The sequence below is a fragment of the Vibrio sp. Vb1980 genome (assembly GCF_033338615.1).
Taxonomy (GTDB): Bacteria; Pseudomonadota; Gammaproteobacteria; order Enterobacterales; family Vibrionaceae; genus Vibrio; species Vibrio alginolyticus.
Window position 1 is genome coordinate 115,344 of the sequence record NZ_JAWOSZ010000009.1, and the last position, 56,960, is coordinate 172,303.

Sequence of the window (56,960 nt, forward strand, 5' to 3'; positions counted from 1 at the left end):
AATCATGAACGTTCTTATTGCGACATTTGCTTGGTTCACGTTAATGACCTCTAACCCGTTCGAGTATGCCCAAGTATTGGCGTCGGAAGGACGAGATCTAAACCCAATGTTGCAAGATGTTGGGCTTATCATTCATCCACCATTGCTTTATCTCGGTTATGTCGGTTACGCAGCAATATTAGCTTTTTCATTAGCGGCGCTATTGGGTAAACAACCGATGAGCGATTGGTATGTGGTCGCTCGAAGCGCAGCGTTTTTTGCATGGGGAACGCTCACGTTGGGTATCTTGGTGGGATCATGGTGGGCGTACAATGAGCTAGGGTGGGGCGGCTGGTGGTTTTGGGACCCTGTGGAGAACGCTTCTCTACTCCCTTGGCTTACTGGTACTGCTTTGTTGCACAGCGGTGTTGTCGCAACACGTAACAGAGGCGCAATTTGGAGCACCTACGCACTGGCGTTTATTACGTTCAGCCTCAGCATTTTAGGGACATTCGTGGTGCGATCTGGCGTGCTGACTTCAGTGCATGCTTTTGCGGTGGACCCAACTAAAGGTTTGGTGCTGCTTGGTGTATTGAGCTTGCTTGTCATCATCACTTTTGGCGTATTGATTTTGCGAGGAGAACAACTCCCTCGCTTCAAACTTCAATCTCTAACGAGCCGAGCTTACACTGCTTATATCGCCAAAGGGCTGCTGGTTATTGCGACTGCCATCGTTTTTCTTGGCACTTTCTATCCGATGGTTTATCAACTGCTCGGTTTAGGAAACATTTCAGTTGGCGCACCTTATTTCAATAGTCTGATCTTCCCATTAAGCATACTGGCTCTGATTGCCTTAGCTTTCATGCCGCTGCTGAAATGGACAAAAGGCACAGTGCCGAGTGTAAGCGCTGATATTGCGATCAGTATTGCGTTATCTCTTGTCTCTGTGATCGGGTTTATCTTCTTAGTGCACGCACTGCATTTCGGAGTATTGCTAACCATAACGTTGGCTACTTGGGTGATTGTGGCGCATCTCGTTATGCTGTTTCGTTGTTCCAATAAGCGCAAACTCATGCCAATCGTGATGGCACATATCGGTTTTGCGCTGGCGGTGAGTGGAGCTGTATTCAACAGTCACTACTCATATGAACACAATTTACGTGTCGAACCCGGCAGTTCTCAACAAAGGGCGGGGATCACTATCGATTATCATGGTATCGAATGGCTGGTGGGGCCAAACTACACCGCGGAACAAGGACAGATCACCTTGCACTTGGAAGATGGCCGCATGCTCAATTTCAACCCGCAAAAGCGTCATTACCCTGTGCGAGTGATGAATATGACCGAGCCTGCGATTCGTTCACTATGGCATGGCGATTATTACGTGACATTGGGTGACAAAGTCGATACTCATGCTTATGCGATTAAAGTTCAGTACCGCGCAGGTATTTGGTGGATATGGTCTGGCGGGCTACTAGCTGTGTTTGGTGCGCTATTAACCGGCCTAAAGAAAAGGAGAGAGGCTATCAATGCGATCGAGAAATACGCTTAAACTCGCAGGTCTCGTTTTGGCTGTTGCCGTGTTTACTGTAGTAACTGCGATGGCCTTGTCTGAGCGAGCACATGTTGAATTGTCTCCACAACGAAATTTAGATACACCTAATTTTCGCTCTACTTCTCTGATCTCTGATGACATGGTTTCTGAGCAGTTGTTCAAAAGCGACGGATATAAATTATTGAATGTTTGGGCATCTTGGTGCGGGGTATGCAAGCGAGAGCATGAAGAGTTATTGCAGTTAGCAGAACTTGGTGTGCCTATTATTGGGCTGAATTATAGAGATCAAAAACAAGCCGCTCGTGAATATTTGAGCTCTAAACGAAATCCATATATTGAAGTAATTAGTGACCCTAATGGAAAGCTCGATGTGGAGCTAGGTGTTATCGGAACGCCGGAAACTTACTTGATTGATCCAAATGGTCGTATATTGATCAAATATCGTGGAGAGCTAACGGCAGATAAATGGAACGATATATTTTCAGGATACTTGAATGTTTCGATTTAATAATCTTCTCCTCACTTTAATCCTATTTATACTATTTTCTCCTTTCACGAGAAGTGCGGATTTAGAACAGAATGTTGATCTGTTTGATTTTCATTCTGTTGAAGTGCAACAGCGTGCAACTTCGCTAGCCAAGACATTACGCTGCCCGCAGTGTCAAAACCAAAACCTTGTCGAGTCTAATGCACAGGCGGCCAAAGACCTTAGGTTGAAAGTGTATACGATGGCCAATGAAGGCAGCTCAGATCAAGAAATAAAGGACTATCTAGTTGCTCGTTATGGGAATATTGTTCTGTATCAACCACCATTAAATTATTCCACGGCGCTGTTGTGGATCTTTCCTGTGCTATTTTTGATCTTTTTTGTCTTATATTCGATCCGAATGGTGAAGCGTAATTAATGTGACCGTTATTCCACTATTAAAAATAAATTGTGCACTTAACAAGCAGAATGTTATCATTTTTCCGAATTTATGAAGTTTCCAGTATAAAGAAAATAAAAATTTTGAGCTGGATAAGTAATAAAAGAACGAAATAGGTGCACGCAGTGGATTCAGTTATATTACAACTTAAAAAAGACTTCTATTCGCAGATTCGTGCATTGCAATCACCGAACCTGCCTCAAGTTACTTCAACGCTCGCCGTGTTGACCGACGAGGAAATCCAAGAACTCGAAGCAGTTTGGATTGAACTCGCCGTTTGGAAGCGCAGTCAGACCCATTAAAAGATAGACCAAACGACCTTCTTGAAACCCCAGACAAAATTTGTCTGGGGTTTTTTATTGTAGTTTTTTTAAATTGTTATAATATAACAATTGTTCAGTTGGAGAGTGTTTCTCTTTTGCTGTCTTGAGTGGATAACTGCCCTCAATTGTGATCTCTATATTGCAAAATGCGGTATCAGTCCCCATAGTTGAAGAGCAACGAGTAAATCCCATGAATGCAATAACGAAAACGCATCAAGCGCATCAAGCAATAAATCGAGTGAGTATAGATATGGCGGAAGTACGTGCCAGAGTAGATTTTAAAGTCGGGGCAAAAAGTAACATTGATGCCGAAATTCTGTCTTTCCATGGTCTGAAGACAGACAAAGAGCATGTTGCTATTATCTTTAAACAAGCGGACCAAACTCAGGACATGCCTTTAGTTCGTATGCACTCTGAGTGTTTGACAGGCGATGTGTTCCACTCTTCACGCTGTGACTGTGGTGAGCAACTAGAAGAGACGATCAATCGCATGGGCGAGTCCGGTGGTATCATCCTGTATCTCCGTCAGGAAGGTCGTGGTATTGGTTTGTACAATAAGATCGATGCATACCGCTTACAAAGCCAGGGCATGAACACGTACGAAGCTAACAACCATTTGGGCTTTGATGATGACCTGCGTGATTTCACAGAAGCAGCACAAATGCTAGAAGCTTTAGGCGTGAATAAGATCCGCCTTGTGACGAACAACCCTAAGAAAATCCGTGAGTTATCTGAGTACGGGATTGAAATTGGCGAGGTTGTCAACACCTCTGCACATATCAAAGATGGCAACGAAAATTATCTGAAGGCAAAAGTCTCTCACGGAAAACATGACCTAAAGGTTTAATCCTAAAGATAAAACTGACAATAAAGCCTGTGAAAAACCTCATTTTTATGAGGTTTTTTTGTATCTGGAGTTGCAAATAAATTGTAAATTTGTATTATCTCGAGACTAAAGTGCAAATAAGAATAATTAGCACTACCAATACGATAATTGAAAAGCTCAACAAGGATGCTTCAGATGAATGCAAAAAAAGTTTTAGTCCAATCTATTGCTGCATCACTCCTCATTGCCAGTGGTTCTACCGTTGCTGCCACAGTAACTAAACAACAAGTAGTCGAACATTACGCGGACGTTGCCCATGCTGTGTTTGCTGATTCAGTAACAACAGCGAAAGCGCTTGACGTAAAAATCGACGAATTTCTAAAATCACCATCAGCGAAAAAGCTTGAAGAAGTAAAACAAGCTTGGCTAGATTCTCGCGTGCCTTACCAACAGTCTGAAGTTTTCCGTTTTGGTAACGCGATTGTTGACGATTGGGAAGGTCAGTTAAACGCGTGGCCACTTGATGAAGGTCTGATCGACTACGTAGCGGCTGATTACCAATACGAATTGGGTAACGAGGGCGCTGCTGCCAACATCATCGCGAACACTAGCCTACAGATCGGTGCTTCTAAACTGGACGTTTCAAAAATCACTCCAGAATTGCTAGCGGATCTAAACGAAGTAGGTGGTTCTGAGGCAAACGTTGCATCAGGTTACCACGCGATTGAATTCTTACTTTGGGGTCAAGACCTAAACGGTACTAACGCGGGTGCAGGTCAACGCGCTTACACTGATTTCGTTGTGGGTTCTGAGTGTACGAATGGCCATTGTGATCGTCGTGGAGAGTACCTAAAAGCAGCCGCTGATCTACTGGTTCAAGACCTTGAGTGGATGGAAAAGCAGTGGTCTGCTGAAGTGAAAGGTAACTACCGTGAAGAGCTACTGAACGACTCAGCAGACAATGGTCTACGTAAGATGCTATTCGGCATGGGTTCTCTTTCTCTAGGTGAGCTAGCGGGTGAGCGCATGAAGGTAGCACTGGAAGCGAACTCAACAGAAGACGAGCACGATTGTTTCTCAGACAACACGCACAACTCTCACTACTACAATGAGCAAGGCATCTACAACGTTTACACAGGTACATACAAAGGTGTAAACGGCAAAGAGCTATCTGGTCCAAGTATCGCTGACCTTGTTGCTCAAAAAGACAAGAAAGCAGCGACCGAAATTCAAAAGCAGTTTGATACAACACGTAGCCAAGTTGGTGAGCTAGTGACTTCTGCAGAGAAGAACAACCAGCACTTTGACCAACTTATTGCAGCGGGTAACGCACAAGGCAACGCGCTAGTAAACGACGCCATCATGTCGTTGGTAGCACAAACCGGTGCGATTGAGCGCGCGGCAAGCATTGTCGGCATCGACAGCCTAAGCCCTGATACTGCTGACCACGAGTTTTAATAAGAAAACCATAATAAATAAGGGCTCTTTGTGAGCCCTTTTGACGTTTGAGCTCGTTGTTATCACCCTTGTTGTCTATGTAGAGCAATGATATGAAGCCATACCTAATTTCTGCGCTAGCCGCGATCCTTTCTTCTTCTGCCATGGCTTACGATGTTAAGTCTGGAGGCAAAACCAGTGTTAAAAAAGACGGCGCGAATGCCTATTCTCTTCCTGCTGCTAACTTGCCAATGAGCAAACGCCTCGATTTTAGCGTCGGTAACAGCTTTTTCCGCAACCCTTGGGTACAAGCGCCAGCGTCAACAGACGCTCGTGATGGCTTAGGCCCGCTTTTTAACACCAATGGTTGTCAGAATTGTCACATAAAAGACGGTCGTGGTCATCCGCCAGAGAAAGATGATTTACATGCCGTGTCTATGTTAGTGCGCTTAAGCATTCCTGCGATGACGCCAGAACAAAAGAAAGCTTACATCAAAGATGGCGGCATACCTGAGCCGACTTATGGTGGCCAGCTTCAAGATTTCGCCCTGCAAGATCAAACGCCAGAAGGCAAAATCGAAATCACTTACACCGATGTCCCAGTGAAATTTAAAGACGGTACGACGGTGACGCTAAGAAAACCTCATTTGAACATTACCGATCTGGGTTACGGCGATATGCACCCAGATACCGAGTTCTCAGCACGCGTGGCACCGCCAATGATCGGCCTTGGTTTGTTAGAGAGTATTCCCGACGAAACGCTACTTGCTTGGGCTGATGAACAAGATGCCGACAAAGACGGTATCTCAGGCAAAGTCAATAAGGTGTGGGATATTGAGAAGGACAATTTCTCGATTGGTCGTTTTGGCTGGAAAGCAGGACAACCGACGTTAATGCAGCAAAATGCAGCAGCATTCAATGGTGATGTCGGTCTGACGAGCCATTTATTCCCAAATGAAAACTGTACCTCGAAACAAAGCATTTGTGACGACATGCCAAATGGCGGCAAACCTGAAGTGAGTGAAAATATTCTCGACTTCGTAGAGTTTTACAGCCAACACTTAGCCGTACCTATTCGCCGTAATGTCAATGACCCTAACGTGAAACTTGGTCAGCAAATCTTTGCTGCGTCTGGCTGTGAAAGCTGCCACAAGACCAGTGTTAAAACGGCGAAACGACCAGAGTTACCAGCGCTTTCTGAGCAGCTTATCCACCCATACACAGACATGCTTTTGCATGACATGGGTAAAGGCTTAGCCGATAACCGTCCGGAATACTTAGCAAACGGCCGCGAGTGGCGAACAGCACCGCTATGGGGCATTGGTTATACCGAAGAAGTAAACGGACACACTTACTTTCTACATGATGGCCGCGCTCGTAACCTGATGGAAGCAGTGTTGTGGCACGGCGGCGAAGCTGAAACGGCGAAACAAAACGTCTTAGCACTGAACAAAAAAGAACGTGACGCATTGATTGCGTTTCTGAATTCTCTATAAGGAAGCAACCATGAAAAAAACACTATTAGTGAGTGCGATTGCCGCAACGTTAAGTTTGGTTGGTTGCCAATCGACCATCGTTTCGAGCTCTGCCAAGCCTGAGAGTACAAGTCATATTTCTCAAAGCGTGTACGAGGTCGAGTTTCAATCAGCTCAGACGTTTTTAGCGCAAACCACAGAACTTGAACAACGCTTCGCAGATTACTGCGCATCAGAGTCGAAAGATGATGCACAAGTAAAACAGCAGTGGCATCAAACGATGCTTGCGTGGATGGCATTACAAGGTCAAGAACGTGGCCCTGCTACGGCGCTGGAGCAAAGCTGGAATGTTCAGTTTTGGCCAGATAAAAAGAACACTACTGGTCGTAAAATGTCTGTATTGACGAAATCTGACCAAGCTTGGAGTGCAGAAGATATCTCCACCCAAAGTGTCACCGTGCAAGGTTTAGGGGCTCTGGAATGGCTGCTTTACGATAAAGCGTCGACCTTATCTAGCAACAGCAATACCTGTGTGACAGGCGTAGCGATTGCAGAAAACCTCGATAACAAAGCGCAGATCATCGCGGATTCTTGGGCAGAGAACCCTTGGAAATCGCTAGAGATGACGGAGTGGGAGTCTGAGTACATTTCACTGCTCTCGAATCAGCTTGAATACAGCATGAAGAAGTTGAGCCGACCGCTAGCGAAGATTGGTAAGCCTCGCCCGTATTTCTCAGAGTCATGGCGTTCAGAAACTTCGCTTTCAAACCTAAAAGCCAACCTTCAAGGGATGGAAGCGTTGTACTTTGCTAACGGAAATGGTTTAGATGCGCTACTTAGAGAGCAAGGCCATGCAGATCTCGCAGACCGTGTTGTTCATCAGTTTGAAATGGCGTTAGAAACTTGGCCAGAAGATAAGAGCTTGTTTGCTGCACTACAAACAAAAGAAGGCTATCGCATGGTGCTCTCTCAATACAATAAGCTAGAGCAATTGAAGTACCTGATTCACGAAGAAGTGGCGATCGAGCTTGGCGTAGTTATAGGATTTAATGCAACCGATGGTGACTGATCAAACCCGCCGAACCTTGCTGAAAGCCGCTCTATTCGGGGCGGCTATACCTATGATGCCATTTGGTTGTGCTTCAACAAGCTCACGTGAACCTGCGTTGATCGGCTGTTCTATCATTGGTCGAGATAAATTCGCAGCGGTGGTGGCGGATGAGCATGGTATGCCGCTATCTTCATTGCCGATTCCTGAGCGTGGTCACGGTGTAGCAACCAACCAACAAGGCCACGCCGTAGTTTTTGGTCGTCGACCTGGTACTTTCTTCATGGTGTTTGATTATCGCTCAGAGCAGATGATCAAACTGCAACTAGCAACGCCAAATCGTCATTTTTACGGACATGGTGTTTACTCCCATGACGGCACATTGCTATTTGCCACAGAAGGGGAGAGGGGGACAAGCCGTGGGATCATTGGTGTTTATGATGTGCAGAAGCAATATCAAAAGATCGATGAGTTAACGGGTTTTGGTCTTGGTCCTCATGAAGTGATCATGATGCCTGATGGCGCATTAGCGATTGGCGTCGGTGGCGTACACACCAACGGTCGTGAACCTCTCAATCTTGATAGCATGAGACCTAGCCTGAGTTACCTTTCACAGGAAGGGGAGCTATTGGATCAAGTGTCTTTACCGGATCATAAGTTGAGTATTCGCCACTTAGCCCATGATGGTGCGGAAACCGTGCTTTGTGGTCAGCAATATCGTGGTGAGCCGGACGAGTATCCAGCCTTGATCGCCATGCACACGCGTGGTGGTGAAATGCAAGATCTTCAAGCTGAGCCTGAAGAGTGGGCGCGTTTCAATCATTACGTTGCGAGTATTGCAGCAACCGATGAATGGATCTTAGCCACTTCGCCTCCGGGCAGTTGTTATGGTATATGGTCTAAATCTACTGGCAAATTGGTAGAGCTAAGTGCGTTACCAGACGCTTCTGGTGTTGTGGTCTATGGCGATGAGTTCCGAGTCAGCTCTGGTGCGGGAAAAGTGTTAGAGCAAAAGCCCGAAGCGTCAAAAAGTACCTTCGCAAGCGGAGTACAATGGGACAACCATTGGTCGAGAATTATCTAGAAAGATCATTGAGTAATTACTTATAGAGGGTTTTGTTGTCGTTTTCGGCATCAGATTCTTAATTTTAAACCTGCAAGCTGTGAGATATTTGCCATACTTTTTATTATGGCAAGTAGCGCAAGGATCATTTCAGTGTTTGCTAGGGTTTTAATCATGACGGCACTTCTGGTGCCGTTTTGCAGCTTTTCCACCGTCGTTTCTCTCGAAGCTTCAGCGCAAGTCGAGCAAGAGGGAGCGGTACAAAAGCTGTCTGTAGAAAAAATGATCCATTATCCAGAGGTTATTGATCAACTGTATCAAAGCACCAATTACCGTTTGAACTGGGAAAATGAAAGTGATATTGAGCAGTTTCTTTTTCAAGTAAACCTGGTTGCACTTGCGGATGTCACCGATGAATTCGAAAATCAACTTCACCGGATAAACCAAGTAAGGTGGCAGGGAGATAATCTCGACTTCGATTTAGTGATGACAGATTCACTCTTGATGTACCTTAGTTATCTTGAGCAACTCCCCGAAGAAGGGATTAATTGGCTATTTACAGACAAAGCCCATGTTACGTTACCCGCTCCTAGCATCGATACTTTATCGGTTCTGAGTAATGAGATTACGGTTGGCAAACTTGGTCAGTTTTTGGCAAGTCTCCGGTCTCCATTACAAACAGATGATGCTTTCTACTCCGCCTATTCTTCGCTATCGGAACATTCTCAGTACCAATATCCTGCCTATCAACAAACTGGGCTAGCACGTGTTGGCGATATATTAGAAAACAGACCCCTATTGATTGAGCGAATGGAGATCGTAGGCGTAGATGTTTCTTACTTGGATTTAGTCACTGAAGAATATGACGAACAATTAGAGCTTGCGATAAAAGAGTTCCAGCGTATTCATGGTTTGAAAGAAGATGGCGTTATCGGCCCGAATACCATTCGATGGATCAACTTTTCTCCTCAAGAGCGATTGCATCTGCTGGCGTTGAATTCTGAGCGTTCAAGAATTTGGTCGAAAGAAAGGGATAATGTTGTCTTTGTTAACGTGCCTGGATACGAAGTCACGTATTGGCATGACGGTCAACCCTTGTTTGAGTCTAAAGTTGTGGTAGGGAGAGCATCAAGAAAAACGCCCATCATGTCGGTAGCACTGGATTCAGTTATTCTCAACCCAACTTGGAACGTGCCTTGGAATATCATGGTTAAAGACATTATTCCTAAAGTAAAACGTAATCCGATGTATTTGATTAACCATAACATTCAAATCATTCGGTCTTGGACTTCGAACGAAATTATTGACCCTACAACCATCAATTGGGCAACGGTGAATCCGAGAACATTTCCTTATCGTATGCGACAGGCGTCGGGCTTACAAAATGCACTGGGATTGTACAAGTTCAATATGCCTAACCCACAAGCTATTTATTTGCATGACACGCCAAGTAAGAACTTGTTTGAACAGGACAGACGCGCATTCAGCTCAGGATGTGTCCGTGTCGAACATGCAGACCAGTTAGCAGAACTTCTGTTCAAAACTCAGGGGTTGGAAGAACGTTTAGCGAAAAAGCGAGAAAGTTCTCGTCGGTCTAACACGTCAGTTCCTTTGGGAGAGCGCATTCAAGTACACATCATTTATCAAACAGCATGGTTGGAAGAGGGAACGCTTTACTACCGTGATGATATCTATAAGTACGATCACCGCAGTTGAAATCTTTAAGGAAAATTTACAAAACGAAGAATTCTCTTTTCGTTCAATAATTAAGCAATAATTACTGCATCTGAAAATCAAGATGGAGTGTTTTATGCATTTGACGTGACAAATGTGTTTGGTTAATGTCCACGACTTGTCTAGTTGTTGAGCACTGTATTTTGAAATGGTAAGTCGTAACTTTTCCCGCCGAGATTTCCTTAAAATGACCGCTGGTGGTGTGGTGTTGGCGTCTGCCCTGCCATCATTTTCTTGGGCTTCACTCCCTGACGAGCCACGTGCGCTGGCGATGAACAACCTTAATACTGGAGAGATCCTCGAAACATGCTATTTCGATGGAAAACGATACATTAATGATGAACTGCAAAGGCTGAATGAGTTTTGTCGAGACCATCGACGAAATGAGGTTCATCCGATGGATCGACGCTTGTTCGATCAAATAAGCCAAATTCAAAAGTTAATTGGTACAGAAGCAGAGGTGATCGTCATTTCAGGTTACCGTTCTCCTGCCACTAATGCCTCGCTGCGCAACGGGTCTTCTCGTGTAGCGAAAAAGAGCATGCACATGGAAGGAAAGGCCATTGATTTCCGTTTAGGCGGCGTGAAGCTTTCAACGGTTCGTGATGCTGCATTAAGCCTAAAAGCCGGTGGCGTGGGTTATTATCCAGGTAGTAACTTTGTTCATATCGATACGGGTGCTGTTCGTTCCTGGTAGTGCCAGTTGAGACAAGGTTTCTAGTCTCAGAACGTCGTCGATTACCCACAGTTCAAAGCTTGAAGTCGCTAGGCCTTAGTGTCATAGTTGCGGCAGTTTTCACGCAAATTTATTCGGTATAGGTTATCTATGGCTCTGAAATACCAAGTTGTTCCAGTAACATCTTTCTCTCAAAACTGTTCTATTGTCTGGTGTGACGAAACCATGAAAGGCATTGTGGTTGACCCAGGCGGCGATGAAAAGCAGCTCGCTATGCTTATCAAAGAGCTGGGTGTTGACGTGGTAAACCTAGTGCTCACACACGGTCACTTGGACCACGTAGGTGGTACAGAACCGCTGTCTGCAATGCTTGGTGGTACAGAGATTGTTGGCCCTCACAAGGCAGATAACTTCTGGTTGCAAGGTTTGGAAGGTCAGAGCCAAATGTTTGGTTTCCCGCTGACAGAAGCGTTTGAACCGCACCAATGGCTAAATGAGGGTGACACTGTCACTTTTGGTAATCAAGTGCTGAACGTATTCCACACACCTGGTCATACACCTGGTCACGTTGTGCTTTACAGCGAAGAAGCGCGTTTAGCGTTTGTGGGTGACGTTTTGTTTAACGGTAGCATTGGTCGAACTGACTTCCCACAAGGCGATTTCAATACGTTGATTAGCTCTATCAAAGAGAAATTGTGGCCTTTAGGCAATGATGTCACGTTTGTCCCTGGTCATGGCCCTCAATCGACTTTCGGTCACGAGCGTAAAACTAACCCGTTCGTTGCTGACGAGATGCCGCTTTACTAAAAGTGCGTGTACTAAGCATTATTCTGGCTCGGCGGCAGCTAAGTATCGCCGAGTCAGTCCCACAAAATCCTCAGCCTCACGATCTAGATCACTTGCTGATATAAATAGATCGTAGCCGTGGAAACCTCTCTGATACTTCATCCGGTTGGCGAGCATCGCTAACAAACCTTTGTACTCAATCCCATCTCTGTTTATATACGGTTTAGGGTCAAGCACCATATCCTCAAACTTATCTTCACACTGATTTTGTTTCGCGCCTAAGTAAAGCAGTGCTCGCTGGCTGAGGAGAATTTCTGTCGCTATACGAGGGCAGATTGAATTTAAGTAGGGTGAGTAGTGTTTTAGACGAATACCGATCCAAGGTAGCGGTTGGTGCCACCCTTCCTGTTGGTAGCTACAAATACCGATTGACTCAATATTTCGCCATCGGACGACCCAACCTCCTTTAAAAAGGTGTTGCTGAAAGTGAGAAGCTGTCAGCGTAAAAGTGACTTGGCTTTTCTTAATCATCAAGATGGCGAAACCAACGATTGCAGACATCAAAATGACCGACAACATGGCTTGCTTCCATCCCGGAGAAATGGCAACCAAAAACAAAGTGATGAGTGCAACGAGCAACAAAAGTATTCTGTTGATAGGGGAGTCGGGTTTGAAATGTGAATTTGTTAGATGCAGCGTTTCCATGCTTATAACCTCATCGAATACTTGTCCAAAAATAAGTGGGTAGCTTTATGTGCATTGATTTGCATTTAAAATAAAACAAACCTCTGTTTTTATACCCAGTATTCAATAAATCCGTTCATAAAATATCTGATTAAATAGTAGACGTTCTATGCTTTGAGCGCATTTTTCATCGCGTTTCGCCGCTAAAACCTACAAATTGCTTGTGAATTTTGGTATAAAACGCGCTTCAAATTTTCATCCCTGCTGAGATGCAGTGAACTGGAGAAATATTCAATGAGACTTGCTCATAAGCGTAAAGTGCAGATGAAACTGCAAAAACGCATTAAAGCGACAGTAGCAAACTTAGCTGCAGCACCTAAAGCAGTGAAGCCTGTTGCGGAAAAAGCAGTAGCACCTTCTGTTGCTGAAAAAGCTGTTGCGGAGAAAGTAGTAGCTGATAAAAAAGTAGCTGCAGTGAAAACAGTTGATGTTGCCCTTACTCCTAAGCAACAACAAGTATTAGACATCGTTATGGCGAATGCTGAAGGTATTAACCCTAAAGGCATCGGTCTAGCTGCAGGTCAAGAAGATACTAAAGCGGCATCATGGGCTACTGGCGCACTAAAGAAGCTTCTTGAAGAAAACCTAGTTCAAAAAGAGCAGTTAGCAGGTAACAAAGTTATCTACAAAGCAGTTTAATTACCGCTACCGTTCTAGATTGAATACCTCGGCCGATGCCGAGGTATTTTTTTATCTTGGTATTGGAAATAATGCATTAAGTACTGACTTTAACACTGCCAATAAGTGGTTTGTCACATTTTCTTAAATACTATGTAAATTTTTTGGCAGAAAAATACGTACGTATTCTCTTTTATTTTTATTCATAGATAAAAATATAATTTATTGATTTTGCTATTAACAGTCTTTTGTCATGACGGTTGTCCTACGTACTTGTACGTAATACCTTAGGCTAATGCCTTATTGATGAATTACTCGCTTCCGTGTTCATGCCCATTTCGCATTAGACAACATTGTTACATCTTTTATACCGAATACAGCCAATCCTAATGAAATGGATGACAACAATAACCTTGGTGATAAAGGACGTGAACGATGAGTCTAATCCAAAAATCTTTAAAACGAGTGCTCAAAACAACCGCTGTCGCTGCCGCGATGGCACTTGCAGCGACTTCTGTAAACGCTGCTGAAAAAGTCTATCGTTTAAAGCTTGCTGAAACTTGGGGGCCTAATTTCCCAATTTTTGGTGATACCACAAAAAACATGGCCAAAATGGCGGAAGAGATGTCCAACGGACGTTTGCAAATCCGCATTGATTCCGCAAACAAGCATAAAGCGCCTTTTGGGGTGTTTGATATGGTTAAGTCGGGTCAGTATGACATGGGTCACTCAGCGTCTTATTACTGGAAGGGTAAGGTTCCAAACACACTTTACTTCACTTCTATGCCCTTCGGTATGCTGCCAACTGAGCAGTATGCATGGTTTTACTACGGCGGTGGTATGGAGCTGATGGAAAAAGTGTACTCTCCACATAACTTGATGTCTTTCCCTGGCGGTAATACCGATACTCAGATGGGCGGGTGGTTCCAAAAAGAGATTAAGTCCGTCGAGGACTTACAGGGTTTGAAAATGCGTATCCCAGGGTTTGCTGGTGAGATTTTGGCTGAGTTAGGTGCCAAGCCAACGAATATCGCCCCTGGTGAGCTATATACTTCTCTAGAGCGTCGCACAATTGATGCCTTGGAATGGGTTGGTCCATCGCTGGATCTACGTATGGGCTTCCACAAAATCGCGCCTTACTACTACACAGGTTGGCATGAGCCAGCGACTGAGCTTCAGTTCCTCGTTAACAAGCGCACCTGGAACCGTCTACCTGATGATCTAAAAGCGATTTTGCAAGTAGCCATGAAAACGGCCGCTTACGATATGTACACGCAATCGAAACACGAAAGCGGCAAAAACTGGGCATCTATTAAGTCTGAATACCCAAATGTTGAAGTAAAAGATTTCCCACCTGCAGTCGTAGCTGCGTTGCGAGAAGCAAACGATCGTTTGTTGAAAGAGCATGCAGGAAAAGATGCTTTGGCGAAAGAGATTCAAGAGTCGCAAGCGAACTATATGAATCAAGTTCGACCATGGTCAGATATTTCGCACCGAGCGTACTTAAACAGTCAAGCTCAACAATAACGTTATGAAGCAGGCGACGCTGAGAGGTTTAGCCTGCTATCGAAGCCCAAGAAAACTTCATAATGAATGCTCCGCACCATAGCGGAGCGCATCTAAACGTTCCACGGAGTTCGGAATGAGAAGTCTTATTTATATTGAGCGATTATTTAACCGCTTTAGCGATTTTCTCGGATGGTTATCCAGCATCCTGTTTATTTTGTTGTTAGCAAACGTTGTTTACGACGTTGTCATGCGTTACGTGTTTAATGATGTGTCTATCGCATTCCAAGAAATGGAATGGCATTTATTCTCTGCCGTATTCTTGCTTGGTGTGCCTTACGCAATTAAGTCCGGTGGCCATGTTCGCGTCGACATTTTTTATGAACGCTTATCTTACAAAGCACAATCCATCATCGACATCATAGGCACACTATTTTTCTTATTCCCTTTTTGCCTACTTGTAGCTTGGTTTGGTATTGATTTCGCCAAGGAAAGTTACGCGTTAGGCGAGACGTCTGGTGACCCAGGTGGCTTACCATATCGTTGGATTATCAAAGCGATGATTCCGCTGTCATTTTTCTTTATGGCGGTGAGTGGTATTGGATTGTTACTTCATTCAATCAACAAAATTGTCAACCCTCATCTCATCTATGCCGGTAATAACGGTAAGTCGTAAAAGGAAGTCATTATGATCGGTATAGTGATGTTTTTTGTTGCGCTCTTTGCGCTTCTATTGGGATTTCCCGTTGCCTTTACTTTTGGTGGTATCGCGCTGATTTTTGGTGTTTGGGCTGAAGGCATCGAGATGTTTGCTTTTATGCCATATCGAATTCAGTCCATTATGGAAAATACGGTGCTAATGGCCGTACCGCTGTTCGTTTTTATGGGGCTAGTGCTACAGAAAACGAAGCTTGCTGAACAGCTACTAGAATCAATGGGGCGTTTGTTCGGTGGCGTTCGCGGTGGTATCGCTATTTCTACCGTGTTAGTTGGCGCATTGCTTGCCGCTTCAACGGGTGTGGTAGGCGCATCAGTTGTTGCGATGGGCTTAATATCTCTTCCTGTGATGCTCAAGTACAATTACGACAAAGGTTTAGCGTGTGGGACTATTTGTGCGTCTGGCACGTTGGGCCAAATTATCCCACCTTCTATCGTGTTGATCTTGTTGGGTGATGTACTTGGCGTACCGGTAGGGGACCTATTTCAAGCTGCGATCTGGCCCGGTATTACACTTGTTGGCGCCTATGTGATCTACATTCTCATCTACGCGAAGTTGAACCCTCAAGCCGCACAGGCGATAGAGCGCGATGAGTCGATCAGTCGTAAACAAGAAGTGCTCACCGCACTGAAAGCTGTATTGCCACCGTTAGCATTGATCATCGTGGTATTGGGCTCCATCTTTGCAGGGATTGCAACACCAACAGAGTCAGCGGCACTGGGCGGTGCAGGTGCGATAATTTTATCGCTATTGTATAAACAGTTTAGTTGGTCGATGATTTATGATGCATCAAAAGAGACAGTGAAAGTAACCGCAATGGTCTTTGCGATCTTACTTGGTGCGACCGCCTTCTCAATGGCATTTACCTACACTGGTGGTGATTATTTAGTTGAAGAGTGGATGTTAGAACTGCCGGGTGAAAAGTGGGGATTCCTTATTATTACCATGGTGGTGATTCTGATTTTAGGTTTCTTTATCGACTTCGTTGAAATCTGTTTTATCATCGTGCCAATTATTGCGCCAGTCGCTGAATTGATGGGTATTAATATGACGTGGTTTGCGATTCTTATTGCGATGAACTTGCAGACGTCGTTCCTCACACCGCCATTTGGCTTTAGTTTGTTCTATCTAAAAGGTGTCGCTCCAGCAGGGGTTACTACGCGTGATATCTACAAAGGTGTGATGCCATTTATCGCGATTCAGATTGTTGTGTTGGCGTCTTTGCTGTTTTTCCCAGGTTTTTACGGTATGAGTTAATCACTCGATAATAAAGAGATTTTGTGAACTGAGAGTTTTTACCTTTTGAGACAAGTTGTTAAGCTGTTAATTATGTCTATGCAGACACAATCGATTCGTTTGTACTGCTAAGATAGTAAGCTGTAAAGGCAGCGTTTCATGGAGGGAAGGGATGCCTCTCAAAGCAAAGTTAATTCTGCTGACACTGATACCCGTGGTATTGGTGTCAGCGAGTATCAGCTGGATCTCTATCTATCAAACCAAGACCCTTGGCAAAAGGGAGGTGGAGATCTTTCATCAAAACCTGATCCAATCAAAAGAAGCGGCGCTGAAAGATACGGTCGACGTCGCTTTTGACTCCATTTCTTACATCTACAACGATCCGACTTTAGAAGAGAGTGTTGCCAAAACGCGTGTGAAAGCGATTTTAAATCGTTTGAGTTATGGGTCGGACGGCTATTTTTTTGCTTATGATAAATATGGTACCAACCTTGTACACCCAGTTCTTCCGGAGCTTGTCGGGGAAAACTTACTCTATCTTGAAGACGAAAATGGCGATCGCTTAATCGAAGCTTTATTGTATCAAGCGCAATCAGGTGGAGGCTTTCATCAGTACCTATGGCAAAAGCCATCTACGGGTGAAGTCGTCCCTAAGCTTAGTTACGCTGCATGGCTCGATAAGTGGGAATGGATGATAGGTACTGGGCTGTATATTGAGGATGTAAGCCGAGAAGTCGCCAATATGCGCGCGGCAGTGAACAAAAATATCGAAACGACATTTTTCTCAGTCGTCGTGATCTTAGCGGTGACCGTTGCTGTAATCATTGTTCTCACTTTGGCGATCAATCTGCACGAGCATCGCCTCGCTGATAAGAACCTGAAAGAATTGGCACATAAAACCGTGATGTTCCAAGAAGATGAGAAAAAGCATTTAGCGCGAGAACTGCATGATGGAATCAATCAGTTGTTAGTCTCCAGTAAATGTCATTTAGACTTAATGAGTCATAGACTGGAAGACGAAAAACTCAAATCCCACTTAGATAAATCACAACGATCGCTCGTCACCGCGATAAATGAGGTGCGGCATATTTCTCATCAGCTCCGTCCAAGCGCCCTCGATGATATCGGTTTAGAAGCAGCACTGACGACCTTGCTACAGGATTTTCATTCCCATTCCGGGATTGATATCGAGAGCAATTTCGATACTCAGCAGCACAAACTGACTTCGGAAGTCGCAACGACGCTATATCGCGTCGCTCAGGAGTCTTTGAATAACATTGAAAAACATGCGCGAGCGAAAAAAGTAACGGTTACTTTGCAAAAAATGGGCAATATGCTGCAATTACTCATACGTGACGATGGGGTTGGATTTGTGGTTAACCATGCAGTGCACCAACAAGGGATTGGGTTAAGGAACATGCAAGAGCGTGTAGAGTTCATCGGTGGTGAATTTGAGCTAATGAGTGAGCTTGGCTTGGGAACAGAGATTACTGTGCTGCTTAATTTGGATGAAATAGTTTATGGATAAACCGATTAGTGTAGTGATTGTCGATGATCATCAAGTGGTATTGGATGGCTTCATGGCTCGTTTGGAGTTAGAGTCTGACATCGAAGTGGTGGGTACAGCAAGTAATGGCTTGGAAGCGATAGAGGTCGCAAAACACTTGCAACCGGACGTCATATTGATGGATATCAGCATGCCAATAATGAACGGTATTGAAGCGACTGGTGTAATTAAAGAAGCTCGCCCAGAGAGCAAAATACTTATGTTGACCATGCACGATAATCGCGAGTACATCATGAAGGTCATGCAAGCTGGTGCCGTAGGATATATGCTCAAGGAAATCTCGGCCGAGAAAATGGTGCAAGCAATAAAAACGGTGAACCAAGGCTCGACGTATTTCTGTGAATCCGTCACACAAACACTCTTTACCCAAGAAGTGGTGCCTGCCACGCAAAAAACGAATCCTCTCAGCCGCAGGGAAGAAGCGGTACTTAAATTAGTTGCTCAAGGAAACAGCAGCAAAAAAATCGCCACTTTACTCAATATTAGTTATCGAACGGTAGAGACGCATCGCCATAACATTAAGCACAAGTTGGACTTACATTCGACGGCAGAGTTAGCAAAATATGCGTTTGAAACTGGCTTGACTGAGTAGGAGAGTAGTGCCCGCAAAAAGCGAGCACGTGGGAGCGAAACTAATCGGCTTTGGTAATGCTACCAAGCTCTAGCATTGGAGCAACATCGATGTCCTCTGCATTCATCATCGTCGAGATGCGTTGAACGGAAGATAGTAGAAGGGATTGCTCCCATTCTTCCAATTTTTGGAATCGATTAATGAAGTGCTCTTGCAGCGGCGTTGGTGCTTGTTTTAAGGCTTCTTGGCCCTTGCTCGTAAGTACAGCATGCACTTTACGCTTGTCTTGAACACTGCGCTGACGCTCAACAAACTGGCCTCGTTCTAGTCTATCTAGAATGGTCGTTGCGGTCGCTTGGCTCATGTTAGTGTGGCTAGACAACTGTTTAATCGTCACGTTATCTAAGTCATTGATAGCGCGCATCAAAATCAACTGTGGAGCAGTCAATCCAGACTCTTTGCTCAGCTTTTTAGAATGTAAATCAATAGCGCGGATGATCTGACGAATCGAGACCAATACTTCTTCGTACTTTTCCAATTTATTCATCCAGTCTGTAGGGAACATTTATCGAGGCGACACTAACTTAAATGCGCCCTTATTTAAAGGGGGGAAATCAAAAATTACCCCTACAATTTTACGCCGTGTCCTCAATACCATTTTGTCGCGCCTTTTCGACAAAATAAGAAGAGCTAAAATTATTATAGCAATAAATGTTTGTGGTCTAACTATTGTAGTAGTGATTTGTTCTATCAAAGGCCGTAACCACACAGTGAAAAGTAAGTTATTGGATTTTTTAATAGCAAAAAGATAGACAAAAACGTGTCAAATGATAGGATCTTGCGCCTTCACGGAATGCAAAACGTATCGTGTTCGAAAGATTTTTTTGTTTGGTACGTAAAAACACTACAAAAATAGAGAGGAACGATGACAAAGGGTATAGATAAGTACAGTATCGATAGTACCGACTATACGGTAGGTCAGGACAACGTTCAAAAATGGGGTTTTGATGTTCATAACCCAGTTTTTGGTATTAGTGCAGGTTTAATTGCGCTGTTTCTTGTCGCTGCATTAGTTCTAGATGCACATACCGCAAAGACGGCACTTGATGGGCTGAAGTGGAAAATTATTGGTTCATTCGATTGGTTGTTCATTATTGCAGGTAACATTTTCGTTATTTTCTGTTTGGCGCTTATCGTCTCACCAATGGGTAAGATTCGACTAGGTGGTAAAGACGCTGTTGCCGATTACTCGTTTATGTCATGGCTTGCAATGCTATTTGCAGCTGGTATGGGTATCGGTTTAATGTTCTGGAGTGTTGCAGAACCTGTCGCTTACTTCACCGGTTGGTATGAAACGCCACTTGGTGTTGAGGCAAATACACCAGAAGCCGCGAGATTGGCACTGGGTGCAACGATGTTCCACTGGGGCCTTCACCCATGGGCAATTTACGGTGTTGTAGCACTTTCTTTAGCATTCTTTGCCTACAACAAAGGTTTACCGCTATCTATGCGTTCGATCTTCTACCCACTTCTGGGTGATCGTGCATGGGGTTGGGCTGGCCACATTGTGGACATTCTGGCTGTGCTTGCGACTTTATTTGGTCTTGCTACATCCCTAGGTCTAGGTGCGCAGCAAGCAGCAAGTGGGATTCATCACGTATTTGGTGTTGAGCCAGGCCTAGGTCTGCAAATCGTCGTTATTACCGTGGTGACTTTACTTGCTGTTGTTTCAGTCGTACGCGGCATCGATGGTGGTGTTAAAGTCATTAGTAACATCAACATGGTTGTGGCGTTCTTGCTACTTCTCCTTGTTGGTCTTATCGGTTGGGCGGCGAGCCTAGGTTCGATTCCAACCACACTTATGGCATATGTAGAGAATATCATCCCACTAAGTAACCCGTTTGGTCGTACGGACGAAGCTTGGTTCCAAGGCTGGACAGTGTTCTACTGGGCTTGGTGGATTTCATGGTCGCCATTCGTAGGCATGTTCATCGCGCGTGTTTCTCGTGGTCGTACCGTTCGCGAGTTCATCACAGCAGTTCTACTGGTTCCAACTGCGGTTACCGTTGTTTGGATGTCTGTATTTGGTGGCCTGGCGATCGAGCAAGTTGTTGATAAAGTAGGTGAGCTGGGCACAAATGGCTTGACTGACGTATCACTTGCTATGTTCCAAATGTTTGATGTTCTTCCATTTGGTAGCATGCTTTCTATCATCGCTGTTGTGTTGGTACTTGTGTTCTTCATTACGTCTTCTGACTCTGGTTCACTTGTTATCGACAGTATCACGGCAGGTGGTAAAGTCGATGCACCTGTACTTCAACGTGTCTTCTGGGCATTCATGGAAGGTGCAATTGCGGTTGCTCTGCTATGGATTGGTGGCTCCGAGGCGGTTCAAGCTCTTCAGGCTGGTGCCATTTCTACAGCACTGCCATTTACCTTCATTCTGCTTGCAATGTGTGTGAGCTTATTGATGGGTATGCGAACTGAGCGTCAGTAATTCGGCATTTTATAAAACCGTTTGACTAACAATTAATCAAAAGGCCAGCAATTTGCTGGCTTTTTTGTGCGGTTTTTATGACGCTCGAGACAAAAAAATGACACATGAAAGTTCATATTTTACAAAGAGTTAATGTGCTATTTTGTTTTTTAAAAATTAGTGAATAGTCGTAAAAAAGTGTGTAATATTCATGCACCTTAACTGTTCTCCCAACTCAAAAAACTATAAATATGAAATTATCATTAAAACAAAAGCTTATAGGCGCAAGCCTTTCTGCTGTTGTTGTGATGGCAACAGCACTTACTTGGTTGTCGGCTGGTCAATTATTTGATCAGACTCGTTCAGGTGTCTATTCACGTGCGCAAAGTCTTAGTACTACTGCGTCAGAGGGAATTTCTGATTGGGTCAATATCCGTAAAGATATTGCCACTGCGTTCAACGACTACTCGACCGAGCAAGACGTTGTTCCTTTCCTACAACAAGCTCGCAAGGCTGGTGGCTTCGATGACATCTTCCTTGGTACACCAAACGGTGATATGTACCGCTCTCATCCGGAGCGTAACCGTGCTGATTATGACCCTCGCACACGTCCTTGGTACAAGGATGCTGATGCCGCGGGTAAGCAAATCATCACAGCCGCATATCAAGACGCAATCACGAATGCACTACTTGTGACCATTGCTGAGCCAGTAATGAAAAATGGTCAGTTTGTTGGTGTTGTTGGTGCGGACGTACTGATCGATCAGCTTATCAGCGATGTGATTAACTTAGATGCAGGTGAAAACGCGCATGCGATGCTAATCGACATGAATGAAGGCACCTTCTTAGCGCATCCAGATAAAAGCTTGACGCTTAAGCCTATCACCAGTGTTCTAAAAGATTTTTCAGAAGAGGCAATTGAGCGCGCCGCCGATGAAGGTCGTATCGAAGATACGGTAATCAAAGGAAAAGAGAAGCTTTACTACTTCAATAAAGTTCCTGGTACGCATTGGATGTTTGCGATTGAAATGGATCGCGCAACAGAAGAAGCAGGTCATGCGGTATTGCTACGAGATCTATTGTTTACTGCTGTGGCGATCACGATTGTGGTTATTCTTGCAGTTTCTTGGCTAGTTGGTTTCTTGTTCCGTGACTTGAACCGCGTATCAAATGCACTGGAAGAAATTGCATCTGGCGAAGGTGACTTAACGCAACGCCTAGAACCACGCAGTGATGATGAAGTAGGTAAACTGGCGGAAAACTTCAACCGTTTTGTTGGCAACATGCACACAATGGTTACTAAGCTTAGCCACGTATCTTCTGCGCTTTCAGAGCAAGCTCGCACGACAGCACAGCAAGCTGAGGAGCGTAGTCAGCGTATCTCTTACCAGCAAGATGAAATCAACATGGTGGCGACGGCTGTGAACGAAATGGCAGCAGCGACACAAGAAATTGCAGGTAATGCTGATAGCACGGCAAGTAATTCAGAAGAAGCGGTTCAAGCTTGTTCACATGGTTCAAGCCAAGTAACTCAAACGCAAGGCTCTATTCAGAACTTAGCGCAAGAAGTTCAAGTTGCTACTGATGTGATTCAAGAGCTAGAAGCACACGGAAATAGCATCAATACGATTCTATCAACGATTCAAGGCATTGCAGAGCAAACGAACCTACTTGCACTGAACGCGGCGATCGAAGCGGCACGTGCAGGTGAGCAAGGCCGTGGTTTTGCTGTGGTTGCAGATGAAGTCCGCGTATTGAGCCAACGTACTCATGCTTCAACGCAAGAGATTCAAGAAACTATCGAGATGCTACAAGGCACAACAGCCAAGGCGGTCGGTATTATGGGTGACAGTCGTCGTCTAGCTGATACCAGTGTTGATGATGCCAATGCGGCTGCAGCGAGCTTGACGCAAATCCACACTGCTGTTGAGCGTATCAGTGATATGGCAACGCAGATTGCTTCAGCAGCAGAAGAGCAAGCATCGGTAACCACTGAGATCACTCGTAACACTGAAGGTATTCGTGATGTGTCTAACGAGCTGTCAGTCGAAGCTCATCAAGCAGCAGAACAAGCTGCTCACCTGTCTGAGCTATCACACGAACTTGAACAAGAGATTCAACGCTTTAAGCTGTAATCTTGTCTCAACCTAAGTAAAAAAGGAGCCATCTGGCTCCTTTTTTGATCGCTATTAAGTGTGAAGTATATTACAGCCAGAACTCACTGATGGGTTGCTCTTCACTGTAATGATGGGCGATTTGCGCTTGCAGTAGCTCTGCGGTAGCAATTGCATCGGTTAATGCATGGTGAGGCGTATAGTCTGGCAGCCCATAACGGCGTCGAGATTGCGCTAGCCTAACCGATTCTGGCTTTTTCCCTTTTAAACGCTCCCAGAGAGAGCCGGAACGTTTCTGTTGAATGGTTTCTTCAAGGTGCAGCGTATCTAAAACAGGAAACTCAATACCTTCCCCTAAACGGCTTTTGAGCGCTTTATCCAGAAACTCTCTCTCGATACGACGGTAATGAACAACAATGATTTTCCCGCTTAAGCATGGTAGCAGCTCGCTTAAGATATCGCCTAAGTCAGGTGCATCGATCAATTCGCTGTGAGTAATACCGTGTATAATGACTGAATCTTCATCGAGTGCACGCTGTGGACGTACCTTCCAATGACGCGAGTTACGTAGGAAAATTCGCTTCAGGTTAAACGGCACTAAACCAATAGTAATGATGTCATGTTTTTCAGGATTCAAACCCGTCGTTTCGAAATCTAACGCCACGAACTCCACCTCAGATAACGGTGTTTCTGGAGCAGGCGGCTTGTTGCTATAAAACGCAATTAAATTCTCATCCTTCGCCATCTCCAGCTTTTGTTCAAACTTCGTTGGCCACTGAATGGTTGGCTTCTGAAAGAGCTTTTTAATCATGCTAAACCTCACTTAAAGCTCTTGTTCGCTTGGTAGCGGAACTTAAGGAAATTTTGACCATTGCTTAGGATCTGGAATGCATCCTTTAGGTTGCGACGTTCAAACTCAGAGAGGTTTTCCGGTTCGATATTGTTATCAGGCTCAATGCCTAGTTCCACATCCGTCGCTTGGTGACGGATACGTACCATGGAAATAAATTCTAACGCGTCTTTTAAGTCTTGTGCTCGACCTTTTGGCAAAATGCCAGCATCAATAATGTCGTCAAGACGCTCAAACGAGTTCTGTGCACGTGAACCAACCGCCAGAGAGTGAACGCGAATTAAGTCGACCAGAGGAGCAGTACCGCGACGTTTGAGGTTGATGGAGTTGTTGTGTCTGCCATCTTTTTCCATCACGAAGTCTTTAAAGAAGCCTAGAGGTGGTGTTCTGTTTAGTGCGTTACGAGCCAAACACGCTAAGAAGCGGTTGTTCTTTCGAGCGCGACGAACAATAAAGCTAGTTAACTGTTCTGCCCATTTTAAGCGGCCATAGACGCCATCCAAGTCGAAAAAGATGGAGGCGTTGAGTAGTGCTTTCGGGTTCGGGTTATCAATCCAGTCAGCAAAACACTCTTCCCACTCTGAACGAGTCATGCGCCACAGTAGGTTGGTTGCCATAATATCGCCTGTGCAATATTTGTAGCCACAGGCATCTAACCCATCGCTGACGTATTTTGCTAGGGCTTCGAAGTATTTACCATGTTTCTCTTCTTGATAGGTCTCATCTAGAATGATGGCGTTATCTTGGTCAGTCACCAACAGTTGCTCATCTCGCCCCATTGAACCAAGTGCAAGGAAACAATAAGGAATTGGCGGTGGGCCAAGCTCTTCTTCTGCCATTTCTAGCAGACGCTGTTTGAAGCTTCGGCCAATGACCGACATCGCGCTACCCACCATGTGAGAGTTGGCATCTTCATTGACCAGACGCACGAAGCTGCTTTTCACTTCTTCGGCAACAACTGCTAAATCTTCGATAGTCTGTTGTTGGAAAATACTACTCACCAGCAACAACGAATTCTGAGATTCATAACGAACAATGTCGGTTGTTTCGATAATACCAATTGGTAATTGGTTTTTTACCACTGGTAGGTGATGTACGTTGTAACGCAGCATCGTTAACATTGCTTCATAGATGTAAGCGTTGTGGTCAAGAGACATGACCTCCGTGGTCATCACACTAGACACATCGTCCTGTGGGGACAAACCTTCAGCTAACACACGGGTACACAAATCACGGTCAGTAATGATACCAAGTACTGGGGACTGTGGATCGTCTTCGTCACGAACGAAATCTGGGTCGACGATAAGTAAAGCCGATACGTTGTCATTCGCCATTTGCTGCGCGGCTTGCTGGATTGTCTGACCACGATCAATCGTATGAGCATCGCCAGTCAGCAAGGTTTTCACTTTCGACGTCGTCAGGTCATTGGCGTCTTTGTTTTCTGAAATGGCTTGGCGTAAACGAGCGCTATTTTCAACTTCAACAAAATCCGCAAAGGAATCAAAGTTATCGTAAATTTCTTGGAAAATGTCACCAGGAATACAGTAGAGCAGGGTATCCTCAATGGCTTTTACCGGAAAGCGGACTTTGTTATTGGTGAGCATGCCCATCTGGCCAAATAGGTCACCTTCGTCAAGGCGGTTATACAGCTCACCTTTGCGTCGATAAACTTCAACAACACCGCTTCGCACCACGTATAAATCTTGGATATAGTCTCCAAAATGGATGATGGGGGTATCTTCTCGGTAGTACGAGATTTCGACACTCTCTGTCACCTTGTTTAGTGTTTCTTCAGGGAGTTCATTGAACGGGGGATACTTGGCGAGAAAGTTGTAAATCTCGAGAAGTTCTGCATCCATCGAAGGCGCCTTTTAGTTCGCAAATAATAAAGTAATCTTAACTTAGTTTTAAAACAGAGTCTTATCTGAACCGCGATTTTCGTGCTCAGTCATAAGATTCTGACATATCGCACGATAAGGGAGCTTCATTTTTACTACTATATGGTCACCTCAATTGAAAAAGACGTCGTCGATATGTTTTCTTCGTGATGACTGATTAGATCTTTGGCTGTTTCAGATCGTTATCACGTCTTTAGATTAAGCTATTCTTCTTGAGCCAAGTAGCTCAGGCGATGGAATACAGTGTTTAGATAATTCTCATGAAAGGAAGTCGAATGGTGAGAAATTTATTGCTTGTTTCTTTAGCTGCTTTGCCGGCGATATCAAGCGCAGCGGTCATGGACCAAGCAGAAAAATTTGGGTACGAACACATTCATTTGGATGTTGGTGCCGGAACGACAAACGAAGAATGGTTAGATAACTCTAATGCGACCACAGTTGGACTCGGTGGTAACTATTTGTTTACTGAGAACTGGTTGTTTAATGTTGATTACTCAGCGCAGTTTTTCCATCCGGATGATTTTACTCTTCGCATTGACCGCCTTTTGTTTGGTGGTGGTTACCGTTATGGAGTTACAGAGCAATTCGATATCTACGGGCTATATGGAATAGGCGCAATCAAAGCGAAAGCGACGGACGACAAAACGGATAATACGTTGTCTTCCGATAGCGAATTGATTCAAGCTGTAACTGTTGGGGTGAATTACTTGCTCAGTGAAAAGCTTATTGCGACAGCTGAAGTGGAGTTGAACAGTAGTGATATCGTTGATGAGAACAATTTTAAGATCGGTCTTAACTACCAATGGCATAAAGTCATCGGCACTGGTCTTTTTTATCAGTTTAGAGATACTGATTACAGCGGTGAAAGCTCAGATTACGTCAATGAAGTTGGGCTGAGTTTGAAGTTTGTCTACTAGATCGGACGGGTTCGTTTTTGGCGTTAAGTTAAAACAAAAAAGGTCAGCTTATGCTGACCTTTCCTTTTAATAAAGTATGCGACAGTCGATTATAAAACCGCTGCAATGCCTTTACACAGAGGGCCCATATTTGACTTCGTCATACCAGCAACACTGATTCGGCCAGAACCGACAATGTAAATACCGAACTCTTCTTTAAGGCGGTTAACTTGCTCTTTAGAAAGACCAGAGAAAGAGAACATACCATTTTGACGTTCGATGAAACTAAAGTCTGCGTCCACACCCTCTGCTTTTAGTGTCGCTACAAATAGTTCACGCATTTCTTGAATGCGGTCACGCATTTCTGCTACTTCAGCTTCCCATTCCGCACGCATTTCGGCGTTGCCAAGAATGTGAGTCACGACAGCGCTGCCGTGTGCAGGTGGGTTAGAGTAGATAGAGCGAATAATGGCTTTAACTTGAGAAAAAGCGGTTGTTGCGACTTCTTCTGACTCAGCTACTAACGTGAAGGCACCTACGCGTTCATTGTATAGGCCAAAGTTTTTCGAGAAAGAGCTCGCGACTAGGATTTCTTTGTTGTATTTAGCAAAAGTACGAAGACCTGCAGCATCTTCTTCCACACCTTTAGCAAAGCCTTGGTAGGCGAAGTCGAACAGAGGAAGCAATTTCTTCTCTGCGACAAGTTTCGCCAATGTTTCCCATTCTTCAGCTGTAGGATCGATCCCTGTAGGGTTGTGACAGCAGCCGTGTAGAAGCACGATGTCGCCTTCAGATGCAGATTGAAGATCATTTAGCATCGCATCGAAGTCTTTGTCTTTTGTTTCAGCATTGTAGTAGCTGTATTGTGCCGTTTCGATACCAGCAGCAGTAAATACGCCGTTGTGGTTTGCCCATGTAGGGTTGCTGATCCAGATCTTTACATCGCCTAGTTGACGTTTAATGAACTCGCCGGCAACACGTAGTGCACCAGTACCACCCGGAGCTTGAGCTGTTTTAGCGCGTTTTTCGTTTACAATTTCTGCATCAGAGCCGAAAAGCAGTTTTTGCACTGCAATGCCGTACTCTGCTGTGCCTTCGATGGTTAGGTAAGATTTGGTTTTTTCAGTTTCAACAAGTGCTGCTTCAGCTTTCTTTACTGTCGCAAGAACGGGAGTTTCGCCTTGCTCGTTTTTGTAAATACCTACGCCAAGGTTAATTTTGTCTGCGCGAGCATCTTTTTTAAACTCTTCAGTAAGGCCAAGAATAGGGTCAGCCGGAGCGGCAACTACTTTTTCAAACATAATCTTCATCCATGTTAATCGAAGGGGTGTGCTAACATTTATACCTTTCAGCAATATTGGTTACAACCGTTACTGAAAAGAAAACCTAAAAAAGTTGCGATTTGAAACAGAATTCTAACATAACTAAAGTTTTTGCCATGAAAACGTTTGGTAGGCACAGAGTTTGAAGGGCATTTATGCCATGGTTGGAGAAGTTTTGCACACATCCCAATCGTTTCAATTCAGTGCTTTGCGTTAACGCGTTTATAGTTGTCTAGTGAGGATTTGTTGAGACAAAAACGCCCCACCAAAGGTGGAGCGTTTACTGTTAGAAGTATGGATATCGGTTGGGGTTATTTCTTCAGATTGATTTCCGACTCAACCGCATTGGTTTCGATGTCAGGGTTAGAAGAAAGTTTTTCAGTCGCCCAGTCGTTCATATGCTTTAAGATCGCTTTTAATGCGTGTTTTTCGGTTGGTACTTCTGTCTTTTCAACTTCAAGTTTTTGCTTCGGATGCGTACCCGTCGCATCTTCTGCAACGTGTAACCAATCTGGATGCCAGTAATAAGGTTGGCCGGAAGGAGAGCTCCAAGAATGTACGCCGTTGGATTCACCTTTGTATTTAATATCTTCTTCGTTGTATTTCGCCATTATTGTTTTCTCTCATAATCCATGAGTTGAGGTGTGCATCACCATTACTATTTAAATGTAACAGATGTAATGAAAATTAATGTGATAACAATCGACTTATTTTGCCCTTTGAACGCGATAGAAGATGCGTACTTCTCATTCAGAAGAATTTACTATTTGGCAGGTTTTAGCTTTATTTGTGTTTAAAGCATACGACGATGGATTCGCCTACCTAATGCTATTCTTGAACGGTGATAGAGCCTAAACTACTCATCATTCAAGTGTTTGAGAATCGCCGCTTTTGCATGCTCTTCTGTCGCTGTTTCTCCATCAGGGACTTCAAGATCAGCCTTTTTGTGTTCACCCAAAGCATCTTCAGCGATATGCAGCCAATCAGGATGCCAATAATAAGGGGTGGTACTGCCAGGATGGTCCCAACTATGTACACCTTTATGTTTTCCGCGATACAAGAGATCGTCCATTGTAAAAACTTTCATCGCTTCCTCCTGATTTAAAGACCGTAGCTCGAAGTGAGTTTAACGCACTCAGTCCAACGTAAAACCTTGGCTTTTAGGTATTGCAAAGATGTGAGGCAATATGTGTGTAACAGTCAAAGTATGGGATATAAACGCTCACTTCGTGGCTGAAATATCTATTGATAAGCTTGATAAATTACGTTGCTAAATTGAATACTCCCATATCAGAATGCTGGCGCGAAGTATGCTATGGTGCGGCTGTAAGTGAAATGAGGGAAACATGAACCGATACCGTCAACTGGCTGAGCTGTTCAAAACGCAGATTCAGCAAAATACATGGAGAGCAGGGGAAAAGCTGCCATCAGTGCGTGTAACAAGCCGAAACCATTCTGTCAGCGCAGGTACGGTATTACAAGCTTATCAGCTGCTCGAAGCACAAGGTTGGGTCGCAGCGAAACCTCAGTCTGGATACTTTGTGACTGCGGAGTTGGACCGCTTCGAACCGAGTTCTCCAGCCACTTCCGTTTATCGCTCCAGCATCAACGATGAACTTTACGACTACCTCAAAAATCAGGCCTCATCGAATGCGGTGAAGTTTGGCTCCGCGTTTCCAGACCCAGCATTGTTCCCATTAGAAGCGCTAAACCGCAACCTAGCCAGCTCAGGCAGGAAGATGGGGGCAGAGACGTTATTGGATAACTTGCCGCCGGGCTGTGAGTCTCTACGCCGTTTGATTGCTCAACGGTACATCCAACAAGGTATGGTGTTTACCCATGATGATGTTGTCGTTACTTCTGGCGCATTAGAAGCGTTGAATTTGAGCCTTCAGGCCGTGACCCAGCCTGGAGATACTGTTGTAGTTGAATCACCGACGTTTTATGGCGCACTTCAAGCGATTGAACGTTTAGGTCTAAAGGCGATAGAAATAACGGTGGATCCGTTAACTGGACATTCAGTGGATCAAATTGAAGCGACTTTTGCCGACAATGATGTTCGCGCATGTTGGTTAATGACTAACTTTCACAATCCAACAGGAACCTTATTAAGTGACGGGCAGAAGCAACGTATCGTCGAACTGGCTGATAAATACGATGTGTACTTGATCGAAGATGATGTGTATTCAGAGCTTTATTTTTCTGAAAAAAAGCCAAGCTCACTTAAAGCTTTTGATACACAAGAACGCGTGTTGCATTGTGGATCATTTTCAAAAAGCCTTTGCCCTGGCTATAGGCTGGGCTGGGTGGTAAACAAACGCTTCAATGAGCAACTTCAAAAGCTGCAACTTATCTCGACGTTGTCAGGCAGTGCACCAATCCAGCAGGGTATCGCGCATTACTTGCAAAACGATAGTTATGATAGCCATCTTAGAAAACTGCGAAAGAATCTTGAGCAGCGGCAATTGGCGTTTATTGAACTGGTTGATAAGTACTTTCCCCAATCGATTCGTTACACGCAACCGGAAGGCGGCTATTTTCTTTGGATAGAACTGCCGAAAACAAAGTGCGGAAAAGCGATTTATCAGAAGTTATTGGAAGCGAACATCACTGTAGCATTTGGTCAGTTGTTTTCTATCGCTCCAAATTATGAGAACTACCTGAGGCTTAATACATCGTTACTTGTAAATGATGAATTAGAACAAGCCGTGAAGACGGTCGGAGAATTACTTCATTAGCCAACTGTTTACCTGTTTTTTGCTCAAACTGTATCAGTGGACGATACCGAAGCTGTGTTTCAATCATGGGCAGACAACCATTTAGGTTAGGAGCCGTAATGAAAAAGCAGTTGGTAAAGCATGAACTTAGGTTGATGGGTGTTGCTATTTTTAGCGCATTTTTGTTGGTGTTTGCACACTTGATATTGGCGAAATCTTTCTCTCATATGGTTTGGACGGAATACACTGCTGCCGTTATCCCATTTGTGATGTTTGGCTTGTGTGTGGTTGGAGTATAATACGCAGCGCGAGCAGATGAGGATGACGACGGAAATAACAACTAGAGTGCATACATCGGTTGCTAGAAAATCATTCGTACAAAATAAAAGACCTCCACATGGGAGGTCTTTTTAATTCAATATCACTAAAAAGTGATTAGAAGTTCGCAGAGCGAGGAGTACGTGGGAATGGGATCACGTCACGAACGTTGCCCATACCAGTTACGTAAGATACTAGGCGCTCGAAGCCTAGACCGAAGCCTGCGTGTGGCACTGTACCGTATTTACGTAGGTCGCGGTACCAGTTCATATGTTCAGGATCGATACCCACTTCACGCATACGTGCATCTAGAATGTCTAGGCGCTCTTCACGCTGAGAACCACCGATGATTTCGCCGATGCCCGGTGCTAGAACGTCCATCGCTGCAACTGTTTTACCGTCATCGTTAGCACGCATGTAGAATGCTTTGATGTCTTTCGGGTAGTTCTTAACGATTACAGGTGCTTTGAAGTGTTCTTCAGCAAGGAAACGCTCGTGCTCAGAAGACATATCGATACCCCATTCAACTGGGAATTCGAACTCACGACCTGAATCAAGAAGGATCTGGATTGCGTCAGTGTAGTCAACCTGCGCGAAGTCAGAAGAAACGAACTGCTCTAGACGAGTGATTGCTTCTTTGTCGATGCGTTGAGCGAAGAACTCAAGGTCATCGCGACACTCTGCAAGCACTGCTTTAAACACGTACTTGAGCATGTCTTCAGCCAGTTTCGCTACATCATCCAGTTCTGCGAACGCAACTTCAGGCTCAACCATCCAGAACTCTGCTAGGTGGCGGCTTGTGTTTGAGTTTTCAGCTCGGAAAGTAGGGCCGAAAGTGTAAACTTTGCTTAGCGCACAAGCGTAAGCTTCTGCGTTTAGCTGACCAGATACGGTTAGGAACGTCTCTTTACCGAAGAAGTCTTCGTTGTAGTCCACTTTACCAGCGTCAGTGCGAGGAAGGTTTTCCATGTCTAGCGTAGATACGCGGAACATTTCACCAGCGCCTTCAGCATCTGAAGCCGTGATCAACGGCGCAGATACCCAGAAGTAACCTTGCTCGTGGTAGAAGCGGTGGATTGCTTGAGATAGGCAGTTACGTACACGTGCTACTGCACCGATTACGTTTGTGCGCGGACGTAGGTGCGCAACTTCACGTAGGTACTCGATTGAGTGACGAGTTTTTGCCATTGGGTAAGTTTCAGCATCTTCAACCCAACCAACCACTTTAACGTCAGTGGCAGCAAGTTCGAAGTCTTGACCCTTTGCAGGAGATTCAACAATCTTACCAGTTACTTCAACAGAGCAGCCAGTCGTTAGCTTTAATACTTCGTCTTCGTAATTATTAAGATTATTTGGGACCACGGCCTGAATCGGGTCGAAACAAGAGCCGTCATATATGGCAAGGAAAGAGATTCCAGCTTTGGAATCACGACGTGAACGGATCCAGCCACGAACAGTCACTTCGCTGTCTACTGCTAGCTGACCTTTCAATACGTCTGATACAGGCGCGTAAGTCATGTTTTCAATATTCTCCATTGAGGTAAAAATTCAACTCAACGCTTACTTAAAGTACTTGTCTAATAACATTTTTGTTCAAAAAACAAGCTAAGCGCTGAGTTGGGTAGCATTTTACAGATTCAACGAGACATATTACCTGTCAATTCGCTCGCATCAACCTTTATATTCGTTTTGATGGGGAGAATCTCTCTATTTATTCACTCTTTTGTGCTCTGAAAGTGTGAATTGGTTTAGTAATTGCTCTAAACGTTCGGATAGATGCTCTAAATCAACACTAATATCACGCGTGTGCGATGCCGATTGCGATGTGTCGTTAGCATGCAGTGTGATCACATCTATTTTAGATTGAATATGCTGACTTACATCAGATGTGGTTTGCGTCTGGTTTTGGATATCTTCTGCATGTCTGAGCACTTGGCGCATTTCGTCAACAACGTTATGCATTGTGGCTGATAGTGCCTCGACATCGACAGAGCGTTGATGAGCAAACTGGCAGACGGTATCAACAGAAGTTAATGACTCTTCACTTCCTTGCTGGAATTGAGAAATGATATGTTCAATATTACCAGTGGCCTCAGCCGTCCTAGAAGCCAGGTTACGCACTTCTTCCGCGACGACCGCAAAACCGCGCCCTTGCTCTCCGGCTCGGGCGGCTTCAATAGCAGCGTTCAACGCGAGCAGATTGGTTTGTTCTGCAATACCCTTAATAACCACAAGAATGGACGACACTTCTTCGGTTCTTTGATTTAGAGAGCTGATTTTTTCCCGTACGGTATCAATGTTACTTACTAGTTGTTTGATGTCTTCACTGACGTTGTGTGCTTGGTTTGCACTATGAGTGGCGACATCAACGGTGTGATTGACCAAAACAGTAGCGTTGTTAGTCGAGTCCTCAACCGCAGTTTGTTGCTGCAACATATCGGTGATATTACTTTGTACTTCGTTGGTCTCTAGCTGTTGGTTATTGGCCGCTTTATCTGTGGACTGCGCGACAGCAGTTAGTTTACTCGCGGAGTCGGCAAGTGAGTGAGAGGTGTCTTGCACACGTTCTAAGCTTTCGGAGACCGTATCCATGAATGAATTGATTGCAGTAGAAAGTTGGCCCACTTCATCCTGTTGGTGATGCATAAGTCGTTGAGATAGATCTTTGCTATGGCTCACATTCGACATGAATTTCGACGTTCTTTGAATTGGTCGTACAATGATTTTCTGAATCAAACTCATCGTTATGATGAAGCCCACAAATGCGATTACGGCCATTATTCCCATCGCAAACATTGCCTGTTTACTGATCATTGAATTGACATGATTCATGTTGTATTCCAAGCGAATCGCGCCCAACACTTCTCCTGCTGGTGCAACGTGGCAAGAAACGCAGTTGGTGCCACGGTAATTTTCGCTCGATTTCATTGGTAGTGCGACTACTAACCCTTTGCCCCAATCGGCTGAGATTGGTTCAATCACCAGTTCACCATTCAACGCTCGTTGATCAATATCATCGACAGGCTGCTGGTTTTGTTGCCCAGGTCCGTAAAGTTTGGTCACAGTATCAGCTCGCAACACGCGAACTGCTTCAATGCCTTCTTGGGCCAGGGCCTTTTGACGTAAGGTTTCTTTTTGCGACATGGTGCCCGTAAGCATCATCATATTTAGGCTATCGAAATAATTACTAGCCTTATCATGGAGTTGTTCACTAAGAACATCATTGATTAAGGTTTTTTGTTGATGGTATTGGTAAGCCGTAGAGGCAGCTAGAACGCAGCTGAAGACAGCAATTAACGCCAGTAAGAGCTTAAAAGTGATAGTTGAGCGCATAAATTTATAAGTGTAATTGGAACGAACTGCACAATATTAATGTGCACAAATGCGCACTGCGAACAACGAAATGAATGATTGTGACCCCACACATGTTGGGGATATGTAATTGTGATGTGAGTGCTGTGTAATCAAATGTTTGGCGCGTGACAGAAATACGGCGCTTTGGTGTGAGTGATAGCAAAGAGGCCGGGAACTAGCGGAAGTTTTTGCTACGCTTGTATGGGGTAACGCTTGTCTCTTGGCAGCGAATTCCTTAGTATTGCCTGTCTTTTTAAAGCCTGAGAATCAAGATGAAAACAGAATTATACAAAGAGTTTATGTTCGAAGCAGCACACCATTTGCCACACGTACCAGAAGGTCACAAGTGTGGTCGTTTGCACGGACACTCTTTCCTTGTTCGTCTTTATGTAGAAGGTGAAGTTGATCCACATACAGGTTGGGTAGTGGATTTTGCAGAGATCAAAGCTGCGTTTAAACCAATTTACAATCGCTTAGACCATTACTACCTAAACGACATTGAAGGGTTAGAGAACCCGACTAGCGAAGTGTTAGCAAAATGGATTTGGCAGCAGCTTAAGCCAAGCTTACCACTGCTAAGTAAAGTAGAAATCAAAGAAACGTGCACAGCGGGTTGTATTTACAAAGGCGAATAAGTCACTTTCTATTGAGCATTAAACAAAGGCAAGCGAGAAGCTTGCCTTTGTTGTATCTGAATGGCCCAATTTTGATTATGCTTCACCAGTTAGCTTAATGGGTGTCGTAGAATCCATTCTTTTTCATTATCACCCAATGTTGTTTCCTCTGTATTAATGAATCCGCACGCATCAAAAAAACTGATAGCGTATTGCTGACTTTGTGGAACAGTGGCGCAAAGAGAGGTGCTTTTAGGGTTAATGGTATACGCATAAAGGAACAGTTTACGCAATGCCTCACTCCCAACCCCTTGACGTTGGAAACGTTGATCAATCATCAAGTACTTAAGCTCCAGTTCGTATCGTTTAGCAAACGGCGCATGTTGGGAGAAACCTTTATCGATAACAAGATAGCCTACTAATAGATCATCAGAATAAATCGTAAAGAACGCCTCTGACTTACTACGTTTTTGATAAGCCATTTCAAACGGTGTAAAAAATCCTTTTTGCTCTTCTTGCACATCCAATTGCATCAAACTTGAAAAATCTTTCAGTTTGGTGGGTTTAATCGCAATCATCGCTCAATCACAAATTGGCGGCATACCTTTATGCCACCACGAGTTTTTATAGAGTATTAGATCTATTTTAAGTAACTAACCGAGTGAAGAAAAGCTAGCAATGAAGAGGGTAATAATAACCTTGGTGAATATAGGCGCCCAATGTTGTGAGTAAGTGAGCACTGTCTGCCGTTTCTACGCCTTCAACAATGACCGTGCAGCGATACGTATTGCCCATAGCAATTAACTGACGCAAGGTTTCTATCTTTTTATCATCAGATTTTAGGCCAATAACAAATTCTCGGTCGATTTTGAGGTAGTCCGGATTCAGCTTGCTGATAAGCGCCACATTATTATTGCCGGTGCCAAAGTCATCAATACTGATTTTACAATCCAGAGCTTTTAGTTTCGCGACATTGTCATAAATCTCAGAGGTATAGTACATCGATGCATTTTCTGTGATTTCGATTGTCAGCAAACGGCAATCCCGATTAGATAGCTCTCTATATAGGATTGAAAAGTTACGCCCTCGCAGCAAAGAAGGACAAACGTTAATGCTGATAGGGATGGGCAACGCTTTTTGTTTGGTGTAGATGGAATCAATCACCAGTAAGGTATGAGTTAGCAGCAATCCATTGCGGATCAGTGTTTCAATAAACCGTTGCGTATTTTTTACCTTAAACCGGGAGAGGGCTTCGTAGTGCACAATCTTTTGTGCCGAAGTGTTATAAATCGGCTCCAGTTTTATTTTGAACTGTCGAATTGCGCACAAGTAAGCCATAAAGGCTTGTAGGGAGCGGTGACGCAGTATAATGAGAAAAAGTAAGCTCAGTAGAATGATACTTTGAAACGGCCCAGAGATGTAATACACCTCTTTATAGCCACTATTCTTTACGTGATAATTGAAGAAGCGTTCATTGGTGTTACCAATCTCTAACGATGTTCCGGTATTCGTTGATAGCTTCATACCGGAAAGAAAAAAACGTGAAATATGATTTTCAACATTGTCGGATAAGTTAATGTTTTTAACACGAACCAAAACAGTTGCGTTATTTAAGTCAAATGATTGGGTAGTGTAATTGCTATTGTTACTCCACTCTTCAAACGCTTTTTTGCTGACAGGGACAACGGTTTCTGGAGTGACTAAGCATCGAATATTGAAACGATCTAGCATCATGCTCGATTCCACCAACTTCACATTATCAAATAGTGACTTCAGTTCGCTTTCATTAGCAAAGCAACTCCTGCGGGAAAGATTCTCTGCAATTTCGAAGGCGTTATCCAGATAATTATGTTTAACGATGCTGTTTATCGCGTAGTAACAGATAGCAAAGAAAATGATCGCAGTGATCAACACAACCCACATTGCTTCTGAATAGATCTTTTTATTACGCAGGCAAATACGAAGCGCTTTGCGAAGACTATTGGTTGTGTATTGATTGATCTTCTGTTGATGTTCGATGCCATTCTGATGGTTGTTTTGCATAGTAAAAGGGATGAAGTATCCGGTCCGGTGAATGTTTTCGATAATGTTTTTGTTAGTGGTTAAATGTTCTTCCGTGAGCTTGCGAAATTTCTTTCTTAGAGCGGCCACCGCGTTTTTAAAGCCATTTTCAGGCAGTGTCATTTTGTATTGTTGAGTGATTTTGCTTTCTATTAACCGCTGACTAATCGGCGTATTTAAACTGCCGTATGTGGCGATAGTTGACAGAATGGCGTACTCATTTGGGTTGACAGGAATGGAGTGGTGGAGTGACTGATTGAGCTCTAGAGATATTTCGTTTTCGGACAAGCAAACGCAGATTTGGTTTCCAATTTCAAACCTAATCATGTGTTGATGTGCTCCAAGTTTAATTTTTGGCTACGTTATCAATAAAGCTAGGGAAGAGATGTGATTTTTTACTGAGATATCCATAATATTTGGATATATTCAACGTTTTAGGTTTTTTTTACTTGTCCTGATAACGCATTCTCCTGGGTTTTTGGGGTATAAAAAAACCCGAGCATAAACTCGGGTTTTGATTGGTATTCAGAAAGGCGTGTTAGCAAATCACTTTGATTGCTAGACCACCTTGAGATGTTTCGCGGTATTTCGCGTTCATGTCTTTACCTGTTTCTAGCATGGTTTCGATAACCTTATCTAGAGAAACAGTTGGAGCTGAAGAGCGACGTAGTGCCATGCGAGTAGAGTTGATTGCTTTTACTGCCGCAATACCGTTACGCTCGATACATGGAACCTGAACCTGACCTGCAACTGGGTCACACGTTAGACCTAAGTTGTGCTCCATTGCGATTTCTGCTGCCATACATACTTGCTCTGGGCTACCACCCATAAGCTCAGCAAGGCCTGCTGCTGCCATAGAACATGCCACGCCAACTTCACCCTGACAGCCAACCTCTGCACCAGAGATCGACGCGTTACGCTTGTAAAGACCACCGATTGCGCCAGAAGCTGCAAAGTAACGGATGTAATCTTTTTCAGTCACAGTTTGGATGAACTTATCGTAGTAAGCCAGTACCGCAGGGATGATGCCACACGCACCGTTAGTTGGTGCTGTAACAACGCGGCCACCTGCTGCGTTCTCTTCGTTTACTGCGAAAGCAAACATGTTTACCCAATCAACAACAGACATTGGGTCGTTTGTTGTCTTTTCTGAAGTAAGTAGCTGCTGGCGAAGTGCTGCTGCACGGCGAGGCACACGCAGTGGACCAGGCAAAATACCTTCTTCATTCATACCGCGATCCATACACTCGCGCATTGTGCGCCAGATGTTTGCGAAATAAGTACGAGTTTCTTCATCTGAATGAAGCGCATGCTCATTCTTCATGGTTAGTGCGCTGATGGACAATCCACTTTCGTGGCATTGGTTAACCAGTTCCTCTGCCGTTGTAAACGGGTAAGGTACTTTTACTGGGTTTTCAGCTTCTTTACCGAAATTTTCTTCATCAACGATGAAACCACCGCCGATAGAGTAGTAAGTTTTTGAGTACGCCTTTTCGTCATCAATCCAAGCGTGGATCTGCATGCCGTTTTCGTGTAGCTCTAGGTTTGTTTTGTGGAAGTTCATTCCACCTTCACGTGGGAACGATACTGTGTGACAGTGCATGCCAACAGGAAGGCGTTCAGTTTCTTCTACACGAGCGATAAAGCCCGGGATAGAATCGATATCAACTTTCTCAGGAGTGTTGCCTGCAAGACCCATGATGATAGCAATATCTGTGTGGTGACCTTTCCCTGTCAGTGATAGTGATCCATAAACGTCAACGGTGATTTTAGTGATGTCGCGCAGTTTTCCCATTGCACGAAGATCATCAATAAACTCTTTACCCGCTTTCATTGGGCCTACAGTGTGTGAGCTTGAAGGTCCAACACCGATTTTATAGATATCAAAAACACTAATCATATCGATTACCTCAGAAGAAAGCCTCCCAAGGGGAGTTGGGAGGCTTAATTTTATCGTTATATTTTTGGATTAATCATACTGCAACGGGCAGAGATGATTAAAGAGCGCCGTAGATTACAGAACTAATTGCAGCAAGACCACAGATTGCTGTGAAAATTTGCACAGGTGCTGAAGTTTTGTACTTAGCCATCGCAGGAACTTTTTGCATTGCGAAGATTGGCATCAAGAATAGGATTGCCGCAATCATCGGTGCACCCATTGTTTCAATCATACCTAGGATGCTTGGGTTAACGATAGCAACGATCCAAGTTGTGATTACAATGAAGATTAGAGACATCTTCTCGATCTTACTTACTGGTGATTTTGAACGAGATTTCACTAGACCAACTAGACCTTCGTGCGCACCCAAGAAGTGGCCAAAGTAGCTAGAGGTGATCGCTGCGAAAGCAACCAATGGACCCATGTAAGAGATCAGTGGAGATTCATGCACGTTTGCTAGGTAAGAGAGAACAGAGATGTTTTGCTCTTGCGCCGTTGCTAGTTGCTCTGGAGACAGAGAAAGTACAACAGAGAAAACGAAGAACATAACAAAGCCCATCAGCATCATTGCTGCGCCACCGGTGATAGCGTCAGTTTTCTTAACTGCGTCATCACCGTATACACGACGTTGCTCTTTAGAGAACTGAGAAATGATTGGGCTGTGGTTGAAAGAGAACACAATAACAGGGATTGCTAGCCAAACGATAGCTGGCATTGCACCCCAGTCAGGTGACACTTCCATCATTGAAGTGTTCCAACCAGGAATTAGGTATACAGACAGCGCTAGTAGGATGAACACGAGAGGGTAAACCATTGCTGAAGTTGCTTTCAGCATAAGCTCTTTACCGAATACTACGCCTGCTGTCATTGCAGCAATAAGTGCACCAGAAAGTAGCCAGCGAGGAATAGATTCCATGCCCATTTGGTTAACTAGGAAAGAGTCAACTGTGTTTGTGATACCAACACCGTAGATAAGTACGATTGGGTAGATAGCGAAGAAGTAAGCGAACGTAATAAGGTTTGCGCCAGTCTTACCAAAGTGCTCTTCTACTGTGTCGGTGATGTCCGCTTCAGGGTTTTTCGCAGAAAGAACGAAACGAGCTAAAGATTTGTGTGCGAACCAAGTCATTGGTGCTGCGATTAGGGCTAGGATTACTAATGGCCAAAAGCCACCTGCACCTGCTTTAATAGGAAGGAACAGTACACCTGCACCTACTGCCGTACCAAAAAGGGACAGACACCAGGTAAAGTCTTTGTAAGAAAACTTACTAGACGATTGTGCGGTAGAAACCGCAGAAGTAGTTGTATTCATTTTTTAGTTACTCATTTTGGGAACAGGAAATAAGTCGGGAGTAATTTTGCAAGATTTTACACTAGGAAAATTAGATCTAAATCATTTATTGCTTACGCTTATTGAATGATATGTCAAAAACCTGCTTTTTATCACGAAAATGATGTGCTACTCGTGATTTCTGCTAATGAGTAAAATTAGAAAAACTTATCAATAGGGCTGTTTGTATAAATTTATTTCACCGCAAGCGTTTGCGGTGAAAATGGAAAATTAATCTAATGTGAATGAATGTTTATGAAGCAACGTTTTATTAATATTGATGCGCATAATGATCGCGCCTATAAAAGCACCGATATCAACAACTGTTTAATGTGAAATAATATGTTTTTGCATTGATTCGATAATTTGTGCCGTCATGCCCCAGATGAAATGCTGTCTATATGGGATAGCAAATACACGATGACTGCTTCTTTTTAGGTCAAATTTGGTGCTATACAATTTTTTGGGGTTCAGAATATGGTTGGCAGGAACCTCAAAAACTGACTCTACTTCATTTGGGTCAATATGCGTTTTATATTCCGGAGAAACAAAAGCCAAAAAAGGTGTCACATTAAACTGACTAATCGTTGGTAGTGTAGGCAGTTGACCAAACACATGAATATGCTCATCTTCTATCCCAACCTCTTCTTTGGTTTCCCTTAAAGCGGTATTCACGAGCTGAATATCTTCCTGCTCATATTTGCCACCGGGAAAGCTGATTTGTCCCGGATGATGGCGTAAGTGGGCTGCACGCTTAGTCAGAATGACTTGTAACCCGTCATCGCGTTCCACAAAACCGATTAAGACTGCCGCATCTCTCAGGGACTTTTCTTTCATCCATTTCAGTCGTGCAAGGGACTCTTTGTGGTAGCCCGTTGGAAGCCGAAATTGAAAGTTCTGTAGTAAATGAGTTTTGTCGATAACCAAACTGAGTCCTTATTTATCGTGCCTAACCATTATTTATTATACTCAAAGACGGCAAAGCGTATGGCGTTATCGTTACTGGTTACCAAATAAAGCATTCGCATTAAAACACTCGCCAGCACTTTCCCTCTTTGTGTTGTGTGTCTCACTCTGCTTGAACATATTAATTTGAAACTTATAAGGTTATACACCATTCTTTATTTTAGGACGTCACTATAGGGCAAGCATTGGCCAATGAAAGGGATTATTTTCACCGAGTTCATGGAGTTAGTGGAAGAGAAATTCGGTCTTGATGTGTTAGACCAAGTTCTCGACCTTTCTAACGATGAAGGTGTTTACACCGCTGTTGGTAGTTACGATCACAAAGACTTGGTTAAGTTGATCGTGAATCTCAGTAAAGTATCTGGTGTTCCGCCCGAGCAACTACAAGAGGTGTTTGGAGAGTGCGTCTTTTTGAATTTACTTCGCTCCATTCCTAGTCACGCCAGTTTGCAACAGTGTGAAACGACGTTTCAATTTGTTCGCCATGTTGAAGACTTTATTCATGTCGAAGTTAAGAAGCTCTATCCTGATGCTAACCCTCCGCAATTTGATTTCATTAGTGAAAACCAATCCCAATTGGTATTTGACTACCACAGTGCAAGATGTATGTCTCACGTATGCTTAGGATTGATAAAAGGTTGTGCTGCACATTTTGGTGAGGTAGTTCATATCAAACATCAAAACCAGTCAGAAGATGGCAGCAAAGTACGTTTTTGGTTAGAGGTTCAATAAGAACAATATGACGGGAAGTTCCTCATTAGAAAGGAAACTCAAACGAGAAGTTGCATCAAGAAAAGCAGCTGAGCAGCTGTTGGAACAGAAAAGCTTAGAGTTATATGAATCCAACCAGCAACTCAGTGTTGCATTGAAAAAGCTGGAGCTGAAATCTAAAAAGGATCTTCGTAAGTTTGAGTTTGAAGAGCAAATTGATGCCACGTTGATTAAGTTTGGTCGTACTTTTTTATCGAGCACGTTCGATGAAGCAATGATAGCGAGCTTTATTGAGCAGCTCACTTCTAACTCGATCATTTCTGCGGCTTACTTGTTTCTTGACGCTACAAAGCTGAGCTCATTGCGTCGTCATCACTTTGGTCACTTACAGCTTCGTCATAACAACGAGATTTTAACCTCTCCTAATTGGCAGGGAGAGAATTTGCATTTGCCAGTTATCATTGATGGGGAAACGGTTGGGGAGTTGATTTTCTCTGTGTTGCAAGATCAAATCGATCAGTCTTTTATTTCCAAACAGATGGAGCTCGTGTCTGACTTAGTTCATGGTGTTATTGGTCGACACTTAAGTTTAGAGCGAGAGGTCGAGCTGAGAAAGCGGGCTGAGGAATCAGAAAAAGCGACGAAGGAGTTTGTCGCCATGATTAACCATGAGCTGCGAACTCCTCTCAATGGCGTATTGGGTAGTGCGGAGTTATTGAGTCGAACCCAATTAGAAGAAGAGCAGCGTCAATACTTGAGCAATTTGACTCAATCAGGGGACTTATTGAGAGTTATCATTAATGATCTTCTTGATTTCAGTAAGATGAATGCCGGTATGATGGAAATCATACATAAAGTTTTTGCCTGGGAGGAGCTTGAAAAAGCCATCATGGGTGTATTTGCAGCTAAGGCTGCGGAAAAACGCATCCATTTCTCTATCGACAAAAAGCTGGGGATTCCAGAATTTTTAGTCGGTGACTTAGAGCGCATTACACAAATTTTGGTTAACTTGGTGGGAAACGCGATTAAGTTTACTCACTTGGGTGGCGTCGTGTTACGGGTGGAATGGCTTAACGGCACGGCTTATTTTGAGGTTGAAGACACTGGTATTGGCATCCCAATAAAAGCACAGCCGTCACTCTTTGATCCATTTGTCCAAGTTGATCGCTCGGCGAAACGCAGCTTTGAAGGCTCAGGTTTAGGTCTCGCGATTTGTAAAAACCTTGTGGATTTGATGCAAGGTCAAATTAGCTTTGAAAGTGAAGAGCGCAAAGGGACAACTTTTAAAGTTGCTATTCCTCTTGAGGAAGGGCAAGCACAAGGCACAGCAGAGGGGGAATTGGTCACCATAGAGCGAAGCGATTTAGCAGGACGCTCAATATTAGTGGTTGATGACATCAGAATGAATCAAGTCATTGTTACTCAAATGCTGAAAAAACTCGACATCACACCTGATTTAAAAGCCAACGGCAAAGAAGCATTAGAAGCGGTGAAAAGTAAAGACTACGAACTGATATTCATGGACTGCCGAATGCCAGAAATGGATGGCTATGAGGCGACGATGTATCTGAGAGAGCGTGGCTTTACTCATCCTATTATTGCATTAACCGCTGGCACTACCATCGAAGAGCGTCAAAAGTGTATTGATTCAGGCATGGACGACATCCTCACTAAGCCGTACACCGCAACCGATATCGAACAGATTATGTGTAAGTGGCTTGAGCAGTAGACGCTGCCTCTTAAAAAGTATGTTTGTTGGCCAACGGCTAAAAGCTAAAGTACATGCAAATAAAACACACAAAAAAACGCACCACACTGGATAATGCCGATCATTTAACGATGTTTTTTGGGTCATTCTAGCGAGCCTTGGCTAGACTAAGAATCTAGTAGCAGCACGCCGAGCGGATAATGAAACAAATTTGACCACAAAGTGCTTGAATAGAAGAACCTGTATCACGCTCTTTCGTCGCTGTGCAGGGTGATGAGATACAGAAATATGCCACTCGCTGTTAAATGAGCGGCATTATCCGTTCTGGAGGCGTTTTAGATTGTTTTCGTCAATAGCATTAAAGCGGCGTTGTGTGCTGTTGAAACCTACGATTGCAGCGCTGGCAAAATCTTTGAAAGCTTATCCAACGTTTCTTGATACTCAGAGGCGCAATCGCTATCTGCCACGACGCCGCCGCCAGCCCAAGCGTAAAGTTTGTTTTTTTCCGCTACAAGAGTTCGGATAGTAATGCTGGTGTCCATACGACCATGGCGTGAAATGTAGCCAATACTGCCGCAATACGCGCTGCGTCGATGCGGCTCCAGTTCTTCAATAATCTGCATTGCGCGAACTTTAGGTGCGCCCGTAATTGAACCGCCTGGAAAACACGCTCGCAGCAAATCCGCAGGAGCGTATTGTTCATCCAAATTTGCACGAATGGTGCTCACCAAATGATGAACGGCAGGGAAGCTTTCAATATCGAACAGCTTTGGAACGTGAACGCTACCCGGTGACGCAACTCGACCAATATCATTACGCAGCAAATCGACAATCATCAGGTTTTCTGCCTGATCTTTTTCCGCTGTCTGCAAGTCATGGGCATTAGCGTTATCTTGCTTTGGATCTTCGCTGCGTGGTCGAGTACCTTTGATTGGTTTTGTTTCAATGACGCGAGCTTTGAGCTCTAAAAAGCGCTCTGGAGAGATACTCAAAATCGAAGACTCAGGCATACGGATAAACGCTGAGAATGGCGCTTGGTTGGCGGACTCCAATTTCAGATACGCTTGCCACTCACTGCCTTGATACGGTGCGTTAAAGCGCTGCGCCAAATTGATCTGATAACAGTCACCGCTCAACAAGTATTCTTGCACCTGGTCAAAGCGAGTGGCGTAGCTCTCTTTCGTCATGTTTGACTGCCAAGCTCCAGACAAAGCGAAGTCAACGGTTTGTTCTGCTTTTTGCTCGTTTAACCATTGCCAAGCTTGCTCGATGTTCTGACCGACTAAGCATGCTTTTTTTAGCTGGTGGTCAACAACAACGGCCCATTCATACAGACCTACCGCCATATCCGGCGTGTTGAGGTCCTTTTCTGCCACTTCTGGCATCGTTTCTACGCGGCGACCTAAATCGTAACTGAAGTAACCGAGCGCACCGCCGACAAAAGGCAAATCCAATTCTTTATTTAACTCTACGTGAGGAAGCCACTGTTCTTGCAACTGATGAAGCAGCGCAAATGGGTCATCTTGAGTTGAATAGGCATTCGATGGTGTTTCAACTTGTGTGTTGTCGGCAGTGGTTTCTAACGTTGCAATTGGGTTGGAGACCAACACATCGAAGCGGCTATCGATATGCGTTTCTGATGCAGAACGCAGCAACATCGCCCAAGGCTGGTGTTGAATGCGAGAAAAAAGGTGAAGAGCAAACTCTGGTGCGTATTCCAACGCTTTAAAATCAATGAATTGATTGTCCATGTTGTTCATTTGTGTAATTTGTGACAAAGAGATCGTTCACTGCATGGCATGTCATGGGCAGCAAGAGTATCATATTCCTCTGTATAGCCAAACTCCCTCTATTCATAGGGTTTGAGATGGTTTACAAGTAGGCAACTTCAGCATTTCGTGTGTCGATATCAGCCGTTCGACAATTGTTTATAAAAAACGAAGCTCAAAAGAGCAATAAGCTCAACAAACACGATTGAAGCTAAGCCAATAATGGAAGCATAACTATAACGAGGCATGTAATGACGGTAATACGCAAGCAGGATGTGATCAGCAGTGTCGCTGATGCGCTACAGTATATTTCTTACTACCACCCGCTAGACTTTGTTCAAGCTCTTGAAAAAGCCTATCACCGCGAAGAGAGCCAAGCCGCTAAAGACGCGATTGCTCAGATCTTAATTAACTCCCGAATGTCCGCAGAAGGTCACCGTCCAATTTGTCAGGATACTGGTATTGTGACGTGTTTCGTCAACATCGGTATGGGCGTGCAATGGGATTCGACCGACATGACGGTTCAGCAGATGGTAGATGAAGGTGTTCGACAAGCGTACACGAACCCTGATAACCCGTTGCGTGCGTCAGTACTTATGGACCCTGCTGGTAAACGTATTAATACCAAAGACAACACGCCTGCCGTCGTACATATCAACATGGTTCCGGGCGATAAAGTTGAAATTCAGATCGCTGCGAAGGGCGGCGGTAGCGAAAACAAAACTAAGATGGTGATGCTAAACCCATCTGACGATATTGCTGAGTGGGTAGAAAAAACGCTACCAACAATGGGGGCGGGCTGGTGTCCTCCTGGCATGCTTGGCATTGGTATCGGCGGTACGGCTGAAAAAGCAGCGGTATTGGCAAAAGAATCTCTAATGGAACACATCGATATTCAAGAGCTTATTGACCGTGGCCCACAAAACGCAGAAGAAGAGCTTCGTTTGGATATCTTCAATCGCGTGAACAAACTTGGTATCGGTGCGCAAGGTCTTGGCGGTTTGACGACTGTTGTCGACGTTAAAATCAAAACTGCGCCAACGCACGCGGCTTCTAAGCCTGTTTGTTTGATCCCGAACTGTGCGGCGACTCGTCACTTACACTTCACACTTGATGGCAGCGGCCCAGCAGAGCTAACACCACCTAAACTAGAAGATTGGCCAGACATCACTTGGGAAGCGGGCGAAAATACGCGTCGCGTAAACTTAGACACAATTACTAAAGAAGAAGTACAAGAGTGGAAGACAGGCGAAACCGTTCTTCTATCAGGTAAAATTCTGACTGGTCGTGATGCTGCGCATAAACGTATTCAAGGCATGCTAGATAATGGCGAAGGTCTACCTGAAGGCGTAGATCTAAACGGTAAGTTCATTTACTACGTAGGCCCTGTCGATGCAGTTGGTGATGAAGTCGTTGGTCCTGCTGGCCCAACAACATCAACGCGTATGGATAAATTCACCGATATGATGCTAGAAAAAACCGGCATCATGGGCATGATCGGTAAAGCTGAGCGTGGCCCTGCAACGGTTGAATCTATTAAGAATCACAAAGCGGTTTACCTAATGGCTGTTGGTGGCGCGGCGTACTTGGTGGCGAAAGCGATCAAGAAAGCTCGCGTTGTTGCATTTGAAGATTTAGGTATGGAAGCGATTTACGAATTTGAAGTTGAAGATATGCCAGTAACAGTGGCTGTCGACTCAAATGGTGTTAACGCGCACCAAATTGGTCCAGACACTTGGAAAGTGAAAATTCAAGAGATGGAAGCATAAGGCAAAGGGCAATCTTGCTGCGTCTCAGTAGAGAGAATGTGACAAGGTGCTGATTTACCTAGCAAACAATTGACAAAAGTGCAGCGAAACCTGCACTTTTTGTCTATATAATTAAGGATATAAACCTTTAGGCATAGCAATCAAACGTTATGCGAACAATAATTAGGAGACGGCATGCCTCGTTTTATTCAGATTCTACAAATTATTCTTGCTGTAGTGATAGGTGGCTTTGTTGGCTATGACTTGATTCTTCACGGTATCAGCATCTTTGATGAAAAGTACGTGACCATCACATGTGTGTTGTGGCTGATTTTAGAAATCGCTCTATTTGTTATCTATAAGTTGATCGAAGACGACTAGGCTTAAAGAAAGCGGGTTCCTGTTTAACATAGTAATCAGCGCATATAGAGTAACTAATGCTGTAGATTAAGTAAGCCTCTGAACCACTCAGGGGCTTTTCTTTTTTGATACAGCATTAAGCCGGATGTTTTGTTCATCTTTTATTAAGGTATATAAAGTTAAACTCATAGAATTCGGGATAGAACAGTATTCATAGCTCGAAATTCGAAGTCGCTGACAACGTTGTTTTAAAGTGGAGTAAGATAAAGAAGCGTAATGAAGAGAATAAAGAAAGAAGTTAATGACTTTATCAACAGAGGTATGGACTCTAATGTTCGAATTGCTGTCACCGGACTTTCTCGTGCCGGTAAGACGGCATTCATCACGTCATTAGTGAATCAGCTTCTTCATACTGCAACCCATGACAATTTGCCTCTTTTGACTGCGGCTAGAGATAAGCGCCTTATTGGAGCGAAGCGTGAGCCTCAATCGAATATGATGGTGCCACGCTTTGCTTACGATGAGGCGATGAGCCAAATTCATGCCACTCCACCTCAGTGGCCAGTACCGACACGTGATGTGAGTGAGATTCGCTTAGCGCTCAAGTACAAACCAAATAAAACTACGAAAAAGCTGTTGAGTAAAACCGCAATTTTAAATGTTGATATTATCGACTATCCAGGAGAGTGGTTGCTCGACCTGCCTTTATTGGACATGGACTTTGCAACGTGGTCGCAAACTCAGTTTGATGCACTTAAAGGCCAGCGTGGCGATTTAGCCAAAGCTTGGCTTTCTGAACTGGAGAAAGTGGATCTCTTTGCAGAAGTGAATGAGAAACTACTTGAGAAAGTTGCACACACATACACAGAGTACCTTCATTCTTGTAAAGACTCTGGCCTTCATTGGGTTCAGCCTGGCCGCTTTGTATTACCTGGTGAGCTAGCAGGCGCGCCGGTGCTACAGTTTTTTCCGTGTCGTGCTGATTCGGAAAGCAAAGCGCCCAAGGGCAGTAACTTAGCGATGCTAGAAGCCCGTTTTCAGGAATACCAACAGAAAGTAGTGAAAGCGTTTTATAAGCATCATTTTGCGACCTTCGATCGCCAGATTGTACTGGTGGATTGTTTGCAGCCTCTCAATGCCGGTGATGAAGCGTTTTACGACATGCGCCAAGCGCTAGAACAGATCATGCATAGCTTCCGCTATGGTCGTAGTAGCTTTTTGCGTCGTTTGTTCTCACCAAAAATCGACAAAGTGTTGTTTGCTGCTACAAAAGCGGATCATATCACGCCCGATCAGCACCCAAATTTGGTGTCTCTGCTCCAACAAATGGTGCATCCAGCATGGCAAACGGCAGCCTACGAGAATATTGAGATGAGCTGCATGAGTATCGCTTCCATCCAAGCAACCACGACGGGGTTTATTTCCTCTGGAGATAAGACCATCCCGGCGTTACAAGGAACAACATTGGGTGGTGAGCCGATGACTATGTTTCCCGGAGAGGTGCCGAAAAAGCTACCAAATGCAGCTTATTGGCAAAACAACGGGTTTGATTTTACGTCGTTTCGTCCGATGCCCTCACCGAATGATGAGCCAGTGAAGCACATACGCTTAGACAAAGCACTGGATTACCTGATTGGAGATAAATTGAAATGAGTGAGTTGAAGCAAAAACAAGTTTTCTCTGAAAAGGTAATGGAAAAAGATCAGCAATCGAATCAACCGGAGTTGACGGCGCAGCAAACATTCGGCGAAAAAGAAACATTTGTACCTGTTGAAGTTAAAGAAGCGCACCAGGAGACCGAACAGGAATTGCAACTCGAGCATGTCATTCGTCCAAAATCGGGCAGAAAATGGCTCGCGACTGGCGCATTTGCAACTTTTGCTGGTTTGGTTGGCTGGCAAGCGTTGGACTCGGTTATAACCGCAATTCAGGCTTCTGATTGGCTGGCCTTAAGCTGGACGGGGTTTATTGCTGCGATCGCTTCGCTTGGTTTAGGAGCTATGGGTAAAGAGCTTTGGAAACTGCGAAAACTACGAAATCATTTTAGTGTTCAAGAAGAAGCAGAAGCACTTGTTAATAGTGAGAGCGTTGGGAAAGGGAAAGCCTTTTGCGAAACCGTAGCAGAACAAAGTGGTGTGATGGCAGAAAATCCGGGCTTTGATCGTTGGCAGAACAGTATTAACCCTGCTCATAGTGACGCTGAAATTCTTGATATGTATGACTCGATGGTGGTGAGCCAACAAGACAAGTTGGCAACGAAAATCGTATCACAGCACGCAACCGAGTGTGCGGCCCTAGTCGCCGTGAGCCCTCTGGCTGCCGCTGATATGTTGCTGGTGGCTTGGCGAAATTTCAAAATGATCGACAACCTCTCCAAGGTATATGGGGTAGAGCTAGGTTATGCATCTCGCATCAAGTTACTAAAAGCGGTATTTGTCAATATGGCGGCGGCTGGTGCCAGTGAGCTCGCTATTGATGCCAGTATGGATTTGATGTCGATGGATCTTGCTGGCAAAGTTTCTGCTCGTGCGGGGCAGGGGCTAGGTGTTGGTATTCTAACGGCACGTTTGGGCTTGAAAGCGATGACCTTATTGCGTCCACTACCCTGGTATCCTGACCGTCAGGTTAAGTTGGGCACCATACGCAAGGCAGTGGCGGCGAAAGTTGCATCAATTACGATGAAACCGTAACGAATATCAACTTTGATGGATAGGATTGCTTGACGCCATTCCAAGCATGATAGAAACTACTGTCAACTTTTCCTGACAGTTGTGAATTGGGATATTTTAAGTGCGTCTTGAAGTCTTATGTGAAGATCGACTCGGCTTGACCCGAGAACTGCTCGATATTTTAGCGTCTAAAAGCATCGACTTGCGTGGTATCGAAATCGATATTAGCGGTATTATCTATTTGAATTGCCCGGATATTGATTTTGATACGTTTAGTGAGCTGATGGCTGAAATCCGCCGTATTCCGGGGGTGAAAGACGTACGTAAAATCCAGTTTATGCCGATGGAGCGCCACAATACGGAGCTGCTCTCGTTAGTTGATAACTTGCCCGATCCTGTTTTTGCCATTGATCTTAAAGGTGCCGTAGACATGGCAAACATGTCTGCACTTTCATTGCTTGGCCTTCACAAGCAAGAAGTGATTGGTACTCAAATCGGTGCTTTGTTACCAAGTGTTCGTTTCTCTCGTTGGTCTGAAGGTGTTAATGGTCGAACGCGGGAAAACCTTGTGATTGATGGCTTGGACTATGTTCTAGAGTTGATGCCCGTTTATATCCGAGACGAAGCGCAAAACTCGACTCTAGCGAGTACTCTAATGACGATTCGCTCTAGTCAGCAAGTTGCCAGAATTGAAGAAGCGCTACCGCTGCATAACCCTCTGGGTTTTGAGCACTTTGTTGGTATATCGAACCGTCATAAAGCACTAATGAACCAAGCTAAGAAGCTGTCTGTGCTTGACCAACCATTGTTGATTGAGGGCGAAACGGGGACCGGTAAAGAAATGCTTGCTAAAGCTTGCCACAGCCGTTCTAGCCGCGCGAGCAAGCCATTCCTAGTTTTGAGTTGTGCTTCGATGCCTGACGATGTAGCAGAAACCGAACTTTTTGGTCATGCGCCGGGTTCATTTAATCATGAACAAGGCCACAAAGGCATCTTTGAGCAAGCAAATGGCGGGACGGTATTTCTTGATGAAATCGGTGAAATGAGTTCGCATCTTCAAATCAAGCTGTTACGTTTTCTACAAGATGGTAATTTCCGTCGTGTCGGTGCAGAAGATGAGATGCATGTCGATGTTCGTATCATCGCTTCAACAAAACATAACCTTGCCGAGCTTTCTGAAGCAGGAATGTTCCGTGAAGATTTGTATTATCGTCTCAACGTACTTACGCTCAGCATTCCTCCGTTACGTAAGCGCTCAAACGACGTTGCACCATTGCTTGAGTTGTTTGTGGCGAAACATGCTCAACAGCTTGGGATTGATAAGCCAGAGTTTGATGATGGTCTAGTTGATGCCCTTGCAAATTATCAGTGGCCAGGAAACATGCGCCAGCTGGATAACATGGTTCTTCGAGCGCTCACGGAAATGGATGGTGATATACTAAACGCGGGTCACTTCAATTTACCTCAGCCTCAGTCAGTCGGCGCTGGTAGTGCAACGCTTAACATCGACGGTTCTTTGGATGAGATCATGCGTGATTATGAATCTCAAGTTCTGGAACGTTTGTATCAGTCATTCCCATCAAGCCGTAAGCTTGCTAAGCGCTTAAATGTATCGCATACCTCAATCGCTAATAAACTGCGTGATTACGGTATCCGTAAGAATTAATCGAATTGAACGAAAAGACGGAATTAATCATTTGTAATGGAAGATAACAGCTCATCTATCGCCGTTCATATGTTGGACGGTGACTTGCTTCTTCGTACCGCTGAAATCGGTGACGCAGATATGATTGCCGAATATTTTCAAGCGAACCGAGAATACCTGAAACCGTTTGAACCGAAACGTGAAGAGGCTTTTTTCTCAGTGAACGGTTGGTTGCAAAAGCTTATCAAGCTCAATGAGCTGCATCGAATGGGATTGGGGTATTATTGCCTTTTAGTCAGAGCCTCTTCGGGTGAAATGCTAGGTACGATATCCTTTAGTAGTTTGAGTCGTTTTCCTTTTTATTCTTGTAACGTCGGATATTCTCTCGCTGAAAAAGCGCAAGGGCATGGTTATATGCGTCGTGGATTAACCATGGCTTGCGACTACATGTTTAACGTTCAGAAACTGCATCGTATTCAAGCTGGCTACATGCCTCACAATAAACGCAGTGAATCTGTGCTAGAGCATGTAGGGTTCAACCGAGAAGGGTATGCAAAAGATTACCTTTTGATTAATGGTGAGTGGCAAGACCACGTTCTAACGTCGCTTATTAATCCGAATTGGCAGCAAGAAGGGCGATAGTATGGAACGATTGGAAAAGCAGTTAGCACTTGTAATCGAGCTCGATAAACTCAAAAGCATTTTGCGCCGAACTCGAGTTAAAAGTGCTGAAGGGCGCCTCGAAAATAGTGGTGAGCATAGTTGGCATGTCGCACTGATGGCAATATTGATGGAAGAGCATGCGAATGCACCTGTTGATATTTGCCGAGTGATGAAAATGTTATTGATACATGACGTAGTAGAGATCGACGCGGGCGATACCTTTGTTTATGATACTGCTGCGTCTCAAGAGCAAGCAGAAAAAGAAATCAGAGCCGCAGAGCGCTTGTTTGGTATGTTACCCAGCGATCAGGAGCAAGAGCTATTGGCGCTTTGGCATGAATTTGAAGCCGCGCAGACCGATGATGCTAAGTATGCAAAAGCACTCGATCGGTTAATTCCAATGCTCTTGAACTACCATAATAATGGTCAGAGTTGGAAGGAACATGGTGTCTCACGCGAACAAGCACTTACCATTAATAAACGAATTGAATTTGGCTCTGTTACCTTATGGGACAAAGCGAAAGAGTTGATTGAAGAAGCCACAGAGAAAGGTTGGCTGAAATCGTAATAAAGGAGACTGAATGTCTTATTTGCCTTTGGACGAATACCAAAGAAAATGGATTTTTACGCATCAGTCGATGCCTGTGCCAGAAGAAGATTTGGCTTTTATTAAGCCGATGAGCCAAGCCCGCTCAGCACAATTTTGGAAAGAAAATATCAGTGCTCAAAGCCCTGATATGGATAGACTTAGTTCCCAAGACTGGCCAATGAATGAGGCGAATTGGTCTGAAACTGTGGATTGGATGGCTGCGTGGGAGTCGGATGATCCTGACATGCCAGCGGAAGCTGAGGCACATATCGATTGGCAAGACGATGTAACCGTTTACTTTTGCTACGAGAAGTACAATGTCATCGAAACGAAATGGTCTATTTTTAAAAAGCACTGGAAGAACTTTCTCTTTTATGACGATGGTCCGATACTAATAGGACGTCGCCGTTCGCAAGCACTTTGGTTTGATTCAAAAGGCAATGTGAAACTCGGTGTTCGTCAATAAAGAGTTATAAAACAAAGCCACCTTTCGAGGTGGCTTTGTTTTTCTAAAGGCTGGATAATGGACTCAACACACCACCAGCCCCGCGCTCGATAACGTGAGTATAGATTTGCGTGGTTTTCACATCAGTATGCCCTAATTGTTCCTGAACAGTTCTAATGTCTGCGCCAGATTCCAATAAGTGCGTGGCAAAACTGTGTCTTAGTGTGTGGCAAGTTACAGTTTTCTCAATGCTTGCGTCGCTTGCCGCGCGCTTTACTGCTCTTTGTATTGCGCTTTCATTGATATGATGCCTTCTGAGTTCACCAGTGTCTCGATCTGCGCTTAACTTTGTTGATGGAAACAAAAAGTGCCAGTTAAAATCTAGCTCCGCTTTTGGGTATTTACGTCGTAAACCTTCAGAGATGTATACGCCCGCATAACCAGGCATGTGCCTATCTTTAAAGTAATAGTTTCTTGCTAAATTAACTTGAGCTTTGAGTGGTTCATGCAGTTCTTTGGCTAATGTGACTGTACGATTTTTACCTCCTTTTCCTTGCCAAACGCGAACTGCACCATAATCATAATCGATGTCTTGAACTCTTAAGCGTAAACATTCCATAACTCGAAGCCCTGAGCCGTAAAGCAGCTGAATATGGAGTCTATACCTCGGGTCGATATGCTGAACGAATCTTCGGATCTCCTCCCTGGTTAATACAACGGGAAGTTTCTTTTCGGTCAAGGATTTCTGAAATCTCATATCAAGTGATAGTGGGGTTTTGAAATAATCACGATATAAGAATGATATTGAGTTCAGCGCCAAAGCTTGCGTTTTTACCGCAACTTTTTCTTCTACCGCTAAGTAACTCAGAAATTGAATGACATCATCTTCTGCTAGTGTTGATGGGTGGGCGAGCTGGTGAAAAGTGATAAAACGTTTTATCCAAAATAGATAACTTTCGATAGTTTTATTCGCATAATGACGAGTAAGCATGTGCTCTTTTACACTAAGTAAAAACTGACTTTTCATGATAAATTAACCTGTTTATTTACACAGTTCCGTTAATGTATCACCACTTTTGAAATTAGCGTGCTGTGCGCCGCCTAATTGCGCGCGCCACCACACATATTCATACTGTTTTTCTATTTGTTTCATACAGATAAGTGCTACGATTGATAGCGCTTTTGATAAGAAAGAAGGCGGTAGCCTGCCAGAAAGACGGCAAGTCGCCGTATAGAAAGCGTTATGGCGCAGGGCAAAATTTAGCTAAGGGAACTAGATGAGTGATAAAGTTAAAGTAGCCTTGCAGTGGCTCAAAGAAATCTTGGATGCAGAGAATGTGGAGTATCAAATAGTCGGTGGGTTAGCGGCAACCATTCATGGTGGTAGTCGGGAAATCGCAGATATAGATCTCTATATTCATAACTCTGACGCAGACAAGGTGTTATCGCATGTAGCAAAATACATATCAAAGCCGTTAGCTCATTATGCCGAATATGGTTGGGATTTAGAGTATTTCCAGTTGGTTTACCAAAGTCAAAAAATTGAAATCGGTTTGTCTCAACATACGAAGATACAATCACGTCAAGATGGCTCTTGGCACCAGCTTGAAATCTACTTTTCAGAATCAGTTCTTAAAGATTATCAAGGTATCGAGTTACCAGTCATCCCAGTTAATCGTTTAGTCGAGTACAAGCGGATATTGGGTAGGGAAGTAGACCGAATTGATATACAAGAGCTAACTTTGAGTTCAGCGCCATAACAAAGCATTTAAGAGTGATTCCCAACGCTTGGCATTTTTCATTCCATCGTTGGGTTTAGTGTTTACGGTGGTATCGTTAGGTTCAGTGGTAGCGTTGCTCACACCTTAATGCGGCGTTAGCCCCCAAGAGATAAGTAAAAAGTAGAGTTCGATGATCAAAGGTAAAGTTGTAGAGTGGAATGACTCAAAAGGTTATGGATTCATTTCGGCATTAAATGGTGAACTAAGAGTTTTTCTCCATATATCAACGGTTCAGAGTAAAGGTCGACGTCCTAAGATCGATGATGAAGTTAAATTTGAAGTTAACGAAGACAAAAAAGGGCGTTACAACGCCACTAATGTAACAATTCTAGGTTCCGGCTTGGTACCTTCAACATCATGTTTAGCATCGTTTACTTAGTCTTAGCGAGTACAGCTGTGTTCGTATTAGGTGGTGAGAAGCTGTTCATTGCAGCTTATATCCTGATGTCCATTGTAACCTACGTAATGTACGCAATAGATAAAAATGCCGCTCAAAACGGCAAATGGCGGACACCAGAAAATACGCTTCATCTTTTATCGTTACTCGGTGGTTGGATGGGGGCATTATGTGCTCAAAATCAACTTCGTCATAAGTCGAAAAAACAGCCATTTAAATCGATTTTGTGGCTGACGATATTCGTAAATATTGGAGCATTTGTTTGGACATTCACTCCATCAGGTTCGGTGTTCGTTCAGAACTTTATTAGCAATTGGTTCTAGCACTAGCTGTGAGATATGGGCTAACAAACTGTTTAAGAGTGATTCGCAACGCGTGGCATTTTTACTATGCGTTGCGTTCAGTGTTTAAGGTGGTCTGCGGCGGCTTCGGTATTGCGTTGCTCACACCTTAACAGGGCGTTATGTTCTCGGAGGTTTATGGAAAATTTCAAAATTAGCAGAATTCATACAAAGTCAGGTATTTTCAGGCTATCTGGGATCATCAATGATGAAATTGGTCTTGAAAGCATCAGATATATTTCTGCCGAATACATGGGAACTGACGGCTGGTGCGAACTCGATTTACAGTCAGAACATACTCAAAGCTTGTTACGAAGTATTCAAGTTGAAGTGTTACAGCATCTAAGTTGAGGAAGTCTGTTCCATCAACCAGACGTAATTTTAAACGTCAGTAGTCTCAAATAACCACGAACATAACAAGAGACTATGGCGTCAATAGTTAATTTTTGAGGCTATCTGTATCCCACATAACACCATCTCTTAGCATTGAA

52 protein-coding genes and 1 pseudogene (1 of these 53 only partly in view) are annotated in these 56,960 nt (G+C 44.1%); 37 read left to right on the forward strand and 16 right to left on the reverse strand.

What is annotated here, in order from left to right:
- The 12 genes from R7F64_RS15040 to R7F64_RS15095 form a co-directional block, all read left to right on the forward strand.
- A protein-coding gene (locus R7F64_RS15040) for a heme lyase CcmF/NrfE family subunit (RefSeq protein WP_130545098.1) crosses the window boundary here: on the forward strand, nt 1-1,531 show its 3' portion. It extends 377 nt beyond the left edge of the window; only the last 1,531 of its 1,908 coding nucleotides appear in the window; its start codon lies off the left edge, out of view; it ends in the stop codon at nt 1,529-1,531.
- Nucleotides 1,509-2,042, forward strand: coding sequence for a DsbE family thiol:disulfide interchange protein (locus R7F64_RS15045; protein WP_213868130.1), 534 nt, complete (start codon nt 1,509-1,511; stop codon nt 2,040-2,042). Before R7F64_RS15040 ends, R7F64_RS15045 begins: the two co-directional genes overlap by 23 nt.
- On the forward strand, nt 2,029-2,439 hold the full coding sequence (gene nrfF, locus R7F64_RS15050; RefSeq protein ID WP_085569796.1) for a heme lyase NrfEFG subunit NrfF: 411 nt from the start codon (nt 2,029-2,031) through the stop codon (nt 2,437-2,439). The genes R7F64_RS15045 and nrfF overlap by 14 nt, the downstream gene beginning before the upstream one ends.
- Nucleotides 2,440-2,585: 146 nt before the next feature.
- Nucleotides 2,586-2,762, forward strand: coding sequence for a hypothetical protein (locus tag R7F64_RS15055; RefSeq protein WP_020480909.1), 177 nt, complete (start codon nt 2,586-2,588; stop codon nt 2,760-2,762).
- A gap of 271 nt (nt 2,763-3,033) precedes the next feature.
- Nucleotides 3,034-3,630: a GTP cyclohydrolase II gene (locus R7F64_RS15060; protein WP_025767283.1), complete on the forward strand. Its 597-nt coding sequence runs from the start codon at nt 3,034-3,036 to the stop codon at nt 3,628-3,630.
- 174 nt (nt 3,631-3,804) lie between these two features.
- Complete coding sequence (locus R7F64_RS15065) at nt 3,805-5,067, forward strand: imelysin family protein (protein WP_213868131.1); 1,263 nt, start codon at nt 3,805-3,807, stop codon at nt 5,065-5,067.
- A 92-nt stretch (nt 5,068-5,159) separates the two neighbouring features.
- Nucleotides 5,160-6,542: a di-heme oxidoredictase family protein gene (locus R7F64_RS15070; protein WP_225495382.1), complete on the forward strand. Its 1,383-nt coding sequence runs from the start codon at nt 5,160-5,162 to the stop codon at nt 6,540-6,542.
- Between the two features lie 10 nt (nt 6,543-6,552).
- Nucleotides 6,553-7,590, forward strand: coding sequence for an imelysin family protein (locus tag R7F64_RS15075; protein ID WP_064354126.1), 1,038 nt, complete (start codon nt 6,553-6,555; stop codon nt 7,588-7,590).
- Nucleotides 7,571-8,653: a DUF1513 domain-containing protein gene (locus tag R7F64_RS15080; protein ID WP_285335018.1), complete on the forward strand. Its 1,083-nt coding sequence runs from the start codon at nt 7,571-7,573 to the stop codon at nt 8,651-8,653. Before R7F64_RS15075 ends, R7F64_RS15080 begins: the two co-directional genes overlap by 20 nt.
- A gap of 153 nt (nt 8,654-8,806) precedes the next feature.
- Nucleotides 8,807-10,348 carry a L,D-transpeptidase family protein gene (locus R7F64_RS15085; RefSeq protein ID WP_225491961.1) on the forward strand — a complete coding sequence of 514 codons (1,542 nt, stop codon included), beginning with the start codon at nt 8,807-8,809 and terminating at the stop codon, nt 10,346-10,348.
- Nucleotides 10,349-10,514: 166 nt separating this feature from the next.
- Entirely contained in the window at nt 10,515-11,063 is a 549-nt protein-coding gene (locus R7F64_RS15090) for a DUF882 domain-containing protein (protein WP_225491960.1), read from the forward strand.
- A 129-nt stretch (nt 11,064-11,192) separates the two neighbouring features.
- Nucleotides 11,193-11,849 (forward strand): MBL fold metallo-hydrolase, encoded by a 657-nt coding sequence (locus R7F64_RS15095; RefSeq protein ID WP_062730526.1) that lies wholly within the window; start codon nt 11,193-11,195, stop codon nt 11,847-11,849.
- Nucleotides 11,850-11,867: 18 nt separating this feature from the next.
- Here R7F64_RS15095 and R7F64_RS15100 read toward each other — a convergent pair whose 3' ends face one another.
- Nucleotides 11,868-12,533 carry a DUF2982 domain-containing protein gene (locus tag R7F64_RS15100; protein ID WP_225491959.1) on the reverse strand — a complete coding sequence of 222 codons (666 nt, stop codon included), beginning with the start codon at nt 12,531-12,533 and terminating at the stop codon, nt 11,868-11,870.
- Between the two features lie 273 nt (nt 12,534-12,806).
- Here R7F64_RS15100 and R7F64_RS15105 point away from each other — a divergent pair, with 273 nt between their 5' ends.
- The 6 genes from R7F64_RS15105 (at nt 12,807) to R7F64_RS15130 (ending at nt 18,809) form a co-directional block, all read left to right on the forward strand.
- Nucleotides 12,807-13,211, forward strand: coding sequence for a hypothetical protein (locus tag R7F64_RS15105; protein WP_005376863.1), 405 nt, complete (start codon nt 12,807-12,809; stop codon nt 13,209-13,211).
- A 414-nt stretch (nt 13,212-13,625) separates the two neighbouring features.
- Nucleotides 13,626-14,717, forward strand: coding sequence for a TRAP transporter substrate-binding protein (locus R7F64_RS15110; protein WP_318071867.1), 1,092 nt, complete (start codon nt 13,626-13,628; stop codon nt 14,715-14,717).
- A gap of 115 nt (nt 14,718-14,832) precedes the next feature.
- The gene (locus R7F64_RS15115; RefSeq protein WP_005376869.1) at nt 14,833-15,372 is read left to right on the forward strand and encodes a TRAP transporter small permease subunit; all 540 of its coding nucleotides are present in this window, start codon (nt 14,833-14,835) and stop codon (nt 15,370-15,372) included.
- A 12-nt stretch (nt 15,373-15,384) separates the two neighbouring features.
- A complete protein-coding gene (locus tag R7F64_RS15120; RefSeq protein WP_005376871.1) occupies nt 15,385-16,671 on the forward strand; it encodes a TRAP transporter large permease in 1,287 nt (428 codons plus the stop codon).
- A 151-nt stretch (nt 16,672-16,822) separates the two neighbouring features.
- On the forward strand, nt 16,823-18,178 hold the full coding sequence (locus R7F64_RS15125; protein ID WP_005376873.1) for a cache domain-containing protein: 1,356 nt from the start codon (nt 16,823-16,825) through the stop codon (nt 18,176-18,178).
- Nucleotides 18,171-18,809: a response regulator gene (locus R7F64_RS15130; protein ID WP_017636110.1), complete on the forward strand. Its 639-nt coding sequence runs from the start codon at nt 18,171-18,173 to the stop codon at nt 18,807-18,809. Before R7F64_RS15125 ends, R7F64_RS15130 begins: the two co-directional genes overlap by 8 nt.
- Nucleotides 18,810-18,849: 40 nt before the next feature.
- On the opposite strand, the gene R7F64_RS15135 is transcribed toward R7F64_RS15130, so the two are convergent.
- Complete coding sequence (locus R7F64_RS15135) at nt 18,850-19,326, reverse strand: MarR family winged helix-turn-helix transcriptional regulator (protein ID WP_005376877.1); 477 nt, start codon at nt 19,324-19,326, stop codon at nt 18,850-18,852.
- A gap of 387 nt (nt 19,327-19,713) precedes the next feature.
- Here R7F64_RS15135 and R7F64_RS15140 point away from each other — a divergent pair, with 387 nt between their 5' ends.
- Nucleotides 19,714-21,285, forward strand: a complete 1,572-nt coding sequence (locus R7F64_RS15140; RefSeq protein ID WP_005376879.1) for a BCCT family transporter — start codon at nt 19,714-19,716, stop codon at nt 21,283-21,285.
- 230 nt (nt 21,286-21,515) lie between these two features.
- Nucleotides 21,516-23,399, forward strand: coding sequence for a methyl-accepting chemotaxis protein (locus R7F64_RS15145; RefSeq protein WP_005376880.1), 1,884 nt, complete (start codon nt 21,516-21,518; stop codon nt 23,397-23,399).
- Between the two features lie 70 nt (nt 23,400-23,469).
- On the opposite strand, the gene R7F64_RS15150 is transcribed toward R7F64_RS15145, so the two are convergent.
- Nucleotides 23,470-24,189 (reverse strand): 3'-5' exonuclease, encoded by a 720-nt coding sequence (locus R7F64_RS15150; RefSeq protein ID WP_005376881.1) that lies wholly within the window; start codon nt 24,187-24,189, stop codon nt 23,470-23,472.
- A gap of 8 nt (nt 24,190-24,197) precedes the next feature.
- Entirely contained in the window at nt 24,198-26,087 is a 1,890-nt protein-coding gene (locus R7F64_RS15155; RefSeq protein WP_318071868.1) for a DUF294 nucleotidyltransferase-like domain-containing protein, read from the reverse strand.
- Between the two features lie 314 nt (nt 26,088-26,401).
- Between R7F64_RS15155 and R7F64_RS15160 the strand changes: the two genes are divergently transcribed.
- Nucleotides 26,402-27,043 (forward strand): outer membrane beta-barrel protein, encoded by a 642-nt coding sequence (locus R7F64_RS15160; protein WP_064368581.1) that lies wholly within the window; start codon nt 26,402-26,404, stop codon nt 27,041-27,043.
- A gap of 89 nt (nt 27,044-27,132) precedes the next feature.
- Here R7F64_RS15160 and R7F64_RS15165 read toward each other — a convergent pair whose 3' ends face one another.
- From R7F64_RS15165 to R7F64_RS15175, 3 genes are all read right to left on the reverse strand, one after another.
- Entirely contained in the window at nt 27,133-28,323 is a 1,191-nt protein-coding gene (locus R7F64_RS15165) for an amino acid aminotransferase (RefSeq protein ID WP_017636105.1), read from the reverse strand.
- Nucleotides 28,324-28,655: 332 nt separating this feature from the next.
- On the reverse strand, nt 28,656-28,955 hold the full coding sequence (locus tag R7F64_RS15170; protein WP_005376885.1) for a hypothetical protein: 300 nt from the start codon (nt 28,953-28,955) through the stop codon (nt 28,656-28,658).
- A gap of 245 nt (nt 28,956-29,200) precedes the next feature.
- Nucleotides 29,201-29,431, reverse strand: a complete 231-nt coding sequence (locus tag R7F64_RS15175; protein ID WP_065274663.1) for a hypothetical protein — start codon at nt 29,429-29,431, stop codon at nt 29,201-29,203.
- Nucleotides 29,432-29,690: 259 nt separating this feature from the next.
- Here R7F64_RS15175 and R7F64_RS15180 point away from each other — a divergent pair, with 259 nt between their 5' ends.
- Together R7F64_RS15180 and R7F64_RS15185 are read left to right on the forward strand one after the other, a co-directional pair.
- Entirely contained in the window at nt 29,691-31,082 is a 1,392-nt protein-coding gene (locus tag R7F64_RS15180; RefSeq protein WP_238975141.1) for a PLP-dependent aminotransferase family protein, read from the forward strand.
- Between the two features lie 98 nt (nt 31,083-31,180).
- Nucleotides 31,181-31,360, forward strand: coding sequence for a hypothetical protein (locus R7F64_RS15185; RefSeq protein ID WP_318071869.1), 180 nt, complete (start codon nt 31,181-31,183; stop codon nt 31,358-31,360).
- A 136-nt stretch (nt 31,361-31,496) separates the two neighbouring features.
- On the opposite strand, the gene asnS is transcribed toward R7F64_RS15185, so the two are convergent.
- Together asnS and R7F64_RS15195 are read right to left on the reverse strand one after the other, a co-directional pair.
- Nucleotides 31,497-32,897: an asparagine--tRNA ligase gene (gene asnS / locus R7F64_RS15190; RefSeq protein ID WP_033905631.1), complete on the reverse strand. Its 1,401-nt coding sequence runs from the start codon at nt 32,895-32,897 to the stop codon at nt 31,497-31,499.
- Nucleotides 32,898-33,086: 189 nt separating this feature from the next.
- The gene (locus tag R7F64_RS15195) at nt 33,087-34,712 is read right to left on the reverse strand and encodes a methyl-accepting chemotaxis protein (RefSeq protein ID WP_318071870.1); all 1,626 of its coding nucleotides are present in this window, start codon (nt 34,710-34,712) and stop codon (nt 33,087-33,089) included.
- A gap of 293 nt (nt 34,713-35,005) precedes the next feature.
- Here R7F64_RS15195 and queD point away from each other — a divergent pair, with 293 nt between their 5' ends.
- Entirely contained in the window at nt 35,006-35,368 is a 363-nt protein-coding gene (gene queD / locus R7F64_RS15200) for a 6-carboxytetrahydropterin synthase QueD (protein WP_005376896.1), read from the forward strand.
- Between the two features lie 89 nt (nt 35,369-35,457).
- Here queD and R7F64_RS15205 read toward each other — a convergent pair whose 3' ends face one another.
- The 5 genes from R7F64_RS15205 to R7F64_RS15225 form a co-directional block, all read right to left on the reverse strand.
- Nucleotides 35,458-35,925 (reverse strand): GNAT family N-acetyltransferase, encoded by a 468-nt coding sequence (locus tag R7F64_RS15205; protein WP_017636099.1) that lies wholly within the window; start codon nt 35,923-35,925, stop codon nt 35,458-35,460.
- 94 nt (nt 35,926-36,019) lie between these two features.
- The gene (locus tag R7F64_RS15210) at nt 36,020-37,735 is read right to left on the reverse strand and encodes an EAL domain-containing protein (protein ID WP_042522777.1); all 1,716 of its coding nucleotides are present in this window, start codon (nt 37,733-37,735) and stop codon (nt 36,020-36,022) included.
- A 211-nt stretch (nt 37,736-37,946) separates the two neighbouring features.
- Nucleotides 37,947-39,308 (reverse strand): L-serine ammonia-lyase, encoded by a 1,362-nt coding sequence (locus R7F64_RS15215; RefSeq protein WP_005376899.1) that lies wholly within the window; start codon nt 39,306-39,308, stop codon nt 37,947-37,949.
- Nucleotides 39,309-39,405: 97 nt separating this feature from the next.
- Complete coding sequence (locus R7F64_RS15220; RefSeq protein ID WP_005388284.1) at nt 39,406-40,659, reverse strand: aromatic amino acid transport family protein; 1,254 nt, start codon at nt 40,657-40,659, stop codon at nt 39,406-39,408.
- A gap of 345 nt (nt 40,660-41,004) precedes the next feature.
- The gene (locus tag R7F64_RS15225) at nt 41,005-41,604 is read right to left on the reverse strand and encodes a CoA pyrophosphatase (protein ID WP_005376901.1); all 600 of its coding nucleotides are present in this window, start codon (nt 41,602-41,604) and stop codon (nt 41,005-41,007) included.
- Between the two features lie 231 nt (nt 41,605-41,835).
- On the opposite strand from R7F64_RS15225, the gene R7F64_RS15230 reads away from it, so the two are divergent.
- Both R7F64_RS15230 and R7F64_RS15235 read left to right on the forward strand, forming a co-directional pair.
- On the forward strand, nt 41,836-42,375 hold the full coding sequence (locus R7F64_RS15230) for a heme NO-binding domain-containing protein (protein ID WP_237307216.1): 540 nt from the start codon (nt 41,836-41,838) through the stop codon (nt 42,373-42,375).
- A gap of 7 nt (nt 42,376-42,382) precedes the next feature.
- A complete protein-coding gene (locus R7F64_RS15235) occupies nt 42,383-44,083 on the forward strand; it encodes an ATP-binding protein (RefSeq protein WP_005388280.1) in 1,701 nt (566 codons plus the stop codon).
- 365 nt (nt 44,084-44,448) lie between these two features.
- Here the strand turns inward: R7F64_RS15235 and pabB are convergent, their stop codons facing one another.
- The gene (gene pabB / locus R7F64_RS15240) at nt 44,449-45,813 is read right to left on the reverse strand and encodes an aminodeoxychorismate synthase component I (protein ID WP_237307214.1); all 1,365 of its coding nucleotides are present in this window, start codon (nt 45,811-45,813) and stop codon (nt 44,449-44,451) included.
- Nucleotides 45,814-46,082: 269 nt separating this feature from the next.
- On the opposite strand from pabB, the gene R7F64_RS15245 reads away from it, so the two are divergent.
- The 8 genes from R7F64_RS15245 (at nt 46,083) to R7F64_RS15280 (ending at nt 53,971) form a co-directional block, all read left to right on the forward strand.
- Nucleotides 46,083-47,600 (forward strand): fumarate hydratase, encoded by a 1,518-nt coding sequence (locus R7F64_RS15245; RefSeq protein ID WP_237307212.1) that lies wholly within the window; start codon nt 46,083-46,085, stop codon nt 47,598-47,600.
- A 174-nt stretch (nt 47,601-47,774) separates the two neighbouring features.
- Entirely contained in the window at nt 47,775-47,960 is a 186-nt protein-coding gene (locus tag R7F64_RS15250; RefSeq protein ID WP_005376906.1) for a hypothetical protein, read from the forward strand.
- Between the two features lie 255 nt (nt 47,961-48,215).
- Nucleotides 48,216-49,592 carry a YcjX family protein gene (locus tag R7F64_RS15255; RefSeq protein ID WP_005376907.1) on the forward strand — a complete coding sequence of 459 codons (1,377 nt, stop codon included), beginning with the start codon at nt 48,216-48,218 and terminating at the stop codon, nt 49,590-49,592.
- Complete coding sequence (locus R7F64_RS15260) at nt 49,589-50,629, forward strand: YcjF family protein (protein WP_025767301.1); 1,041 nt, start codon at nt 49,589-49,591, stop codon at nt 50,627-50,629. The genes R7F64_RS15255 and R7F64_RS15260 overlap by 4 nt, the downstream gene beginning before the upstream one ends.
- A 100-nt stretch (nt 50,630-50,729) precedes the next feature.
- Nucleotides 50,730-52,274: a transcriptional regulator TyrR gene (tyrR, locus tag R7F64_RS15265; protein ID WP_047103197.1), complete on the forward strand. Its 1,545-nt coding sequence runs from the start codon at nt 50,730-50,732 to the stop codon at nt 52,272-52,274.
- A 36-nt stretch (nt 52,275-52,310) separates the two neighbouring features.
- Nucleotides 52,311-52,895, forward strand: a complete 585-nt coding sequence (rimJ, locus tag R7F64_RS15270) for a ribosomal protein S5-alanine N-acetyltransferase (RefSeq protein ID WP_025767303.1) — start codon at nt 52,311-52,313, stop codon at nt 52,893-52,895.
- A gap of 1 nt (nt 52,896) precedes the next feature.
- A complete protein-coding gene (locus R7F64_RS15275; RefSeq protein WP_005376917.1) occupies nt 52,897-53,484 on the forward strand; it encodes an HD domain-containing protein in 588 nt (195 codons plus the stop codon).
- 13 nt (nt 53,485-53,497) lie between these two features.
- Nucleotides 53,498-53,971, forward strand: a complete 474-nt coding sequence (locus R7F64_RS15280; RefSeq protein WP_017636094.1) for a DUF2947 domain-containing protein — start codon at nt 53,498-53,500, stop codon at nt 53,969-53,971.
- Nucleotides 53,972-54,014: 43 nt separating this feature from the next.
- Here the strand turns inward: R7F64_RS15280 and R7F64_RS15285 are convergent, their stop codons facing one another.
- Nucleotides 54,015-54,977 (reverse strand): integron integrase, encoded by a 963-nt coding sequence (locus R7F64_RS15285; RefSeq protein WP_017636093.1) that lies wholly within the window; start codon nt 54,975-54,977, stop codon nt 54,015-54,017.
- Nucleotides 54,978-55,227: 250 nt separating this feature from the next.
- Between R7F64_RS15285 and R7F64_RS15290 the strand changes: the two genes are divergently transcribed.
- The 3 genes and pseudogenes from R7F64_RS15290 (at nt 55,228) to R7F64_RS15300 (ending at nt 56,815) form a co-directional block, all read left to right on the forward strand.
- Complete coding sequence (locus tag R7F64_RS15290) at nt 55,228-55,710, forward strand: MazG-related protein (protein WP_318071871.1); 483 nt, start codon at nt 55,228-55,230, stop codon at nt 55,708-55,710.
- A 151-nt stretch (nt 55,711-55,861) separates the two neighbouring features.
- Nucleotides 55,862-56,451, forward strand: a pseudogene (locus R7F64_RS15295) (DUF1294 domain-containing protein).
- Nucleotides 56,452-56,674: 223 nt separating this feature from the next.
- On the forward strand, nt 56,675-56,815 hold the full coding sequence (locus tag R7F64_RS15300) for a hypothetical protein (RefSeq protein WP_172563611.1): 141 nt from the start codon (nt 56,675-56,677) through the stop codon (nt 56,813-56,815).
- The last annotated feature ends 145 nt before the right edge of the window (nt 56,816-56,960 follow it).

Bases quoted from the DNA above. Each gene is read 5' to 3' on its own strand.
- R7F64_RS15045 (WP_213868130.1), top strand. From the start codon at position 1,509: ATGCGATCGAGAAATACGCTTAAACTCGCAGGTCTCGTTTTGGCTGTT.
- nrfF (WP_085569796.1), top strand. From the start codon at position 2,029: ATGTTTCGATTTAATAATCTTCTCCTCACTTTAATCCTATTTATACTA.
- R7F64_RS15060 (WP_025767283.1), top strand. From the start codon at position 3,034: ATGGCGGAAGTACGTGCCAGAGTAGATTTTAAAGTCGGGGCAAAAAGT.
- R7F64_RS15065 (WP_213868131.1), top strand. From the start codon at position 3,805: ATGAATGCAAAAAAAGTTTTAGTCCAATCTATTGCTGCATCACTCCTC.
- R7F64_RS15070 (WP_225495382.1), top strand. From the start codon at position 5,160: ATGAAGCCATACCTAATTTCTGCGCTAGCCGCGATCCTTTCTTCTTCT.
- R7F64_RS15075 (WP_064354126.1), top strand. From the start codon at position 6,553: ATGAAAAAAACACTATTAGTGAGTGCGATTGCCGCAACGTTAAGTTTG.
- R7F64_RS15080 (WP_285335018.1), top strand. From the start codon at position 7,571: ATGCAACCGATGGTGACTGATCAAACCCGCCGAACCTTGCTGAAAGCC.
- R7F64_RS15085 (WP_225491961.1), top strand. From the start codon at position 8,807: ATGACGGCACTTCTGGTGCCGTTTTGCAGCTTTTCCACCGTCGTTTCT.
- R7F64_RS15090 (WP_225491960.1), top strand. From the start codon at position 10,515: ATGGTAAGTCGTAACTTTTCCCGCCGAGATTTCCTTAAAATGACCGCT.
- R7F64_RS15095 (WP_062730526.1), top strand. From the start codon at position 11,193: ATGGCTCTGAAATACCAAGTTGTTCCAGTAACATCTTTCTCTCAAAAC.
- R7F64_RS15100 (WP_225491959.1), bottom strand. From the start codon at position 12,533: ATGGAAACGCTGCATCTAACAAATTCACATTTCAAACCCGACTCCCCT.
- R7F64_RS15105 (WP_005376863.1), top strand. From the start codon at position 12,807: ATGAGACTTGCTCATAAGCGTAAAGTGCAGATGAAACTGCAAAAACGC.
- R7F64_RS15110 (WP_318071867.1), top strand. From the start codon at position 13,626: ATGAGTCTAATCCAAAAATCTTTAAAACGAGTGCTCAAAACAACCGCT.
- R7F64_RS15115 (WP_005376869.1), top strand. From the start codon at position 14,833: ATGAGAAGTCTTATTTATATTGAGCGATTATTTAACCGCTTTAGCGAT.
- R7F64_RS15120 (WP_005376871.1), top strand. From the start codon at position 15,385: ATGATCGGTATAGTGATGTTTTTTGTTGCGCTCTTTGCGCTTCTATTG.
- R7F64_RS15125 (WP_005376873.1), top strand. From the start codon at position 16,823: ATGCCTCTCAAAGCAAAGTTAATTCTGCTGACACTGATACCCGTGGTA.
- R7F64_RS15130 (WP_017636110.1), top strand. From the start codon at position 18,171: ATGGATAAACCGATTAGTGTAGTGATTGTCGATGATCATCAAGTGGTA.
- R7F64_RS15140 (WP_005376879.1), top strand. From the start codon at position 19,714: ATGACAAAGGGTATAGATAAGTACAGTATCGATAGTACCGACTATACG.
- R7F64_RS15145 (WP_005376880.1), top strand. From the start codon at position 21,516: ATGAAATTATCATTAAAACAAAAGCTTATAGGCGCAAGCCTTTCTGCT.
- R7F64_RS15150 (WP_005376881.1), bottom strand. From the start codon at position 24,189: ATGATTAAAAAGCTCTTTCAGAAGCCAACCATTCAGTGGCCAACGAAG.
- R7F64_RS15155 (WP_318071868.1), bottom strand. From the start codon at position 26,087: ATGGATGCAGAACTTCTCGAGATTTACAACTTTCTCGCCAAGTATCCC.
- R7F64_RS15160 (WP_064368581.1), top strand. From the start codon at position 26,402: ATGGTGAGAAATTTATTGCTTGTTTCTTTAGCTGCTTTGCCGGCGATA.
- R7F64_RS15165 (WP_017636105.1), bottom strand. From the start codon at position 28,323: ATGTTTGAAAAAGTAGTTGCCGCTCCGGCTGACCCTATTCTTGGCCTT.
- R7F64_RS15170 (WP_005376885.1), bottom strand. From the start codon at position 28,955: ATGGCGAAATACAACGAAGAAGATATTAAATACAAAGGTGAATCCAAC.
- R7F64_RS15175 (WP_065274663.1), bottom strand. From the start codon at position 29,431: ATGAAAGTTTTTACAATGGACGATCTCTTGTATCGCGGAAAACATAAA.
- R7F64_RS15180 (WP_238975141.1), top strand. From the start codon at position 29,691: ATGAACCGATACCGTCAACTGGCTGAGCTGTTCAAAACGCAGATTCAG.
- R7F64_RS15185 (WP_318071869.1), top strand. From the start codon at position 31,181: ATGAAAAAGCAGTTGGTAAAGCATGAACTTAGGTTGATGGGTGTTGCT.
- asnS (WP_033905631.1), bottom strand. From the start codon at position 32,897: ATGACTTACGCGCCTGTATCAGACGTATTGAAAGGTCAGCTAGCAGTA.
- R7F64_RS15195 (WP_318071870.1), bottom strand. From the start codon at position 34,712: ATGCGCTCAACTATCACTTTTAAGCTCTTACTGGCGTTAATTGCTGTC.
- queD (WP_005376896.1), top strand. From the start codon at position 35,006: ATGAAAACAGAATTATACAAAGAGTTTATGTTCGAAGCAGCACACCAT.
- R7F64_RS15205 (WP_017636099.1), bottom strand. From the start codon at position 35,925: ATGATTGCGATTAAACCCACCAAACTGAAAGATTTTTCAAGTTTGATG.
- R7F64_RS15210 (WP_042522777.1), bottom strand. From the start codon at position 37,735: ATGATTAGGTTTGAAATTGGAAACCAAATCTGCGTTTGCTTGTCCGAA.
- R7F64_RS15215 (WP_005376899.1), bottom strand. From the start codon at position 39,308: ATGATTAGTGTTTTTGATATCTATAAAATCGGTGTTGGACCTTCAAGC.
- R7F64_RS15220 (WP_005388284.1), bottom strand. From the start codon at position 40,659: ATGAATACAACTACTTCTGCGGTTTCTACCGCACAATCGTCTAGTAAG.
- R7F64_RS15230 (WP_237307216.1), top strand. From the start codon at position 41,836: ATGAAAGGGATTATTTTCACCGAGTTCATGGAGTTAGTGGAAGAGAAA.
- R7F64_RS15235 (WP_005388280.1), top strand. From the start codon at position 42,383: ATGACGGGAAGTTCCTCATTAGAAAGGAAACTCAAACGAGAAGTTGCA.
- pabB (WP_237307214.1), bottom strand. From the start codon at position 45,813: ATGGACAATCAATTCATTGATTTTAAAGCGTTGGAATACGCACCAGAG.
- R7F64_RS15245 (WP_237307212.1), top strand. From the start codon at position 46,083: ATGACGGTAATACGCAAGCAGGATGTGATCAGCAGTGTCGCTGATGCG.
- R7F64_RS15250 (WP_005376906.1), top strand. From the start codon at position 47,775: ATGCCTCGTTTTATTCAGATTCTACAAATTATTCTTGCTGTAGTGATA.
- R7F64_RS15255 (WP_005376907.1), top strand. From the start codon at position 48,216: ATGAAGAGAATAAAGAAAGAAGTTAATGACTTTATCAACAGAGGTATG.
- R7F64_RS15260 (WP_025767301.1), top strand. From the start codon at position 49,589: ATGAGTGAGTTGAAGCAAAAACAAGTTTTCTCTGAAAAGGTAATGGAA.
- rimJ (WP_025767303.1), top strand. From the start codon at position 52,311: ATGGAAGATAACAGCTCATCTATCGCCGTTCATATGTTGGACGGTGAC.
- R7F64_RS15275 (WP_005376917.1), top strand. From the start codon at position 52,897: ATGGAACGATTGGAAAAGCAGTTAGCACTTGTAATCGAGCTCGATAAA.
- R7F64_RS15280 (WP_017636094.1), top strand. From the start codon at position 53,498: ATGTCTTATTTGCCTTTGGACGAATACCAAAGAAAATGGATTTTTACG.
- R7F64_RS15285 (WP_017636093.1), bottom strand. From the start codon at position 54,977: ATGAAAAGTCAGTTTTTACTTAGTGTAAAAGAGCACATGCTTACTCGT.
- R7F64_RS15290 (WP_318071871.1), top strand. From the start codon at position 55,228: ATGAGTGATAAAGTTAAAGTAGCCTTGCAGTGGCTCAAAGAAATCTTG.
- R7F64_RS15300 (WP_172563611.1), top strand. From the start codon at position 56,675: ATGATGAAATTGGTCTTGAAAGCATCAGATATATTTCTGCCGAATACA.